Here is a 56,038-nt window from a genome sequence, read left to right as displayed (position 1 = left end):
TGATGCACCAACCGGCCCCACCCGGCACCACCCACCACCCCCCACCTCACCTCGACCGACCCCCACACAGAAAAGAGACACCCGCATGCGTACGCGATCCGTCCTCGCCCTCGCCGGTACCGCCACCGCCTTCACCCTCGCCCTCTCGGTGGCCACCCCCGCCTCCGCCGACGGCGCCGTCCTCACCACCGGCAGCGCGGGCGGCACCGCCGCCTCCGTCGGCGACACCCTCACCGCGCCCCTCGCCTCCGGCACGTCCGCCACGCTCTACTCCAGCGCGACCGGCACCAGTGGCGTCTCGTGCACGTCCTCCCAGTTCACCGCCAGTGTGGCGGCCAACCCGGCCGCCCCCGGCACGGCCACCGAGTCCGTCACCGGCCACACCTTCGACGCCAGCTCGTGCACCAGCAACGTCTTCGGTGTCACCGGCGTCAGCAGCATCACCGTCGACAACCTGCCCTACACGGCGTCGGTCGGCTCCGACGGCACCCTCACCGTCGCCCCGGCGAGCGGCTCGGTCATCCAGACCACCGTCAAGCTGAGGACCCTGCTGGGCAGCATCACCTGCGTCTACCAGGCGGCCGGCCTGACGGGTAAGACGGACAACAGCGACAGCAGCATCTCCTTCACCAACCAGCAGTTCACCAAGTCCTCCGGTTCGTCGCTGTGCTTCGCCAACGGCTACTTCACGGCCAAGTACGCGCCCGTGACGGACGGCGGCGCCCGGGTCTACGTCAACTAGACTTCACCAGAGGCACGTTCGCAGTTCACCAAGTGGCCCGAGCCGGCACCATCGGCTCGGGCCACTTGGCGTGCCGCCGTGTGTACAGCGCCCACCGGGGGCGCAAAGCACCGACCGGTTCGGCTGTTTCGCGCCTCTTGTGAGCCCCCGTTGAGGGGCTGGCCGTGGGCCTCGTATCGTGGCGATCATGGGTGCGGCACGTGCCGCCCCGCGACCGCCGGGAATCGTCGGGCAAGGAGGGAGGAAACCGCTCTGATCTCGCCTGATCGCGGACTGCTGAAGGGCCGTTCGGTATGGCGGTCGCGGATGACACGTGTCGCGTCGCCGGCCTGCACGCCCGACTCCCGATACCACTCGGTGAGTTATCGTGTGCAGGGGGTAAGAAACAAACCGCATGTCCCGTTCGTAGAAGTCGCGAGAAGAGGTCCCCACGATGGCGAGGCAGTTACGCGCCGAGCAGACCCGGGCAACCATCATCACGGCCGCCGCCGATCTGTTCGACCGGCAGGGCTACGAGTCCACCAGCCTGAGCGACATCGTCGCGCACGCGAAGGTCACCAAGGGCGCCCTGTACTTCCACTTCGCCGCCAAGGAAGATCTGGCCCAGGCCATCCTGGAACTCAACGCCACCGCCGCCCGCCGGCTGGTCGCCGAGGTCGAGGGCCGGGGCTACTCCTCGCTGGAAGCCCTGATGCGCGCCACGTTCGGCATCGCCCGGCTCGCCGTGGAGGACCCGGTGCCGCGCGCCGCGCTGCGCCTCGCCACCGCCGACATCGCCGTACGCCCGCCGCTCAGGCACCCCTTCACCGAGGGGCTGGACTTCGCCACCCGGAAGTTCACCGGGGCCGTCAGGGAGGCCGATGTGCACAGCGAACTCGACATCGGCGCGGTCGCGCACTCGCTCGTCTCCTTCTTCGTCGGCACCCGCATCGCCGGCCGCCGGCTCGAACCGGTGGCCCGGCTGCCGCGCCGGGTCGCCGAGATGTGGCACCTGCTGATCCGGGGCCTGGTCCCGGTGCACCGCCGCCCCCGCTACGTCACCCTCGCCACGCAACTGGAGCGGGAGACGAGAACCGCCTGACCCGCGCGCTACCGTGACGCACATGCCCGACACCCCGTTCGCACCCGTGATCCTCGGCAACGAACCCGGCTCGTTCCCGCACAGCGTGCTGGCCGAACGGCACCCTGCGATCATCCAGCAGGTCCGGGACGCCTTCCCCTACGGCCCCGGACAGCACCGGGCGCTGGACGAGCTGCAGCAGAACTGCACCAAAGGAATGGTCGAACCGCTGCCCGCCGACGCCCCCGACCGGGACCTGTGGGACGCCTGGGGGCTGACCGCGTACACCGGGCGGTCCTGGTACGACGTGCCCTGGCTGTGGTCCGAGAGCTGGTTCTACCGCCGGCTGCTCGACGCGGTCGGGTACTTCGGCCCCGGTGCCTGGCAGGGCATCGACCCGTTCCGTCCGTTCAAGCGGGCCGAACTCGACGCGCCGGAGAGCGACGCGGAACTCGCCGCGCTGGACGAGCTGCGGCACCTGCCGGAGCGCGAGCGGGCGCGCGCCTTGCTGCACGGCTCGCTCTGGGGCAACCGCGCCGACCTCGGCTTCCGGCTCTCCGCCGAAGGCGCCGAGGACCGGGACCCGGCCCCCGCGCTGGTCGCCGACGACAGCGACACCCTGTGGTCGCTGCTGCCGCCCGCCGGAGCCGGCACGCTCGTCCTGGTCGCGGACAACGCGGGCCGCGAACTCGTCCCGGATCTGCTGCTGATCGCCCACCTCCTCGCCGAGGGCCGGGCGGCACGGGCGGTGCTGCACGTCAAGCCGTACCCGTACTACGTCTCCGACGCCACCACCGCCGACGTCGTCGACGCGCTGCACCGGCTGCGTGCCGTCTCCGGCGCGGCCGCCGAGTACGGTCGCGTGCTCTGGTCGGCCCTGGCCGACGGCCGCCTCAGCGTGCGCGCCCACCCTTTCTCGTGCGCCCCGCTGCCGTACGCGGACATGCCGGACGACCTGCGCGCCGAGTTCGCCACGGCCGGCCTGACCGTCTTCAAGGGGGATCTCAACTACCGCCGCCTGGTGGGCGACCGGCTGTGGCCGCCGACCACCTCCTTCGCCGACGTGACCGGTTACTTCCCCGGTCCGGTCGCCGCCCTGCGCACCCTGAAGTCCGACGTCGTCACCGGCCTGTCCGCGGCGACGGAGGCCGCGCTCGTCGCCGCGGAGGACCAGCGCTGGCGTACCAGCGGCACGCACGCGCTCATCCAGGTCGCCGTACCGGTCGACTGACGTCGAACCGAAGTGACTTGATCCCGTTGATGAAGTTCGACACGAGCCGGGCGGGCGGTGCGGCGAGCCGCAGCTCCGGGAGGGCGCGCAGCACCTCCTCGTGGAGCAGCCGTAGTTGCAGCCGTGCGAAGTGGGCGCCCAGGCAGACGTGCGGGCCGTCCCCGAAGGACACGTGCGGGTTGGGGGAACGGGTGAGGTCGAGTCGGCCGGGCTCGGCGAAGACGCGCTCGTCCCGGTTGGCGGAGGCGTGGAAGACGACGACCTTGTCGCCCGCCCGGATCCGCCGCCCCGCCAGCTCGGTGTCCTGAGCGGCGGTCCGGCGGAACGTCAGCACGGGTGGATGCCAGCGCAGCAACTCATCAATGGCAAGCGGCAGTTCGACCCTTCCGGTGCGCAAGGCGTCGTACGCCTCCGGGTGTTCGGCCAGTGCCAGCAGTCCGCCCGGAGCCGCGCTGCGTACCGTGTCGTTGCCCGCGATCGTGAGCAGGAAGAAGAACATCTCCAGCTCGGCGGAGGGGAGTTCGGCGGTGGGGGTACCGCCCGGTTCGAGCGAAGCCGAGAACCGGGGGAGGGCGAGCGTGGTCATCACGTCGTCGGCCGGACAGCGCCGTTTGAACGCGGCGAGCCGCCGCGCGTAGTCGAACATGTCCCGCAGCATCGCCGGGGAGCGCGGGTTGACCGGCTTTCCCGCCTCGTCCAGCGCCGGGGTACCGGCCTCGTCCGGATCCTGGTAGCCGATGACCCGCTGGGTCCAGTGCAGCAGCAGGCCCTGGTCGCTCTCCGGGACGCCCAGCAGGTCGGCCAGGTTCAGCAGGGCGTACTCGTCGGTGACGGCGGCCACCAGATCGACCGTGCCGTCGCCCTCCCGCGCCTTCTGCAGTGCCCCGGCGAGCAGCGTGCCCGCCCGCTCCCGGGCGACCGCCGCGAACCGCTCGATCCGGCCGGGCGTGAACGCGCGGCTCACCAGCCGCCGCAACCGTCCGTGCTGCGGCGGATCCTGATTGAGCATCATCCGCCGGATGAACGGCAGATCCGCCGGATCCGGGTCCCGGATCTGCGTCGCGCCGATGTACGAGGAGTACGTCGCCCCGTCCTTCAGCACCCGCACGACGTCCGCGTGCCGGGTCACCGCCCAGAACCCGGGCCCGGCCGGCCAGCCCAGCACCTCCGGCTCCTCCTGCCAGGCGACCGGATGATGGTCGCGCAGCAGCCGGTAGTCGTCGTAGGGCACCCCGACGGCGTACCGGCGGGGGGCGAACACGTCGGGCACCGGCGGGGCGTCACCGACGCTCACGCCAACTCCCCGCCATGGGCCGGGGTTTCCGTGTCGGCCCGGAGGAAGTCCTCGACGGCACTGATCAGTTCCAGCGGCGTCTCGTCCATGGCGTAGTGACCCGCGCCCGCCACCGTCACGAGTTCCGCGCGCGGGAACCAGGACATCCAGGTCTGCCGCATCACCGCCGGCGACAGCGCCGGGTCCAGTTCGCCGGCCACCGCGAGCGCGGGCACCGTACAGCCCTCGACGTCGGCGTGGAAGTCCTCACCCGCCCAGGAGTCCAGCCAGGCCCGGAACGCCTTGGCGTCGCTGCGCTCCAGCGAGCGGGCGACCATCCGGTCCAGCCAGGCGGCCGGGCGCCGGCCCCCGGTGGTGACGTCGATGATCGCCCGCCGGTTCTCCGGCCGGTCCGCCGCGTCCGTGAACAGCGCGGCCTGCTCACCGGCCAGCGGCAGCCCCGAGGCGGGCACCGGCGAGACACCGGCGATCCGGCGCACCCGGTGCGGGGCGAGGGCCGCCACCCGCTGCGCCACCGCCCCGCCCATGGAGTGCCCGACCAGCGAGAACCGCTCCCAGCCCAGCCGCCCGGCCAGCTCCAGCAGGTCTCCGGCCGCCTCCGCCGTCGTGTACGGGCCCGCCGCATCCCGGGCGTCGCCGTAACCGCGCAGGTCCACCAGCGCGTAGGTGAAGGAGGTCCGGTCGAGATCCGGCAGGACGGCCGCGTAGGCGGACCGGTCGGCGAACCAGCCGTGCACGGCGAACACCTTGTGGGCGCCGTCGCCGTGCACCTCATGGGGCAGCACGAAGGAGGTCATGCGCCTACCGTCTCCCGCGCGCGAGGGCACGGCAAGGGCACGGACGGGGCATACGGGTGGGCGCGCCGGTGTTGCCGTACGGCAGTGACGGGCCCGGAGCGAGGAGAGACGACCGTATGCGCATCGGAGTGGCACCCCACCGGCTGTGGCCCCCGTCGGCGGACGAGACCGACGACGCCGTCGAGACCGCCCGCACGGCCGAGGAGCTGGGCTTCGACCATGTCATCGCGAGCGGCCATCTGCTGGCCGGGGACGTCGGGGTGACCCCGGATCCGCTCGTCCTGCTGTCGGCGGTGGCGGGCGCGACCCGGCGCATCCGGCTGATCACCAGCGTCCTGGTGCTCGCGTTGTACGACCCGGTCGTCCTCGCCCACCAGACCGCGACCCTCGACCGGCTCTCCCGCGGCCGCTTCGTCCTCGGTGTCGGCACCGGCTGGGACACCGCCGAGTTCGCGGCCGTCGGCGCCTCCTTCGCCGGGCGGGGCCGCCGTACCGACGAACAGCTCGCGGTCGTACGGCGGTTGTGGCGCGGTGAGGAGGGAGCGCCCCGGCTCGGCGTGCCGCCGCACACTCCCGGCGGGCCGCCCGTCTGGATCGGCGGCCACAGCGACGCGGCCCTGCGCCGCACCCTGCGGTACGGGGACGCGTGGCACGGCTCGGGGGTGGACGCCGCACAACTGGCGTCCGTACGGAGCAGGTTGGCCGAGTTGCCGACAGAGCGTGATCCGGCCTCGATCGAGCTGACCGCCGGCGCGCTCCTGCTGCCCCCGGGCTTCACCGCCGCCGTCGACCACCCGTCCCGCCTCCTGGGCGGCACGCGCGCGAGTGCCGAGAGCGTACGGGAGGAGCTGGGGCGCCTCGCGGAGGCGGGACTGTCGGCCCTGTCGCTGTGGCTGCCGGTCGACGCGCACGCGCTGCCCGACGCGCTGGCGTGGACCGCCGAGGAGGTGCTGCGGCACCGGCCGTGAGCACCCACACCCCGGGCCCGGACGTCAGGGTTTCAGGGGCGGTTCACGCGATGGTGTGATCATCTTCCGTGCGACGGATGGGTGCCTGGGGCCACGGGTAGGGCCCCGGCCATGACGCAGCCGTTCGAACTCCCGCACTTCTACATGCCGTATCCCGCGCGGCTCAACCCGCACCTCGACGAGGCGCGCGCCCACTCGACCGAGTGGGCGCGCGAGATGGGCATGCTGGAAGGCTCCGGGATCTGGGAGCAGCCCGACCTGGAGGCACACGACTACGGACTTCTGTGCTCCTACACCCACCCCGACTGCGACGGTCCCGCCCTCTCGCTGATCACCGACTGGTACGTGTGGGTCTTCTTCTTCGACGACCACTTCCTGGACATGTACAAGCGCACCCAGGACCGCGCCGCCGGCAAGGCCCACCTGGACCGCCTGCCGCTGTTCATGCCGCTCGACCTGTCGACTCCCGTGCCCGAGCCGGAGAACCCCGTCGAGGCCGGGCTGAAGGACCTCTGGGCGCGCACGGTCCCCGCGATGTCCGTGGACTGGCGCCGCCGTTTCGCCCTCGCCACCGAGCATCTGCTCAACGAGTCGATGTGGGAGCTGTCGAACATCAACGAGGGGCGCATCGCCAACCCCGTCGAGTACATCGAGATGCGCCGCAAGGTGGGCGGCGCGCCCTGGTCGGCGGGGCTCGTGGAGTACGCGACCGCCGAGGTGCCCGCCGCCGTCGCCGGGACGCGGCCGCTGCGCGTCCTCATGGAGACCTTCTCCGACGCCGTCCACCTGCGCAACGACCTGTTCTCCTACCAGCGCGAGGTCGAGGACGAGGGCGAGAACAGCAACGGCGTACTGGTGCTGGAGAAGTTCTTCGACTGCACCACCCAGGAGGCCGCCGAGACCGTCAACGACATCCTCACCTCACGCCTGCACCAGTTCGAGCACACCGCGCTCACCGAGGTCCCCGCCGTGGCCCTGGAGAAGGGCCTCACCCCGGACCAGGCCGCCGCGGTCGCCGCCTACACCAAGGGACTTCAGGACTGGCAGTCCGGCGGCCACGAATGGCATCTGCGCTCCAGCCGCTACATGAACAAGGGGGCCGTGTCGCATTCACCCTGGCAGCTCCCGAACGGCCCCGGCATGGCCGCGGCCGACGTCGGCGCCCTGCTGGCCAAGGCCGCCCAGGACCGCCTGCGCGCCTACACCCATGTGCCGTACGAGAAGGTCGGCCCGTCCCTGCTGCCCGACTTCCACATGCCGTACGAGCTGGGCCTGAGCCCCCATCTGGACGACGCCCGGCGCAACCTCGTCACCTGGTCGCACCGTATGGGCCTCCTCGAGGAGGGCGTCTGGGACGAGGACAGGCTCGCCGCCTCCGACGTCGCGCTCTGCTCGGCGGGACTGGACCCCGACGCCACCCCGGAGGCCCTCGACCTCAGCGCCCAGTGGCTCGCCTGGGGGACGTACGCCGACGACTACTACCCCCTCGTGTACGGCCACCGCCGGGACCTGGGCGGCGCGCGGCTGAGCACGGCCCGGCTGTCGACGTGCATGCCCGTCGACGGCGAGCCGGCCCTCGTCCCCGCCAACGCCATGGAACGCGGGCTGACCGACCTGTGGGCGCGCACGACCGCCGGGATGACCGCCGAGCAGCGGCAGACCCTCAAGGACACCGTGGACGTGATGACCGAGAGCTGGGTGTGGGAGCTGTCCAACCAGCTGCAGAACCGCATCCCCGACCCGGTCGACTACCTGGAGATGCGGCGCGCCACCTTCGGCTCCGACCTCACCCTGAGCCTGAGCCGCATGGGACACGGCCCCGCCGTCCCGCCGGAGGTGTACCGCAGCGGCCCGGTCAAGGCCCTGGAGAACGCCGCGATCGACTACGGCTGCCTCCTCAACGACATCTTCTCGTACCAGAAGGAGATCGAGTACGAGGGCGGGCTCCACAACGCGATCCTGGTCGTGCAGAACTTCTTCGGCGTGGACTACCCGGCCGCTCTCCGTGTCGTACACGATCTGACGACCCAGCGCATGGAGCAGTTCGAGCATGTCGTCGCGCACGAACTGCCCGTGCTGTACGACGACTTCCAGCTGTCCGCCGAGGCCCGCGCCGCCATGTACGGCTATGTCCTGGACCTGCAGAACTGGATGTCCGGCATCCTGAACTGGCACCGCGACGTCGACCGCTACAAGGCCGAGTGGCTGGCCCGCCGCTCCCACGGCTTCCTGCCCGACCGCGCGCCCGCCGTACCGGCCCTGGCGTTCGGCTGACGGGAGTCTTGTGGAGTAAGGGGAACAACGGACTGCGAACACACGGGGGTGTTCGGCCTTGCGGGCCGCCGGCCCGCCGGAGTCACGCGGACCGCGTGAGCCTGGACGCCGCGTGGTCGACCGCGGCCTGCGCCAGCGCCCGGAGCATCGGGTGCGGGTGCGAGCCGTCGCCGGACAGCTCCGGCTGGAACAGGGACGCCAGGAAGAAGGGGTGGCCGGGCAGTTCGGCGACCCGTACGTGACCGTCCTCGTCGTGCCCGGAGAACCTCAGGCCGTGGGCGCGGAGCGTGTCGAGGTGGCGGGTGGGGCCGTAGGCGCAGAAGTACCGTTCGACCGTGCGCCGCGCGCCGATCACCGACTCCGCCAGCGAGCCCGGCTCGATCGTCACCACGGCCTCGTGCCCCACCAGCGAGCAGGCCAGCGGCTCGATGAGCGGGTCCGTGGCGTCCGGGTCGTTCTCGGCGTGCGCCACCCCGGTCAGCCCGCACACGTTCCGCGCGTACTCCAGCAGCGCGTGCTGGAAGCCGCCGCACGTGCCCAGGAACGGGATGCCCTCCTCGCGCGCGGTGCGCACCGCGGCGAGCACGCCCGCCTCGCTGCGGTACGGGCTGCCCGGCAGCACCCACACGGCGTCGAACCCCCGGACCGCGCCCTCGGCCTCGGCGTCCTGCGAGGGGATCCAGTAGGCGTCCAGGACCAGCCGGTCGCGCTCGGCGAGCGCCTCCAGCAGGCCGGGGATGCGGGTGTGCGAGACGACGTTGGGGGAGCGGTCGCCGACGAGGGCGATGGTGGCGGTGTTGTTCATGGACGTCATTTTTCGCGCGCCCGGTCGTTCACGTCCAACGATGATTTCTGGCCGGTCGATAAGCGATGCTGATGGAGATGGGATGCTGGGCCCATGGACCCGCATCTGTTGCGCACGTTCGTCACCGTGGCGCGCCGCGCCTCCTTCTCGGAGGCCGCCCGCGAGCTGGGCTACACCCAGTCCGCGGTCTCCCAGCAGATCGCCGCGCTCGAACAGGACCTGGGCGCGCCCCTGCTGACCCGGCGGCCCGTCGCGCCCACCGCGGCCGGCGAACGGCTCCTGGAACACGCGAGCCCGCTGCTGCTGCGGCTGGACGCGGCCCGGGCCGACGTCGCCCGGATGGCCGCCGCACCCCAGCACGGGCTCACCCTCGCCACCAGCCCGACCGCGCTCGGCCCGGCCGTCCTCGCCGCGCTGCCTCCCGCCGGGGTCACCGTGCGCGTCCTCGCCCGCGCCGAGATCCCGGCCGCCGTCGCCACCGGCACCGCCGACCTCGGCCTCGTCGACGGGCCGGCCGCGCCGAGCGATCCGCTGCGGCTGCCCGACGTGGCCCCGCTGACCACGCACGGCGTCGCCGAGGAGCCCGTCAGCGTCCTGCTGCCCGCCGGGCACCCCCTCGCCGGACGGCCCGGCCTGCGCCTCGGCGACCTCGCCGACGCCCGCTGGCTCGACGCGCCCGACGCGGCGTTCCCGCTCGCCGCCCTGCGCGCCGCGAACGGCGGTGGCGCCTTCCGCCCCGCCCTGCGCCACGAGGGCACCGACCTGCACACCCTCACCGCCCTCGCGGCCGCCGGCCACGGCCTCACCCTGCTGCCCCGCTCGGCCGCCACCGGTGTCCCCGGCACGATCGCCGTCCCGCTCACCACACCCCGCCTCGTGCACCGCACGGAACTCCTCCACGGCGGCGCCCCGGGAGCAGCGGCGGCGGAGGTCGTACGGAGGCTGGTGGGCGGCGTGTGAACGGGGGTGACCAGCGGTGAGCAGGGGTGACCGGGAGGTGTCCGGGGGCCATGACTACCCCGCGGCGCCCGCCGGCCAGTCTCACTCGTTCGTGTCTCGTCGCCGCCCGGCGCCCCGGGTAGAGCACCAGCCGGAGGCGAGCGAACCATGGAACAGACTGCGTTGCGGCCCAAACCGATGCCCGGACAGGACCCGCGGGACAGCACGGGCACCGGCACCGCCCGCCGCCCGCACGCCGCGCGCCGGCGTGGACGGCGGCTGCGGACCCTGCTGTTCGGCGTGTGCGCCGGCACCCTGCTGGTGTTGTCCGGCGTCGGCATCGGCACGGTCAGTGCCACCGTGATCGGCATGAGCAAGCTCGCCGAACTGCGGCACCTGGCCCCACCGCCCGCCCCGCCGGCCGGCCCCGCCCCGGCCGCCACCCCGAGCCCCGCCCCGGCCCCCGCCGGGGCGACCCTGGGCGTGGAGGCCGTGGACGCCGAGAAGGCGGGCGCGCTGGTCGTGGGCGTGCACGTGCCCGGACCCGGCTACGCGGCCGGCCTGGTCCGCGGCGACGTCCTGCTCCAGTTCGGCCCCGCGCGCGTGGACAGCGCCGCCGACCTCGCCCGGGCCGTCGCCCACGCCCGCCCCGGCCAGGAGGTGCTCCTCACCGTGCGTCACCGCAGCGGGGGCTACCAGCAGTTGACGGTCGTACCGGGCGTGGTGACCTGAGCGCGGCCCACGGCGAGCCCCTACGACCCGGTCGCCCCGGGCACCCCCTTCGGTCACCTCCGTAACCCCACTGGTCGCCGTCCGCCCCGCGGGCCATGATGGCCCCATGCCGAGCCCCTTTTCCTGCGACCGCACCCCGCGGGGAGCACAGGCGACGGCATCGGTGACCGGCTCGCGTGGCCCTGGCCGGCCGGGCAGGATGCTGCACGAGACGCCATCGCCCCGTACCCTCAGCCGCGCTCGGAGGACCGGATGACCGGTAGCACGCCCCCGCCCTTCACCGCCGACGACTACCGGGCCCGGATGGAGCGCGCCGCGCGCTCCGCCGCCGACGCCGGTCTCGCGGGGCTGCTCGTGGCGCCGGGACCGGACATGGTCTGGCTCACCGGCTACACGCCCACCGCCGTCACCGAACGGCTCACCGTGCTGGTCCTCACCCCCGGCCACGACCCTATGCTCGTCGTGCCCACCCTGGAGGCACCGGACGCCGAGCACGCGACCGGCGCGTCCGCGCTCACCCTGCGCGACTGGACCGACGGCAAGGACCCCTACGCCGTCACCGCCGCCCTCCTCGACGGCCGCGGCCGGTTCGGCATCAGCGACAACACGTGGGCGATGCACCTGCTGGGTCTCCAGCGGACCCTGCCCGACACCTCGTACGCCTCGCTCACCGACGCCCTCCCCATGCTCCGCGCCGTCAAGGACGCGGCCGAACTCGAACTCCTCGCGGCGGCCGGAGCCGCTGCCGACGCAACGTTCGAGGAGATCCGGAAGGTTCCCTTCGCCGGCCGCCGTGAGTCCGACGTCGGCCACGACCTCGCGGAGCTGCTGCGCCGCTTCGGCCACTCCCAGGTCGACTTCACCATCGTCGGCTCCGGCCCCAACGGCGCCAACCCGCACCACGAGGTCGGCGACCGCGTCATCCAGGACGGCGACATGGTCGTGCTCGACTTCGGCGGCCTGAAGGACGGCTACGGCTCCGACACCACCCGCACGGTCCACGTGGGCGAGCCGAGCGAGGAGGAGCGCCGGGTGCACGACATCGTGCGCGAGGCCCAGGAGGCGGGCTACCGGGCCGTACGGCCGGGCGCGGCCTGCCAGGAGGTCGACCGGGCCGCCCGCGCGGTGATCAGCGCCGCCGGGTACGGCGAGTACTTCATCCACCGCACCGGGCACGGCATCGGCGTCACCACGCACGAGCCGCCGTACATGATCGAGGGCGAGGAACAGCCCCTCGTGCCCGGCATGTGCTTCTCCGTCGAGCCCGGCATCTATCTGCCCGGCCGATTCGGGGTGCGCATCGAGGACATCGTCACGGTGACCGAGGAGGGCGGCCGTCGTTTCAACAACACCACCCGCGAGATGGTCGTCGTGGGCTGACCGGCCCCGGGAGATCCCTCGCGACCCCATCCCCGAACGGCAACGGCGCGATCCATGACCCAGGCACCGACACCCACCGCGGACACCGTCCGCCGACTGGTCCGCTCGCTTCTCAAGGAGAGCGCGGCCGGTACCGCAGGCGGCGCGGGACCGGACGTCCGACCCGTCACGGAGGGCGGCGAGCACTCCACCTGGTGGGTCGGCACCCGCCATGTGCTGCGGCTCGCCCCCGACCGCGAGGCCGCCCTGCGCCGGCGCCGCGAACTGCGCCTGCGCGACCTGGTACGGCCGCACCTCCCCGTCGCCGTCCCGGTCAGCGTCGCGCACGGCGAATGGGCGCCGGGCCTCACCTACACCCTCGACACCCTGCTCCCCGGCGGCACCGCGGAGGAGCACGACGTCTCGGCCGTCGGCGAGGCGGACCTGGCCGGGCTGCTCACCGGGCTGCGCGAGGTGCCCGTACGGCAGGCCGAGACGCTCGGGGTACCACGCGTCGCTCCGCGCTCGCTGGAGGCGCTGCGCCGCATGGCCGTGCACGCGGCCGAACGCCTCGCCGCCGACGACGAGTTCGACCCCGCGCGCCTGCACCAGCTCACCCCGCCCGGCGCGGCCCAGCTCGCCGCCCAGCCCGGCAGCGCCGTGCTCGTCCACCACGACCTCAAGGGCGAGCACCTGGTGGTCAGCGCCGACGGCAGGGTGCGCGGCGTCCTCGACTGGACCGGTGCGGCCGTGGCGGACCCCGCCGAGGACATCGCCGGGCTCGTCCTCGCCGTCGGATCCGGCGCCGCGGTCCGCGCGGCCACCCTCGCCGGCTACGGCGCCCGCCCGTGCCTGCGCGGCCTGTGGCTGGCCCGCTGCGACACGGTCCTCCGCCTCACCGACCGCCTCGAAGGCCGCGACGACAGCCCCCTCCCCCTCCTGCGCACCCAACTGCACCGCGCCTGGGAACCGATCCTGCTGGAACGGGTGACGGACCTGAAGGAGGGCGACCCGGAGGGGTAGGACGCCGGCACGGGCCGAAACGGGGCTGCTCCTGGGCGCCGGGGGCGCCCGCAGGACCGCGTCGGGTTGCTGGTGGGCCGGTCTGTGGTGGGGCAGGGGTCGCTTCGGGGCGCCGGTGCGTAGTCGGGGGGTTCGGGGTGCCGGTCCGTGGCCGGGCGGGACCACTGCGGGGCGCCGGTCCATGGCTGAACGGGGGCTGTTCCGGGCGCTGGTCCATGGCCGGGCGGGCCTACTGCGGGTGCCGGTCCATGGCCGGACGGGGCCGCTCCAGGGCCGCCGGCGGCGCCTGCCGACGGGCGAGGGCGCCGGACGGTCTCGGAGCCCCGATCCCGCAACGGCCCCACCGTCCCGGCCCGAAACCGGCTCCGGTGCCCCGGCCTCAGGTCGCGCTCCGGCGCCTTCGCCCACGCCCAGCCCCGCGCGCCGGTCTGTCCTCAGCCCCGGAGCTACGACGGCCCGACGAAGCCCCTGCCCCTTCCGCGCCCCGGCCCGCTTCGCTTCCGGCACCGCGGTCAGGGTGACCCGGCCCGGCCTCCGTGCCGGCTCAGGGCTGCGACAGCACCACGCACGACTCGCCGGGTACCGTCAACAGGCCGTCCGGGCCCGGGGGCTCGACGGGGTTCCAGGCCGCGAGGACCAGGGAAGGGCGGGTGCCCAGGGGGATGGCCGCTGGTTCCTTGCCGAGGTTCACCGCCACCCGTACGTCGCCGCGCCGGAAGGCGAGCCAGTGGGACTCCGCGTCGTACGCCCCCTTCGTGTCGGCCAGGTCGGGGTCGGTGAGGTCCGGCTGCTCGTGGCGCAGCGCGATCAGGCGCCGGTACCAGGCCAGTACGCGCGCGTGGGGCTCGCGTTGCGGTTCCGACCAGTCGAGGACGGAGCGGTCCCGTGTCGCCGGGTCCTGCGGGTCCGGTACGTCCTCCTCGGCCCAGCCGTGGGCCGCGAACTCCCGCCGCCTGCCCCGCCGTACCGCCTCGGCCAGTTCCGGATCGGTGTGGTCGGTGAAGAACTGCCAGGGCGTGCCCGCCGCCCACTCCTCGCCCATGAACAGCATCGGCGTGAACGGCGAGGTCAGCGTGAGCGTCGCCGCGCAGGCCAGCAGGCCGGGGGAGAGCAGGGCGGAGAGCCGGTCGCCCTGGGCGCGGTTGCCGACCTGGTCGTGGGTCTGGCTGTAGCCGAGGAGGCGGGGTCCGGCCACGCGCGCGCGGTCCAGCGGGCGGCCGTGGTGGCGGCCCCGGAAGGACGAGTACGTGCCGTCGTGGAAGTAGCCGCCGGTCAGCGTCTTGGCGAGCGCGGCGAAGGGAGCCTCGGCGAAGTCCGCGTAGTAGCCCTGCGCCTCACCCGTCAGCGCGGTGTGCAGGGCGTGGTGGAAGTCGTCGTTCCACTGCGCGTGCAGCCCGAGGCCGTGCTCCGCGCGCGGGGTGATGTACCGCGGGTCGTTGAGATCGGACTCGGCGATCAGCGACAGCGGCCGCCCCAGCTCCCCGGCGAGCGTGTCCACGGCCGCCGACAGCTCCTCCAGGAACGGGTACGCGCGCGTGTCGTGCAGCGCGTGCACCGCATCCAGGCGCAGCCCGTCGAGCCGGTAGTCCCGCAGCCACGCCAGCGCGCTGCCGATCAGGAACGCGCGCACCTCGTCCGAACCGGGCGCGTCCAGGTTCACGGCGGAACCCCACGGGGTGTGGTGCGTGTCGGTGAAGTACGGCCCGAACTGAGGCAGATAGTTGCCTGACGGACCCAGGTGATTGTGTACGACGTCCAGGACGACCCCGAGCCCCAGCTCGTGCGCCCGGTCCACGAACCGCTTCAGCGCCTCGGGCCCGCCGTACGGCTCGTGCACCGCCCACAGCGACACCCCCTCGTACCCCCACCCGTGCCGCCCCGGGAACGGACACAGCGGCATCAACTCCACGTGTGTGACGCCCAGTTCCGCCAGGTGCTCCAGCCGCGCGGCGGCCGCGTCCAGGGTGCCCTCGGGGGTGTACGTGCCCACGTGCAGCTCGTAGAGCACCGCGCCCGGCAGCCCGCGCCCCGGCCAGTCGGCCCGCCACGCGTACCGCCCGTGGTCCACGACCGCGCTCAGCCCGTGCGGGCCGTCCGGCTGGCGGCGCGAGCGCGGGTCGGGCAGGACGGGGCCGTCGTCCAGCGCGAACCCGTACCGGGCGCCGTCGCCCGCCTCCGCCTCCCCCGTCCACCAGCCCGTGCGGTCGGGATCGCGCGCCAACGCGCGCGTGGCGCCCTCGCACTGGAGCGTCACTCGGTCTGCCTGCGGTGCCCACACCTCGAACTGCACGGACGGTTCCCCTTCGTCTGCTCACCGTGATGATGTCCCGCGGCCCCCATCGTGCCGCCCGGACGATCAATGCGCGCTCGAATACGTCCTTTCCCGGCGGGTGTCGCGGAACCCATCCGCGCGTGGCCGGTGATTCCCGGTTTTCTGGACACCCGGGGTTCACTGACCGACAATCACCTGCGTGACGTCGTCCTTCGAGTTCTCCACGTACCCCGCGCGGCTGTCCGACGCGGAGCGCGACAGGGCGCTTCAGGTGCTGCGCGACGGCGTCGCCAAGGGCCGGCTCTCGCACGACACGTTCGTGCGCCGCATGGAACTGGCGCTCGCCGCCCGCCACACCGACGAACTGGCCGCCCTCGTCGCCGACCTGCCCCGCGAGAACCGCCTCTCCCGCGCGGTCTTCGGCACCGTCGAGGCCGTTTCGGGCTTCACCGTACGGCTGCGCCGCGCCTGGCAGGCCGAGCGGCTGCCCAAGCTGCTGCTGCCGCACCCGGGGCAGACCCACCCGCTGCGCATAGGCCGCGACCCCGCCAACGGCCTGCGCCTGAACCACGAGACCGTCTCGCGCGTGCACGCCGAGCTGTTCCGCCAGGGGAACGTGTGGGTCCTCAAGGACCTCGGCTCCACCAACGGCACCACCGTCAACGGCCGCCGGGTGACCGGCGCGGTCGTGGTCCGCGAGGGCGATCTGGTCGCCTTCGGCCGGATGGGGTTCCGGCTCGCGGTGAGCTGAGACCGCGAGCCCGGGCGGCGCAGGGGCCGGGCGTGTTCGAACAGGCGCTCTTTCCCGCGCGCGTGCCGTCCCGTTCGGGTGAGCCGGGTGAGCCGGGCTGGGGAACGCGCGCCGGCGGGCCGATGCTGGGGGCATGACGTACCTCTCGAGAGCGACAGCGGCGGCCGGCGCGGTGCTGGCGGCTGCCGGGCTCCTCGGTGCCGGCCCGGCCCACGCGGCCGCCCGCGACCCCTTCCCCGGCACCTGGCTCTATCTGACGGTCACCAAGGGGGACTCCGAGGCCGGCGGCACGTACGGCAGTCTGCTGCGGTGCGACCCGCCGCGCGGCCACGTCCATGCGGCCGAGGCCTGCGCCGAACTCGCCGCCGCCGACGGCGACATCGGCCGCATCCCGGCCGAGAACGTCATCTGCCCGATGATCTTCGCCCCGGTGACCGCCCACGCGCGCGGGCAGTGGCACGGACGGCAGATCGACTTCCGCCAGACCTACGCCAACGCGTGCATCCTGCGGGCGCGGACCGGGGCGGTGTTCGCTCTCGACGAGTGAGTACGTCTCACATCGCCCGCTCGCGGGCCTGCTGCGCCGCCACCAGCACCGTCCGGGACTGGTGCTCCACCTGGTGCTCCAACGGCACCCAGCGGGCCCGGAAACGCGCCGCGAACGCGTCGCACCAGTCGGCGACGAGCCGCTCCAGCCGCGGCGCCGCCCGGTCGTCCGTCTCCCGCAGCACCCGCAGCAGCATCGCCGCCGCGCGCAGCGGCAGCCGCCGCCCGAAGGCGTCCACACTGCCGACGTACGCCATCGTCGTGCCGGCCGGCGGGGTGTGGATCCAGTCCTCGGCCAGGCCCGGGATCAGCTCCAGCACCCAGCGCGCGGCCCGCAGCAGCGGTCCGTCCACGCCGTCCAACCGGGGCAGCACCTCGGCCAGTATCCGCTCCACCTCGCGCGCGTCGCCCGTCAGCCGCCGCGCCAGCCGCCGGATCGCCGCCGCCGGGGCCGGGTGCGGCGCCCGGTCGTCCACCAGGTCGCTCGCCCACATCGGCACCTCCACCACGGCCGTCAGACCGCCGTACCGGTGCGCGTGGTACCAGGTGCTGTGCCGCGCGTCGTCCGGCATGCTCGGGTAGGCGACGCCCGTCTCCGGGCCGGGCATGACGTGCACCCCGGGGCCGGCGGCCGGCCAGCCGGCGGCGTCCGAGGCGCCCGTCTCCACCGGGATGTGCAACTGCGCCGCCGACTTGGCGAACGGTTCGGCGAGCCCCGGCACGTCCCTGGTCAACTGCACCCAGCTGCCGCCCAGATCGGTGCCGTGCAACGTCACCTGGAGGTAGGGCCGCAGCTCGTCGATCACGCCGGTCAGCGCCCGGGTCTCGGGCGGCAGCCGGTCCGGCGGCAGCACCGACGGCGACCACTCCGGCTGCTCCGCGCCCGTCGGCCGGTAGAAGCCGAGGTGGTAGTCGAGCAGGCTGCGCGGCGCCGGGGTCACATGCAGACTCGCGCCGTCGGGATCCGCACAGAGCAGGAAGTGCCAGGAGGTACCCGCCCGCAACTCCCGCTCGGCCAGGACACGTTCGGCCAGCACCCGCAGGGTGGAGCCCCCCGTCGGCTCGTTGGCGTGCGCGCCGGCCACGACCAGCACCGCCCGCCGGGCGTGCCCCACCGACAGCAGGTGCAGGGGTCTGCCCGCGCGCGAGAGACCCACCTGTCGGAGCGTGCACAGCCCGGATTCCTGAGCGGCCAACGCCTGTGCGGAGGCGATCAGTTCGGGAACGCTGGGATAGCGCAGCTCCGGCAGGAGACTCACCCCCGACTCGTCCGCCCGGCTTCGCCCTCCCAGTCCCGCACGGGATGGGTGAACTGTCAAGCATCCGGCGGGGGAGGCTCCCGGGGGCGCCCGGACGCAGTTCCCGGGACGCGGTCCGGGCGGTGTGTGCCGTGGGCTCACTGTTGGTGCAGGCCGCGTCCCGCGAGCGTCAGGAACACCTCGCCCACCGCCTCCGACAGCGTCGGATGGGCGTGCACATGCCGGGCCACGTCCACGGGTTCGGCGTCCCAGCCGACGATCAGCTGGCTCTCGGCGACCATCTCCGACACGTGCGGGCCGACCAGGTGCACGCCCAGCACCTGTCCGCCACCGGCCTCGGCGACGACCTTCACCAGGCCGCCCTGCCCGTGCACCATCCCCTTGGCCACGGCCGTCAACGGCATCGAGTTGACATCGACCTCGTGCCCACGCGCGCGTGCCCCGGCCTCGCTCAGGCCCACCGAGGCGGTCTGCGGCGAGGAGTACGTCACCCGGGGTACGGCCGCGTAGTCGACCGGCGCCGACGGCAGCCCGGCCAGGGTCTCGGCGACCAGCAGGCCCTCCGCGAAGGAGGCGTGGGCAAGGCCCAGGGAAGGCGGCGGCAGCAGGTCGCCGACGACGTGGACACCCGGCACGGCCGTCTCCAGCCGGTCCCAGCGCGCCGGTACGACGAACCCCCGCTCGTCCGTCGTCAGCCCGGCCGCCTCCAGCCCCAGGCCCTCGGTGACCGGCGCCCGGCCGACGGCCACCAGCAGCCGCTCCGCCTCCACCGCGCGCGTCTCCCCCCGCGCGGTGCGCACACGCGCGCGTACGCCGTTCTCCAGCACCTCCGCGTCCAGCAGCCGCGCACCCGCCTGCACATCGATCCCGCGCTTCTTCAGACCCCGTGTCAGATGCCGGCTCACATCGGCGTCCTCCAGCGGAACGATCCGCTCCGCCGCCTCCACCAGGGTGACCTCCGCGCCCATCGACCGGTGGAAGGAGGCGTACTCCACCCCGATCGCGCCCCCGCCCAGCACCAGCACGGACGCCGGCAGCCCGGGCGCGAACAGCGCGTCGTCACTGGTCACCACGCGCCACCCGTCCGGCGCGAGCCCGGGAAGCGTGCGCGGGCGCGAGCCGGTCGCGAGGACGATCCCACGGCGCGCGGTGAAGTCGTACGCGCCCGGCGCAGATCCGTCCGGAGTGCCCGGCGCGGAATCCGTACGCAGACCCTCCACGCGCACCGTGCGCGCCCCGGTCAGCCGGGCGCTGCCCCGCACCACCCGCACGCCCGCGTGCGCCAGATGCGCCTCGACCCCCTTGTGGTTGCGCGCCACGATGTCGTCCCGCGTGGCCACGAGCGCCGCCCAGTCGACCGAGTCCAGCGTGGCCTTCACGCCCCACCGCTCGCGCGCCTCGGCGATGCCGTCGACCAGTTCGGCGGCGTGCAGCATCGCCTTGCTCGGAATGCAGCCCCGGTGCAGACAGGTTCCGCCGACCTTGTCGCGTTCGACGAGGACGACGTCGAGACCGAGGGCGGCGGCGCGCAGGGCGGTGCTGTAGCCGCCCGTGCCGCCGCCGATGACGATGACATCCGGTGTGTTGATGGTCATGACATCCACCCTCCGTCCACCCCTTGTCATGAGTCCAAGGCAATGTTGTTGTGGATGTCATGCAGGATCTTCATGGGTTGACAGGGAGGTTGACCAGGAGGAGGGGGAGTTGAGCCTGCGGCAGATGGAGTACTTCGTGACCGTCGTGCACCAGGCGTCCTTCACGCGCGCGGCGGACGCCCTGCACGTCACCCAGCCCGCGCTCTCGCACCAGATCAAGGCCCTCGAGAAGTCGGTGGGCGGCGCGCTGCTGGAGCGCATGCCCCGGGGCGTGCGCCTGACCCCCATGGGGCGGGCCTTCCTGCCGCACGCCGAACTCGCCGTCCGCAGCGCCGCGCAGGCCCGCCGCGCCGCCCGGGCCACCGCCGGCGCCGAGGGTGGCGAACTGCATGTCGCCACCCTGCACTCGCTCGCCGTCGGCGTCCTGCCCGACGTCTTCGCCCGCTGGCGCGCGGCCCACCCCCGGGTCCTGCTGCGGCTGCACGAGTACGCGACCGCCGAGGCGCTGGAGGAGGCCGTGGAGCGCGGCACCGTCGACCTCGCCTTCGGCCCGCTCCCCGCCGGCCCGCACGGCACCGTCGTACCGGTCGGCGAGGAGGAACTCGTCCTGGTGGTGCCCTTCGACGACCGGCTCGCGGGACGTACGACGGTGACGCTGCCGGAACTCGCCGACCGCGCCTGGGTCCGCTGTGAGCTGGAACCCGTCGTGCACGGCGAGCGCTTCCTCGACCGGGCCTGCGCGAAGGCCGGGTTCACGCCGGAGACCGCCGTATGGACCGAGCACTCCTCGACGGCCGTGCGCATGGCCGCCGCCGGGGTCGGCGTGTGCGTGGCGTCGGCCGACGTCGTGCGCGGGGCCGTCGGCGAGGACTGCGCGATCCTCACCCCCGACCCACCCTGGAAACGCCCCCTGGCCGTCTACGCGCGCGTACCCCCCACCGGCGCCGCCGAGGCCTTCACCGCCCTCCTGCGCACCCTCACCCCTCACCCACCCGCTCCAGCAACGCCACCGGAAGCCGCTCGAAAAGGTCCGCCATGCGCGCGTGGCCGGTGAACTCCCGTCCCGGGGTGAGTACATCCGCCCACCGGCCGGGCGGCAGCACCAGACGGGTCTCGTGCCAGCCGCCTGTCTCCGCGAGGCGCAGGGACAGCCGGGTGACCGCCGTGACCACCTCTCCCGAGCGGGCGAAGGCCGCGCAGTGGGCGGCCGCGGGGCCCTCGGCGGGCAGCGGGGTGTACGTCGCCGTCGCGCCGAACGCGGCCGGGCGCCGGGCGCGCAGGCGCAGCGCCGCCGCCGTCACCGCGTCCTTCTCGCCGGGGGCCTCGGGCGGGAACGGCACCGGGCGCCGGTTGTCCGGGTCGACCAGCGCCCGGTACTCGCTCTCCGTGCCCTGGTACACGTCCGGCACCCCCGGCATCGTCAGATGGACCAGCGCGGTGCCGAGGACGTTGGCCCGGATGTGCGGCTCGAGCGCCTTGCGGAACGCGGCCACGCGCTCGGCGGGCGGCCCGCAGGGCCCGGCGGCGACGAACGCGGCCACCGCCTCCTCGTACGGCGGCTCCTGCTCCGTCCAGCTGGTGTACAGGCCCGCCTCGCGCACATGCTTCAGCAGCGCCCCCTGGACCCGCTCCCCGGTGTGCTCCTCGTCGGTGGGCCCCAGCCCGAACACCGTCTGCCAGGCCGCCCAGGCCAGCTGCCCGTCCGGCGCACCCTCCTCCGGCAGCGTCACCTCGGCCAGCAACTCGGCCCACCGCGCGGGGCATTCGGTCAGCACGGCCAGGGCCGCGCGCACGTCGGCGCTGCGCTTGGTGTCGTGCGTGGAGACGACCGTGCCGGTGAGCGGCCAGTCGCGCTGCACGCGCGCGCAGTACGCGTGGAACTCCTCCGAGGACACCCCCGGCCGGCCCGGATCGCCGCCCACCTCGGTCGCCGACAGCAGCGGCACATAGCGGTAGAACGCCGTGTCCTCCACCGACTTGGCGCGCAGCGCCGACGCGGTCTGCGCGAACCGCGCGCGCAGTTCCCCCGTCTCCGGCCCACCCGTTTCCACCAGCAGCCGCCGTACGACGTCCACCGCCCCCGCCTCCTCGGGCACGACGAAGGCGTGCCGGGCCTCCGCCGCCGACTCCTCGGTGACGACGGCGCCCGCGTCGGTGGACGCGTACGGCCGGTACACCCGCATGCGGACCAGCAGTTCCACCACGGCCGTGCGCAGCGCCCAGGGCGCCCGGTCGCGCAGCGCGAGGTCCGGCGAGGACGCGCACAGCCGGGCGGCCACCCGGGTGAGCCGGTCGGTCTCGGCGGCCAGCTCGTGCGTGAGCACCTTGTAGGCGGCCCGGCGCACCGTGGCCTCCCAGTTGCCGCCCCGGTCGGTCTGCGGGGCCGCGAACCGCCGGTACGCGGCGAGGAGTTCACCGGCCCCGGCACGGTCCGTGAACAGGCCGTCGACCTGGCGCAGGGCGTCGTACCCCGTGGTGCCCGCGACGGGCCAGGACGACGGCAGGTGCTCGCCGTCGGCGAGGATCTTCTCCACCACCGTCCAGCGGCCGCCGCTCGCCTCGTGCAGCCGCGCGAGATAGCCGTCGGGGTCGGCGAGCCCGTCGGGATGGTCGACGCGCAGCCCGTCGATCACGCCCTCGCGCAGCAGCTGGAGGATCTTGCCGTGGGTGGCGTCGAAAACCTCCGGGTCCTCCACGCGCACCCCGATCAGCTCCGAGATGCTGAAGAAGCGCCGGTAGTTCAGCTCGGTGCGGGCAAGCCGCCACCAGACCGGGCGGTACCACTGGGCGTCCAGCAGCTCGGGCAGCGGCAGGTGCTCGGTGCCCGCGCGGAGCGGGAAGGCGTGGTCGTGGTAGCGCAGTACGTCGCCGTCGACCACGAGATGCTCGCGTTCCACGCCGACGGGACCGCCGAGCAGCGGCAGCAGCACCCGCCCGCCGTGCGCCTCCCAGTCGATGTCGAACCAGCGCGCGTACGCCGAGCCGGGCCCTTCGCGCAGCACCTCCCACAGGGCGTGGTTGTGCCGGGGCACCATCGCCATGTGGTTCGGCACGATGTCCACCACCAGGCCCAGACCGTGCTCCCGCGCGGTCCGCGCCAGCGCCCGCAGGCCCTCCTCGCCGCCCAGCTCCTCGCGCACGCGCGCGTGGTCCACCACGTCGTAGCCGTGCGTGGAGCCGGGCACGGCCTCGAGGACGGGGGACAGGTGCAGGTGTGAGACACCGAGCGAGGCCAGGTACGGTACGGCCGCCGCGGCGGCCGCGAACGGGAAGGCGGGCTGGAGCTGGAGCCGGTAGGTGGCCGTGGGCACCCGTGGGCCGGGTCGCACAGGAGTCATGAAAACCTACGTACCCACACCGCCCGGTTTCGTGTCATCGGTCCCCGCACGCACTCACGCGCGCGTGCCTGGCTCCGAGCGATGGGGGGCAACGGGGAAACCTGATCGGCCAGGTGGTCTGCGGGCCGGTGGTGGGGCGGCTCGCGGACCGGCGCGGGCAGCGTGGGGTCGTCCTCGCGTTCTCGCTCGCCAACCCGCTCGCGGTGGCGTCCCTGGTCGTCGGCACCCTCGCGGGCGGCACCGTGCCGCTCGTGGGCCCGCCGGCCCGCGCCCGCGTGAACGGGACCCCGCACGCGCGCGTCGGCGGCCAGGCCCTCTCGCCCTGACGGCCCGTCCGACGGCACACGCCGGACGGGCCGGACACACCCCGCACCCGCGCGCCCGTACGACCTCCTGAACGGCGAACGAGGCCCGCACAACCCTCTGCGACGCTAGGTAGGCCGCTGCAGCACCGTCAGGCTGCGGTCCGGCAGGGTGAGCCGGTCGCCCGCCTCGACCTTCGCCGCGCCCCCCGACGGCACCCCCTCCGGGCGGGCCGTGTCGACCACCATCTGCCACTGCCGGCCGTGATCGACCGGCACCAGGAACTGCAGAGGACCGGGTGAGGCGTTGAACATCAGCAGGAACGAGTCGTCGGTGACGCGCTCTCCGCGCGGGCCGGGCTCGGAGATGGCGTTGCCGTTGAGGAACACCGTCAGCGCGGACGCCCGCGCGGAGTCCCAGTCCCGCTGGGTCATCTCGTTTCCCTCCGGGGTGAACCAGGCGATGTCGGACAGCGCGTCGTGCGTGCCCTCCACCGGCCGCCCGTGGAAGAAGCGCCGCCGCCGCAGCACGGGGTGGTCCCGGCGCAGCCACACCATCGCGCGCGTGAACTCCAGCAGCTCGCCGCCGTCCTCGGGCCAGTGCACCCACGCCAGCTCGTTGTCCTGGCAGTAGGCGTTGTTGTTGCCCCGCTGGGTGCGGGCGAACTCGTCGCCGTGGCTGATCATCGGCACGCCCTGGGACAGCATCAGCGTGGCGACGAAGTTCCGCATCTGCCGGGCGCGCAGCCCGAGCACGCCCGGGTCGTCGGTCGCGCCCTCGACCCCGCAGTTCCACGACCGGTTGTGGCTCTCGCCGTCCCGGTTGTCCTCGCCGTTGGCCTGGTTGTGCTTGTCGTCGTACGAGACGAGGTCGTGCAGCGTGAAACCGTCGTGGCAGGTGACGAAGTTGATGGAGGCGAGCGGGCGGCGGCCGTCGTCCTGGTACAGGTCGGAGGAGCCGGTCAGCCGGGAGGCGAACTCCGCGAGCGCCCGCGGCTCGCCCCGCCACAGGTCCCGTACCGTGTCGCGGTACTTGCCGTTCCACTCGGTCCACAGGGGCGGGAAGTTGCCCACCTGGTAGCCGCCCTCGCCCACGTCCCACGGCTCGGCGATCAGCTTCACCTGCGAGACCACCGGGTCCTGCTGCACCAGGTCGAAGAACGACGACAGCCGGTCCACCTCGTGGAACTGCCGGGCCAGCGTCGCCGCGAGGTCGAAGCGGAACCCGTCGACGTGCATCTCGGTGACCCAGTACCGCAGCGAGTCCATGATCAGCTGGAGCACGTGCGGGGACCGCATGAGCAGCGAGTTCCCGGTGCCCGTCGTGTCCGTGTAGTAGCGGGGGTCGTTCGCGAGGCGGTAGTACGACGGGTTGTCGAGGCCCTTGAAGGACAGCGTCGGGCCCAGATGGTTGCCCTCGGCCGTGTGGTTGTAGACGACGTCCAGGATGACCTCGATCCCCGCCTCGTGCAGCGCCCGGACCGCCGACTTGAACTCCAGGACCTGCTGGCCGCGGTCGCCCCAGGAGGCGTACGAGTTGTGCGGGGCGAAGAAGCCGATGGTGTTGTAGCCCCAGTAGTTGCTCAGGCCCAGGTCGGTCAGCCGGTGGTCGTTGACGAACTGGTGGACGGGCATCAGCTCCAGGGCCGTCACCCCGAGCCTGGTCAGGTGTTCGAGGATCGCCGGGTGGGCGAGCGCCGCGTACGTGCCGCGCAGTTCCTCCGGCAGCCCGGGGTGACGCATGGTCAGGCCCTTGACGTGGGCCTCGTAGATGACCGTGTGGTGGTACTCGGTGCGCGGCAGCCGGTCGTCGCCCCAGTCGAAGTACGGGTTGATCACCACCGAGGTCATGGTGTGCGGCGCCGAGTCCAGGTCGTTGCGCCGTTCGGGGGCGTCGAAGTGGTAGCCGTACACCTCCTCGCCCCAGCGGACCGAGCCGCTGACCGCCTTCGCGTAGGGGTCGAGCAGCAGCTTCGCGGAGTTGCAGCGCAGCCCGCGCGCGGGGTCGTACGGGCCGTGCACCCGGAACCCGTAGCGCTGCCCCGGCATCACGCCCGGCACGTACGCGTGCCGCACGAACGCGTCGCTCTCGCGCAGTTCCACCGCCGTCTCCGAGCCGTCGTCGTGCAGCAGACACAGCTCTACTCGGTCCGCGGCCTCCGTGAAGACCGCGAAGTTGGTTCCGGCGCCGTCATAGGTGGCGCCGAGCGGATACGCCTCTCCAGGCCAGACCTGCATGGAGACGACTGTGACAGGTCGCCCGCCCGCCCGGGGCCGCCTCGCCACTCGAGTCTCCCGAAAGTAACGAAACCTCCCGTGACCGTCCGGGCGCCCGCGGGCTCGCCGGCACCCGTCCCGGTGCCGCCTACCAGCCCTTGTGCCGCGCCGACGGGGCGTCGCGGGACGCCGGCGCTATGAATCCGCTCACTCCGCGTGACACGGCGGCGTGGAATTGCCGTTGGCACAGGTCGAGTTGAGGAAAACAGTTGGACAACCGACCTGTCCATCCGGCTGCACCGCCGACCGCTCCCGGAGTACCCTTCCTTGATCGTTGAGACGGGAAAGGCCCGTGGGGCGGAAGGCGGTGCACGGGTGGGCTCGGGAGGGCTGGAGCTGCCCCCTGGTGACGAGGGTCACGAGGGGAACTCCGCAGACGTCCCGCCCGGCGCGGTGTCCCTCGCCCGGCCGATGGACGCGGGGTCCATCGGGCCGGAGCTGGACTGGGACGCCGAGGCCTGGCGCGAGGTGCGCACCCGCGCCCAGCGGGCCGGCCGGGCCTACATCTGGCTGAATCTCGTCGAACAGCGGCTGCGCGCGGTCGTGGCCGCCGTCCTGCGGCCCATCTACGAACCCGTCCACGGGGACGACTGGGTGGTCGCCGCCGCCGGGCCGGCCGGCCAGGAGTGGGTGCAGCGGGCGGTCGCCGTCCGGGAAGTCAGCCGCCGCAAGGGCTACCTGCTCGACCCGGCCGACGACAACGTGCTCAGCTTTCTGACGCTGCCGCAGCTGCGCGAGCTGATGGTGCAGCACTGGCCGTGCTTCGAGCCGTACTTCGACGAGCGCCGGGACCTCGAACTCGCACTGGACGAGCTGGAGGTGACCCGCAACGTCGTCTCCCGCAACCGGGCCCTGTCCGCGGCGGTCCTCGGCCAGGCCGAGCGGGCCTCGGCCCGTCTGCTGGAGACGCTCGGCGCGGGCGGGGACGTGCCCTCCGCGCGCCGGCTGCCCGTCGACGCGGTGGAGGACCTGGTCGGCGACCGGTACGCCGACGTGGTCGCCGTCCACTCCGACCGGGTGCGGCTCATGCGCCAGTTCCCGGCCGAGGACCTCTTCGCCGGCGCCCGTCGCCTCGACGCCATCGGTATCGGGCTGAATCTGCTGGTGCAGAACTTCTCCGGACGCCGTCTGATCCGCCTCGCCGAGTCCGGCTGCCGGGTACGGCTGCTCTTCCTCAACCCGGCCTCCAGCGCGGTCAAACGCCGCGAGCGCGAACTGGGGATGAAACGGGGTGAACTGGGCCGCTCGGTCGAGATGAACATCCTGCACATGCGCCGGGTGCGCTCCCGCCTGCGCGACCCGGACGCCTTCGAGATCCAGGTGTACGACGAGACACCGCGCTTCACCGCCTACCTGGTGGACGGCGACGGCGCCGACGGCATCGCCGTGGTGCAGTCCTATCTGCGCGGCGCGCGGGGCATGGAGTCGCCGGTGCTGGTGCTGCGCAACGGCGGCAAGCTGGTCAGGTCGGACGACGTCAGTGAAGCCGGGCTCTTTCCGACATACCGTGAGGAATTCGAGCTGGCCTGGGCGGATTCGCGCCCTGTGTCCTGAACTGTCCGCCACCGTAAGCGGAATGCCGTCCTCGGATTGTCAGTGCCGCGTGCGAGGGTGGAGGCCACTGGGGGAAAGCACCACCGAGAAGGGGGGCCGCCATGGGCTGGCACCGTGAGCTGCTGATCGGCTTCGACCTGGAGACGACCGGCACGGATCCGCACGAGGCGCGTATCGTCACCGGCGCGGTGATCGAGGTCAGGGCCGGTGAGCCCGTGGGACGCCGGGAGTGGCTGGCCGACCCGGGCGTGGAGATCCCGGCCGACGCGGTGGCGGTGCACGGCATCAGCACCGCGCGCGCGGCGGCCGAGGGCCGGCCCGCCGACCAGGTGGCCGACGCCCTCGCCGAGACCCTCACCGGGTACTGGAAGGCGGGCGTCCCGGTCGTCGCCTACAACGCGGCCTTCGACCTCACCCTGCTCTCCGCCGAGCTGCGCCGGCACGGCCTGCCGTCCCTGTCCGACCGCCTGTCCGGCGCCGACCCGGCTCCGGTCATCGACCCCTACACCATCGACCGCTGGGCCGACCGCTACCGCCGCGGCAAGCGGAACCTGGAAGCGGTCTGCGTCGAGTACGGCATAGTCCTCGACCGGGCCCACGACGCCGCGTCCGACGCCCTCGCCGCGGCCCGCCTGGCCGGCGCGATAGCCGACCGCCACCCGAAGATCGCGTCCCTGAGCCCGGCGGAGCTGCACCGCCGTCAGATCCAGTGGTACGCGCAGTGGGCGGCGGACTTCCAGGCGTTCCTGCGCCGCAAGGGGGATACGGAGGCGGTGGTGGACGGGGTGTGGCCCGTGCGGGAGTTGGCGGCGGCGGGGTCCGCCTGACTGCCCACGCGGCTGCGGGCAGTCGTGCGTGGAACCCTCAGAACGGATACCACCGCACCGTCTCGTCCCCGTCCCGCAGCGACGACACCCGCCGCCGGAACTCGGCCAGCGCCTTCGGGTTGCCGGGCGCGTGCTGGGCCACCCAGGCGCAGCTGGCCGTCTCGCGGGCGCCGCGCAGCACCGTGCAACCGGCCCACTCCCGTACGTCCCACCCGTACGCCTCGGTGAAGGACTCGTACGCCTCGGCGGGCAGCCCGTACCGGTCGCGGGCGAGGGCCATGACCACCAGGTCGTGCTCGCGCAGGTCGGCAGAGAAGGTCTCCAGGTCGACCAGGACCGGCCCGTCCGGCCCTGTGTGCACATTGCGGGGCAGTGCGTCGCCGTGGATCGGGCCCGGGGGCAGATGGGGTGTCAGCGCGGCCGCGGCCGCCGCGAAGCCGTCCCGGCGGGCGCGCAGGTAGGCCGCGTCCTCGGGGTCGATCGCGTCGCCCGCGAGGCGCAGCCAGCGCTCGACACCGCCCAGCAGCTCGCGGGGCGGCAAGGCGAAGGGGGGAGAGGGGAGTGCGTGCACCATCCGCAGCAGCTCCGCCAGATCGCGTGGCTCGGCGGTCCGTACCGGCTCCGGCAGCCGGTGCCACACCGTCACCGGGTGCCCGTCGACCAGCCGCGGCTTCGGCTCGGCCGCCCGCACCGCCGGCACGCCCGCCTCGGCCAGCCAGCCGGCGATGTCCAGCTCGCGCCGGGCCCGCTCCAGCAGCTCGGCGTCACGGCCCACCTTCACCACCAGGTTCCCGGCGGCGAACACGGCGTTCTCACCGAGGGCGAGCAGCCGCGCGTCCCCGGCCGATCCCGGCAGCACCTTCGCCGCGGTCAGTACGTCCCGTGCCCGTGCCTCGTCCATCGCGCCTCCGTGCGGTCGGATCTTCCCGGCCAGTCTCGCATTCGCACGGCGCACGAAAAAAACAGCTTGGACGAGACGTATCGTCTCGCCTAGCCTGGGGTGCATGACCCGTCCCGTGACCAGCCCAGCCCACATCGCCATGTTCTCCATCGCCGCGCACGGCCATGTGAACCCCAGCCTGGAGGTGATCCGTGAACTCGTCGCCCGGGGTCACCGGGTCACGTACGCCATCCCGCCGGCGTTCGCCGAGAAGGTGGCCGCCACCGGGGCACGGCCGGTGCCGTACACCTCCACGCTGCCCGGACCGGACGCCGACCCGGAGGCCTGGGGCGCCACGCTGCTGGACAACGTGGAGCCCTTCCTCACGGACGCGATCCAGGCGCTCCCGCAGCTCATCGAGGCCTACGACGGCGACGAGCCCGACCTCGTGCTGCACGACATCGCCTCCTATCCGGCCCGTGTCCTCGCCCACCGCTGGGGCGTCCCGGCGGTCTCTCTCTCACCGAACCTCGTCGCCTGGGAGGGGTACGAGGAGGAGGTCGCCGAGCCGATGTGGGCCGAACCGAGGAAGACCGCGCGCGGGCAGGCGTACTACGCCCGGTTCGAGGCCTGGCTCAGGGAGAACGGGATCACTCAGCACCCGGACCCGTTCGCCGGCCGCCCGACCCGCTCGATCGTCCTCATCCCGAAGGCCCTCCAGCCACACGCCGACCGGGTCGACGAACGCGTCCACACCTTCGTCGGCGCCTGTCAGGGGGACCGTGCCGAGCAGGGCGACTGGCAGCGGCCGGCCGGTGCCGACAAGGTCGTGCTGGTGTCCCTGGGCTCGGCCTTCACCAAGCAGCCCGCCTTCTACCGCGAGTGCGTCCGCGCCTTCGGGGACCTGCCCGGCTGGCACCTGGTCCTCCAGGTCGGCCGCCATGTGTCCGCCGCCGAGCTGGGCGACGTGCCGGCCAACGTCGAAGTGGCGGGCTGGGTACCGCAGTTGGCGATCCTCCGGCAGGCCGACCTGTTCGTCACCCACGCGGGTGCCGGCGGCAGCCAGGAGGGGCTGGCCACCGCCACGCCGATGATCGCCGTACCGCAGGCCGTCGACCAGTTCGCCAACGCCGACATGCTCACGTCCCTGGGCGTCGCCCGGCGACTCGACACCGAACAGGCCACCGCCGACCGCCTCCGCGAGACCGCCCTCGCCCTGGTGAACGACCCGGAGGTGACCGGCCGCCTGAAGACGATCCAGGCGGAGATGGCCGAGGAGGGCGGCACCCGGCGGGCGGCGGACCTGATCGAGGCCGAACTGGCAGGGCGGGCGGTGGAGTAGGCCCGGGTTTCGCCTGCCCGCTTGTGTGGGTGCCGCCTTTCCGCGGGACGGGAACCGCCTCCACACGCCCACCCACCCGGCGAGGGCCCGTCGACGTCCCCGGAGTCGACGGGCCCTCGTCAGCGCGGCGGACTCAGACGGTGAGCCGCTCCCCCTCGTCCCGCGCGTCCCGCGCGGCGGCCGGCTCCGGTGACTCGTCGTGCGTGAGGTCGGGCAGCCGGTGCAGCCACTTCGGCAGGTACCAGTTGCGCTCGCCGAGCAGGGCCATCACGGCCGGCAGCAGCACCCCGCGGATCACCGTCGCGTCGATGAGGACCGCCGCGGCCAGGCCGACACCCATCTGCTTCATGGACTGCATCGACAGCGTGCCGAAGATCGCGAACACGGCGACCATGATGACCGCGGCGCTGGTGACGACACCCGCCGTGGTGACCACGCCGTGCCGGATCGCCTCCCGTGTCTCAAGGCCGCGCGAGCGGGCCTCGCGGATCCGGGAGACGACGAACACGTGGTAGTCCATCGACAGCCCGAACAGGATCACGAAGAGGAACAGCGGCAGCCAGGTCACGATCGCGCCGACCCCCTCCGCGCCCACCAGCGAGGCACCCCAGCCGTGCTGGAAGACGGCGACGAGGATGCCGTAAGCCGCGCCCACCGACAGCAGGTTGAGCACGATCGACGTGATCGCGACGGTCAGCGAGCGGAACGACAGCAGCATCAGCAGGAAGGCGAAGACCACCACGAAGACGAAGACCGGGACGACGGAGCCGAGCAGCTGGTCGTTGAAGTCGTGGTTGCCGGCGACCTGTCCGGTGATCGGCGCCTGCACCCCGGCCACCTTGCCGAGCGTGGCGGGCCGCACCTCGTCGCGCAGCTTCTCCAGGCTCTTGACCGCCTGGTCCATGTCGGAGCCGCCGACCAGCGGTACGGAGACGACGGCGACGTTCTGCGCGTCGTGCAGCCGGATGTCGACCGGGCCGCGCGAGGCGCCCGAGGAGATCGCCCGCTGCTTGAAGTCCGCCAGCGCCTGCCGTACGTCGGGGGCGTTGATGTCCTTGGCCCTGACGACGACCTGGGCCGGTTCGCTGCCGCCGGGGAAGGCGTCGTTGACCCGGTCGTAGGTCTGCACGATCGACAGCGACTTGCCGAACTCCTGGTCCAGGGTGAGCTGTTGGGTCTTCATGCCGAGCGCGGGCGCGGCGATCGCCAGCAGCACGCCGGCCGCCACGGCGACGGAGACCAGCGGCCTGGCCAGGACGACCCGCAGCACCGCCGTCCAGAACCGGCTCTCCGAAGTGCTCTTCCGGCGACGCCTCAGGAACGGGATACGGCCCTTCTCGACCCGCTCGCCGAGCAGCGACAGCAGCGCGGGCAGCACGGTCACCGAGCCGACCATGGCGACCGCCACCACCATCAGCGAGGCCAGACCCATCGCCTCGAACTCGGGGAGCCCGGTGAACAGCATGCCCGCCATCGCCACGCACACCGTGACACCGGAGACGATGATCGCCCGGCCGCTGGTGGCGGCGGCGATCCTGAGCGCGGCACCAGGATCCCGCCCGGCGGTCCGCTCCTCGCGCTCACGGCGCAGGTAGAACAGGCAGTAGTCGACGCCGACGGCCATACCGACCAGCAGCATCACGGAGTTGGCCGTGTCACTCATCGGCTGCAGATGGCTGACGACGCCCATCAGACCCATCGTCGCCATGATCGCGGTGATCGCGAGGGCCACCGGCAGCAGTGCGGCCACCAGCGCGCCGAACGCGATCAGCAGGATGCCGAGCGCCACCGGCACCGCCGAGTACTCGGCCTGCTTGAAGTCGTCGCCGAAGGCGTCCTTGTACTGCTTCTGCATGCTGGCGCCGCCGATCTCCTCGATCCGCAGGCCACTGTGCTGCTTCTGCACCCCGGCGACGGCGTTCAGCACCGGCTCGATCCGGTCGACGGCCGTCTTGGCGTCGCCCCGCACGTCGAACTGGACCAGCGCGCTGCGCCCGTCCCGGGAGATCGTGTGCGTGGTGTACGGCGAGGTCACGCCGGTGACCTTCCCGGTGCCCTCGACGGCCTTCACCACGTCGGCGACGGCGGCCCGGAACTCGCTTCCGGTCGCCGTCCCGGCACCGTCCTTCGACTGGATCAGGACGGTCTCGCCTGCGGGCTGCTTGATCCCCGCGTCGTCGATGATCTTCGCGGCGGTGTGCGTCTCGCCCTTGAGCTGGTTGCCCTCGTCCACGTCGACCCGGCCCGCCGCCGAGCCGAGTCCCAGCGCCAGGACGACGAACAGCACCCATATGCCGACGGCCGCCCAGCGGTGCCGGGCGCTCCAGCCGCCCGCGCGGGCGGCCAGCCCCCGCACCCGCACCTGTGTGTTCCCCATGACGGGTCTGCCCCCTCGTGTGCGGTGACGGCCCCCTGCCGCCACGTCTTGCCTGCTCCACAACGACCGTATGGGCCGGTTAAAGGCGTCTCGTCGTGCTGGTCGGTGAACTGCGCGAGTGGCCTCTCCGCACTGGGAAGGACGACGGCCCCTTACATCTATCCGGGCATCTCGGGGACGCGTCTCGGGGTCGGAACCGGCCATACGGCAGACAGGGCCCGGGACAAGGGATGTCCGTTCCGCCGCCAGCGCTCCGGTTTGTGATGACGAAAGCTTGTTGAACAAGTCACAGCTGCGTGGAGAGGTTGCTCCGACCCCCGCTGATCAGCGAGAGTTTCGCGCAGCCCGCCTCGCGCGGGCCCGGCCGTCGTGCCCACCCCCACGGGGCACGACGGCCCCTCTACGCTGACCGGATGACGACCTACGCGGCGCTGTTGCGCGGAATCAACGTCGGCGGCGCCAGGAAGCTGCCCATGGCCGACCTTCGCTCGCTTCTGACCGGCCTCGGCCACACCGGCGTACGGACCTATCTGCAGAGCGGCCAGGCCGTCTTCACCAGCACCCGCGGTGAGGAGGCCTCGCTGGCCGCGGAGTTGAGCCGGGCGATCGAGGAACGCTTCGGCTTCCCGGTCGACGTGCTCGTGCGCGCCCACGCCTATCTCAAGGCCGTGGCCGAGAACTGCCCCTTCCCGGCAGCCGAGTTGGCGGCCAGGCAACTGCACGTCACGTACTACTCGGGGCCCGTCGCCCCGGACCGCTACGCGGACATCGACCAAACCGCCCATCTTCCCGAGGAGTTCCGGCTCGGCGACCGCTGCCTCTACCTCTACGCCCCCGACGGTCTCGGCCGCTCCAAGCTCGCCGAGGCGCTGGGCCGTACCCGCCCGACCAAGGGACTGATCGCCACCAGCCGGAACTGGAACACCGTGGTCAAACTGGTGGAGTTGACGGCTCAGGACGAGTGAACGGAAGCCCGCCGATACCGGGCACGTGCCGTGTGCGAGGCTCGCCTCATGCGCTACATCATCATCGGGGCGGGAGCGGTCGGCGGGACCGTCGGCGGTCGGCTCGCCCAGGCCGGGCGCGAGGTCGTCCTCGTGGCACGCGGCAAGCACCTGACGGAACTCGACGCACACGGACTCCGACTGCGGGTTCCGGAAGGGGAGTCGACGTACCGGTTGCCCGCCGTCGACGGGCCCGGCCCGCTCGGTGAGCTGCGCGCCGACGACGTCCTCGTCCTCGGCGTGAAGACCCAGGACACCGTCGCCGCGCTGGACACCTGGGCCGGGGCACCGGTCGCGGGCGGCGGTACGGCGGGCGAGCGGCTGCCGCTCGTGTGTCTGCAGAACGGTGTGGAGGGCGGCCGGCTGGCGCTGCGCCGTTTCCGGCACGTGTACGGCGTCTGCGTCTGGCTGCCCTCGACCTTCGTGGAACCCGGCGTCGTCTCCGCCGCCGGCACCCCGCTCACCGGCATTCTGCACCTCGGCCGGCTGCCGCACGGCACCGACGACACCGCTCGCCGGATCGCCGCCGACCTGGCGGACGCCCGCTTCGAGGCGCCGGTCGTCGAGGACGTGGCCCGCTGGCAGTACGCCAAGCTGCTCGCCAACCTGAGCAACGCCATCGAGGCGCTGACCGGAACCCGCGACACCGAGGCCGCCCAGGCGCTGTTCACGCGCGTGCGCGCCGAGGGCAAGGCCGTGCTGGACGCCGCCGGGATCGCGTGCACGAGCGACGCGGAGCAGCGCGCGGCCCGCGGCGACAAGGTGACCCTGGTGCCTCTGGACGGCACCCCGCGCGGCGGCGGCTCCTCCTGGCAGTCCCTCGCCCGGGGCACCGGCACCATCGAGGCCGACTACCTCAACGGCGAGATCGTCCTGCTCGGCCGGCTGCACGGCGTGCCGACCCCGCTGAACGAAATGCTCCAGCGACTCGCCAACCGGTTCGCACGCGAGCAGCGGGCCGCCGGGTCCCTGCCGGTCGAGGAGCTGGTGCGCAGGGCCGACGAGGCGGCGCGGGCCTGAAGGCGAGCAGGGATCGGATCAAGCCAATTGGACCAAGAAAACAAGAGGCAAATGGGCCGGGATTGCACACCATTGACCGACTAGCGTCAGTGCCATGACACACAGCGACACCGCTACCGACATGGTTACCACCACCGGCACCGAGTCCGCCCGTACCCGGGTCGACTTCTTCTTCGACCCGGCCTGCCCCTTCGCCTGGATCACCTCCCGCTGGATGCTGGAGGTCGAGCGGCAGCGCCCGCTCGACCTCCGGTTCCGGCCCATGAGCCTGTATCTGCACAACATCGGCAACGAGCTCCCGGACTGGTACCGGGACCTGGTGGACCGTTCGATCGGCCCCGTGCGGGTCGCCGTGGCCGCGGCCGAGAAGCACGGCGAGGAGGTGCTGCGCGACCTCTACACCGCTTTCGGCACCCGTATCCACGAGCACGGGATCAAGGACTTCGACGAGGTGATCGCCGCGTCCCTGGCCGAGCTCGGCCTCCCCGCCGGCCTCGCGGCCGCCGCCCACGACCCGTCGTACGACGACGCCGTACGCCGCAGCCACGAGGCCGGGACCGAGCCGGAGACGGGCGCCTACGTCGGCACGCCGACCCTCCACGTCGACGGCACGGTGTGGTTCGGGCCGGTGCTGCGCGCCGTGCCGCGCGGCGCCGAGGCGGCCGAACTCTTCGACAGCTTCCGGGTGCTGGCCCGCCACCCCGACCTGTTCGAACTCAAGCGCACCCGCACCGGCGCCCTTCGCTTCGACTGACCCGCGGCCGGTTGGCCGATAAACGCCCTACAGGCGCCCGCAGTTCGCCTCGCCTGTGACATACGGGCCGGGCCCGGCGCAGAACGAAGAGCCACCGGGTCCGACGTCACAGGGGAGCGCCGGACCCGGTGGCCTTGTACCACGTCCTCGCCCCCCGATGGCACCGCTCGCCGAACCTCGCGACAAATTCGTCCGGTTGTCCCTAGGGTCAGAGCGCGAACGGCCGCGGCAGGACGGTCGGCGCCGCAGCGCGAACGGCCGGAGAGGGACGGATGAGCGGGACGGACAGCACGGGCGGAGCGGCACCGGCGGTGTCGCCGACCCCCGCCCGTACCGTCCTCCGGCGCCCTCCCCTGTGCAGCCCGGTCAACGGACGCCGATCACCCGGATGGGTGGAGATTTTCGGCCCACTTCGCGCCATCGTGACCGCCCGGGGCCTCGTCCGCCCGGCGGACGCCCGCGACGGCGCCGTTCGACCGCACACGCGCGGCCGTGAGGTCGGTAACGTCAGCGGCCCCTGCACCCCAACCACCCTCCCCCCACGCCTCTTTCGGGGCAGATGTGAGGACAGACATGAGCACCTACGGCTTCGGCGACCACGGTCGCATGGGCCTCAGCGACGGCCCACCCGACCTGGAGACCCTCATGGCCGCGGCGGACCGCCTCACCGAGGCGCTGCACGCCGAGTACCCCGGGCTCGTCCGGTACGGCGAGTCCATCCAGCGTGAGCTGGCCCTGTCCGCCGAGGACGGCCTGCCGCCCAACCGGGGCAAGATCCGCACCGCGCTGGAGGAGATCGCCGTCGTGGCGAGCGCCGGCACCACCAGCCTCACCATCATCCAGCACCTTTTTCACGCGTTCGACCTCTGACCGGCCGGAGCCGCGCCGCCACGCGGCTCCGGACCCCGGACACCGCCCGCCGGTGCGCTCAGGCGCCCAGCGCCGCCAGCGCCGGCCGGCGGGCCGCGTCGTAGCGCTCCAGCAGCACCCGCGCCACCTCCGGCGCCGGACCCAGCACGTCCGCCCGTACGTCCGCCCCGGCCGCGCCCCGCGCGATGCGGTCCGGCAGAAAGCCGGGGGCCAGGACGTACGGCGCGACGGCGACCCGCTCACAGCCGAGGGCGCGCAGCTCGGCCACGGCGTCCTCGGTGCGCGGAAGGGACGCGGAGGCGAACGCAGGCCGCACGGCGCACCAACCGGTGTGCCACCACTCCCGCGCGATATCGGCGATTCCCTCGATCGCCTCCGGGTCGGAGGACCCCGCCGAGGCCAGCACGACCCCGGTCGAGGACTTGTCGGCGGGCGTCAGCCCCGCCTCGTACAGTCGCCGCTCCAGCGCGTCCAGCAGCAGCGGCGACGGGCCGAGCACGTCCGCCTGCCGGATCCGCAGCCGCGGCGGGGCGTCCCGCAGTACGGCGGGGATGTCGGCCTTGGCATGGAACGCGCGCGTCAGCAGCAGCGGCAGGGCGACCACGTCCCGCACGCCTTCCGCCGCCAGCGACTCCAACACTCCATGTACCGACGGGACGTTGAAGTCCAGGAACCCGGTCTCCACGCGCAGCCCCGGCCGCAGCGACCGTACCCGCTCCACGAGGGCGTGCACGGTCGCCGCGTGCCGCGGATCGCGGCTGCCGTGGGCGATGACGAGAAGGACCGGGGCGCGCATGGTCAGCCCTTCACCAGCAGACCGCGGCTGCGCAGCACCCACCGCTCCAGCGGGCTGAAGATCAGCAGGTCGATCGCGATGCCGACGAACAGGATCAGGAAGATCGCCTCGAACACCATGGACATGGAGCTGGCGTTGCGGCCGTTCTCCAGCAGCGCGCCCAGACCGATGCCCAGGTCGGGGGAGGACGCGATGATCTCCGCGGCCATCAGCGAACGCCAGGAGAACGCCCAGCCCTGCTTCAGCCCGGCCAGATAGCCCGGCAGCGCGGCCGGCAGCACGATGTGCCAGGCGCCCTTCAGCCCGGTCGCGCCCATCGTGCGGCCCGCCCGCAGGAACAGCGGCGGCACCTGGTCGATGCCGGACACCAGACCGTTGGCGATGGACGGCACCGCGCCGAGCAGGATCACCGCGTACATCATCGAGTTGTTCAGGCCCAGCCAGATCACCGCGGGCGGCACCCACGCCACCGACGGCAGCGACTGCAGACCGGACAGCACCGGTCCGATGGCCGCGCGCAGGAACTTCACCCGGGCCACCAGCAGCCCCAGCGGGGTGCCGATGGCCAGCGCGAACAGGAAGCCCAGCAGACCGCGCGAGACGGACGTCCAGATGTAGTCGAGCAGCGTGCCCTGCAGCCAGGCCTGCTTGAACTCGCCCGCCACGTCGGCAGGCGACGGCAGCTTCGTCGGATCGGTGACGATCTTGAAGGAGATCAGCGCCTGCCACACCGCCAGCACCACGACCGTGGCGACCAGCGGGGGCAGGATCTTGCCGGTGAAGGTCTGCCGGAACGAGGTCCGGGCGGTGACGGCGGTCTCCAGGGCGTCCAGGCCCGCCTCGACGCTTCCCGCGTCCGTGGCGGTCTTCGTCTCAGTGCTGGCCATGGCGGCGGATCTCCCCACGCAGTACTTCGGTGATCTCGAGGGACAGTTCGGCGACCGGCGCGTCCTCGATGCGCCGCGGCTGCGGGATGTCCACGTGCCACTCGCGCGCGATCCGGCCCGGCCGGGACGACAGCAGTACGACCCGCTGGGCGAGCCGCACCGCCTCGCGCACGTTGTGCGTGACGAACAGCACCGACAGGCCCGTCTCCGCCCAGATCCGGGTCAGTTCGTCGTGCAGCAGGTCACGGGTGATCGCGTCCAGCGCGGCGAACGGCTCGTCCATCAGCAGCAGCTGGCTGTCCTGGGCGAGCGCGCGGGCCATGGCCACGCGCTGGCGCATACCGCCGGACAGCTCGTGCACCCGCTTGCCGTACGCGCCCTGCAGCCGGACGAGTTCGAGCAGCCGCTCGGCCCGCTCACGCCGCTCGTTCTTGGCGACGCCCCGGAGTTTCAGGGCGAGTTCGATGTTCTTGCCCGCGGTCAGCCACGGGAACAGGGCGTGCTCCTGGAACATCAGGGCCGGCCGCCCGTTGGTCGTGATGCTGCCGGCGGAGGGCTTGTCGAGCCCCGCCACCAGGTTCAGCAGAGTCGACTTGCCGCAGCCCGAGGCCCCCAGGAGGGTGACGAACTCGCCCGGCGCGACATCGAGACTGATGTCGTCCAGGACGAGCTGCTGCCCGCCGGGGTTCGGATATGACTTCGAGACGTGCTCGATGCGCGCCGCGTGCTCTACGGACTCGGCGGCCTTGGCGAAGGTCGTGGCCATGGTCGTCACCTCCTGGGAACTCATCGGCTACGGGGGTTACTTGACGCCGAGACCGGCGTCGCTGACAGCGGGCTCGCCCGCGGCCTTGAGGATCTGGTTCAGCAGGGTGAGGTCATAGATGCCGTCGAGCTTCGGCTTGTCCAGCAGACCGGCCTTGACCGCGTGCTGCGCCTCGGTGTCCAGCGTGGCGGCCAGCGGGTCGTCGGTGAACTGGATCGACTTCCACGCCGGGTCGAGGACCTTCGCCGAGAGCGCCTTGCCGGAGTCCGCCTCGAGCTGCTTGTTCGCCGCCGCCTTCGCCTGGTCCGGGTTGGCGTTGATCCACTTGTTGGTCTCGACCGAGGCCTTCAGCACCGCCTCGACCGCCTTCGGGTGCTCCTTCAGGAAGGCCTGCCGCACGATGATGTTCGTGATCACGAACTTCTTGTCCGGCCACAGCGACGCCTCGTCCAGCAGCACCTTGCCGCCCTCGGCGACCAGCTTCGAGGCGGTCGGCTCCGGCACCCACGCGCCGTCGATGGAGCCGGACTTGAACGCGTCCGGGGTCACCTTGTTGTCGGTGCGGACGACCGACACATCGCCCTTGCCGCTCTGCGCGTCGACCTTCCAGCCCTGCGAGGCGATCCAGTTGAGGAACGCCACGTCCTGGGTGTTGCCCAGCTGCGGGGTCGCGATCTTCTTGCCCTTGACGTCCTGGAGGGACGTGATCTTCTTCGGGTTCACGACCAGCTTCACCCCGCCGGACGCCGAACCGCCGATGATCCTGAGGCTCTTGCCGTCGGACTTGGTGTAGCCGTTGATCGAGGGGGAGGGGCCGATCCAGCCGATGTCGATGGAGCCGGAGTTGAGGGCCTCGATCTCGGACGGGCCCGCGTTGAAGACCTGGTACGTGGCCTTGGTGGCGCCCAGCTGCTTCTGGAAGAAGCCCTTCTGGTTGGCGACCAGCGCGGTGGCGTGCGTCAGATTGCCGAAGTAGCCGATCTTCACCGAGTCGAGCCCATCGATCTTCTGGGCCCCGGCGACGATCTTGGCGGAGTCGTCCTTCTTGGCGTCGGAGCCGTAGCCGCAGGCGGCCAGAGTGAGCAGCGGAAGTGCGGCGATCGCGGCGATCCCGCGACGGACGAGCGTGGAGCGGATGGCAGGCACGGGAGGTGTTCCTCTCGGTGGCCCGGCGGTCACGGTCTTTCAGGTCGTGGCCGGGAGGTCGGCAGGTCTTCGTCTACGGCGGTGGGGGGTGAGGGCGCGCGAGCGGTGCGCGTACGTCAGCGCACACATCGGGCCACTCCGCCCTGCCCGCTGCCGAGGGCGCCGCTTCCGACGCGGCCGCCCTCCTTCGCGAACGTCGAGTAGAAATCGGGGGAGTTCATGGTCAGAAGTCCCAACCGTCGTCGTCGGCCTCGTCCTTGACCGGCTCCGGGGACGCGAACGACTCGCCGACCATGCCCGCGGTGAGCGTGGTGCCGTCGGACGGGTCGATCAGGATGAAGGAGCCGGTGCGGCGCGAGTCGGCGTAGGAGTCCACCGGCAGCGGCTCGGCGGTACGGATCTTCACCCGGCCGATGTCGTTGGCGGCGAGCTGTCCCGGGTGCGGGTGCAGGGACAGGTCGTCCAGCGTCAGCCGGGACGGGATGTCCTTCACGATGGCCTTGACCGTGCGGGTGCCGTGCTTGAGCAGCACCCGGTGCCCGACCCGCAGCGGCTCGTCGGCCACATGGCAGACGGTCGCCTCCACGTCCTGGGTGGTGGGCGGAGCGTCCTTCGTCGGCACGATCAGATCGCCGCGCGAGACGTCGACGTCGTCCTCGAGCAGGATCGTCACCGACTGCGTCGTCCACGCCACGCCGACGGGCTCGCCCAGCAGGTCGATGCCGGAGATCTTCGTGGTCCGGCCGGACGGCAGGATCGTGACCCCCTCGCCGACCCGGAAGGTACCGGCCGCGATCTGGCCCGCGTAGCCCCGGTAGTCCGGGTGCTCGGCGGTCTGCGGCCGGATCACGTACTGCACGGGCAGCCGGGCGTGGCAGTGCGCCAGGTCGTGGCTGACCGGCACGGTCTCCAGGTGCTCCAGCACGGTCGGGCCGCCGTACCAGACCATGTTCGCGGACGGCTCCACCACGTTGTCACCGGCGAGCGCCGAGATCGGGATGGCGGTGACCTCGGGGACGCCCAGCTCGGTCGCGTACGCCGTGAACTCCTCGGCGATCGCGGCGAACACCTTCTCCTCGTAGCCGACGAGGTCCATCTTGTTGACCGCGAGGACCACGTGCGGGACGCGCAGCAGGGCGGCGATGGCCGCGTGCCGCCGGGTCTGCTCGACCACGCCGTTGCGGGCGTCGACCAGGATCACGGTCAGCTCGGCCGTGGAGGCACCCGTCACCATGTTGCGGGTGTACTGCACATGGCCGGGCGTGTCGGCGAGGATGAAGCGGCGCCGGGGCGTGGCGAAGTAGCGGTAGGCCACGTCGATCGTGATGCCCTGCTCCCGCTCGGCGCGCAGGCCGTCGGTGAGCAGCGCGAGGTCGGGGGCGTCCTGGCCGCGGCTGGCGGACGCCCGCTCCACGGCCTCCAGCTGGTCGGCGAGGACCGACTTGGAGTCGTGCAGCAGCCGTCCGACGAGCGTGGACTTGCCGTCGTCGACGGAACCGGCGGTGGCGAACCGCAGCAGGGTGGTGGCCGAGAGTGCCTCGGTCGTGGTCGTGCTCATGGCTAGAAGTACCCCTCGCGCTTGCGGTCTTCCATCGCGGCCTCGGACAGCTTGTCGTCGGCGCGGGTCGCGCCCCGCTCGGTGAGCCGGGAGGCGGCGATCTCGGCGATCACGGCGTCCAGCGTGGTCGCGTCGGAGTCGACGGCGCCCGTGCAGGACATGTCGCCGACGGTCCGGTAGCGCACGAGCCGCTTCTCGACACTCTCGCCGTCCTTCGGGCCGCCCCACTCGCCGGCGGTCAGCCACATCCCGGAGCGCTGGAACACCTCGCGCTCGTGCGCGAAGTAGATCTGCGGCAGCTCGATCTTCTCCCGCTCGATGTACTGCCACACGTCCAGCTCGGTCCAGTTGGACAGCGGGAAGACCCGGACGTGCTCGCCGGGCGCGTGCCGGCCGTTGTACAGGTTCCACAGCTCGGGGCGCTGCCGGCGCGGGTCCCACTGGGAGAACTCGTCGCGCAGCGAGAACACCCGCTCCTTGGCGCGGGCCTTCTCCTCGTCCCGGCGGCCGCCGCCGAAGACCGCGTCGAACCTCTCGCTCTGGATCTTCTCCGTCAGCGGCAGCGTCTGCAGCGGGTTACGGGTGCCGTCGGGACGTTCCTTGAGCACACCGCGGTCGATGTAGTCCTGGACGGAGGCCACATGGAGGCGCAGCCCATGGGCGGCCACCACACGGTCCCGGTACTCAAGAACCTCGGGGAAGTTGTGTCCCGTGTCCACATGGAGCAGCGAGAACGGCACCGCGGCCGGCGCGAACGCCTTCAGCGCCAGGTGCAGCATGACGATGGAGTCCTTGCCGCCGGAGAACAGGATCACCGGGTTCTCGAACTCGCCCGCCACCTCGCGGAAGATGTGCACGGCCTCGGACTCGAGGGAGTCCAGGTGGGAGAGCGCGTACGGACTGTCCGTACCGTCCTCGACCTTCGCCACGGTCGTCATGCCAGTCCCCTCTCGCTCAGCAGGGCGTACACCGACGCGGCCGACTCCTGCACGGTCTGGTTCTGCGACTCGATCCGCAGATCCGGGGTCTCGGGCTGCTCGTACGGGTCGTCGACCCCCGTCAGGCCCGTCAGCTCGCCCGCGGCCTGCTTGGCGTACAGCCCCTTCACATCGCGCACGCTGCACACCTCGACCGGGGTCGCCACATGGATCTCCAGGTACGGCGTGCCGTTCTCCGTGTGCCGCCCGCGCACGGCCTCCCGGCTGTCGGCGTACGGCGCGATCACCGGCACCAGCGCCTTGACGCCGTTACGGGCGAGCAGTTCGGCGACGAAACCGATGCGCTGCACGTTGGTGTGCCGGTCCTCGCGGGAAAAGCCGAGGCCCGCCGAGATGAACTCGCGGATCTCGTCGCCGTCGAGCACCTCGACGCGGTGGCCCTCGGCACGCAGCCGGCCGGCCAGCTCGTACGCGATGGTGGTCTTGCCGGCGCTCGGCAGACCCGTGAGCCAGACGGTGGCTCCGGTCGTCACGTGGTTCTCCTGGGTCGCGTTGTCCGCATCCGGCACAGCGGTGGCAGCCGGAGCTGTGGCCGCCGTGTGAGCGGCTGTGTTCGTCGTCATCCGTGCAGCCCGCACTCGGTCTTGGCGCGGCCCGCCCAGCGGCCGGCGCGCGCGTCCTCGCCCTCGAGGACCCGGCGGGTGCACGGGGCGCAGCCGACGGAGGCGTAGCCGTCCATCAGCAAGGGGTTGGTCAGGACACCGTGCTCGGCGACGTAGGCGTCCACGTCGTCCTGCGTCCAGCGGGCGATCGGGGACACCTTGACCTTCTGCCGCTTCTCGTCCCAGCCGACGACCGGGGTGTTCGCCCGGGTCGGGGACTCGTCGCGGCGCAGGCCGGTCGCCCACGCCTGGTAGCCCTTCAGGCCCTCTTCCAGCGGCTTGACCTTGCGCAGCGCGCAGCACAGGTCGGGGTCGCGGTCGTGCAGCTTCGGGCCGTACTGCGCGTCCTGCTCGGCGACCGTCTGCTTCGGCGTGAGCGTGATGACGTTGACGTCCATCACAGCGGCGACGGCGTCGCGGGTGCCGATGGTCTCCGGGAAGTGGTAGCCGGTGTCGAGGAAGACGACGTCGACGCCCTTCAGCACGCGCGAGGCGAGATGGGCGACGACGGCGTCCTCCATGGAGGAGGTGACGCAGAACCTGGTGCCGAAGGTGTCGACGGCCCACTGGAGGATCTCCAGCGCGGACGCGTCCTCCAGCTCCCGGCCCGCCTGCTCGGCGAGCGTCTTCAACTCCTCGGTCGTACGCTCTTCCTGAGCGGTCGTCATATTCGCTCGTCCCCTCCGTTGTCGGCTCGCTGCAGCCCCCGGGCGAGCAGCCCGAGGAACTTCAGCTGGAATGCGCGGTTGCACGCCGCGCATTCCCAGGCGCCGTGACTCTGCTCGTGCGGACGCAGGTCCTCGTCGCCGCAGTAGGGGCAGTAGAAAGGCGCGGCCCGCTCGCTCACGACAGGGCCTCCTCAGAGGCTCGGGCGGCCCACGTGGCGAACCGCTCGCCGTCCTCACGTTCGGCCTGGAAGCGCTTCAGCACCCGCTCGATGTAGTCGGGCAGCTCGTCCGACGTCACCTTCAGACCGCGCACCTTGCGGCCGAAGCCCGCCTCCAGGCCGAGCGCGCCGCCGAGGTGCACCTGGAAGCCCTCGACCTGCTCCCCCTGGTCGTTCAGGACCAGCTGGCCCTTGAGACCGATGTCCGCGACCTGGATACGGGCGCAGGCGTTCGGGCAGCCGTTGATGTTGATGGTGAGCGGCTCGTCGAACTCCGGCAGGCGGCGCTCGAGTTCGTCGATCAGCGAGATGCCGCGCGCCTTCGTCTCCACGATGGCGAGCTTGCAGAACTCGATGCCGGTGCAGGCCATCGTGCCGCGCCGGAAAGGCGACGGATTGACGCTCAGGTCCAGGGCCTCAAGACCGGCCACCAGGGACTCGACCTGCGCCTCCTCGATGTCCAGCACGATCATCTTCTGCTCGACGGTGGTGCGGACCCGGCCCGAGCCGTGCGCCTCGGCGAGGTCGGCGATCTTGGCCAGCAGGGTTCCGTCGACCCGGCCGACGCGCGGCGCGAACCCGACGTAGAACCGCCCGTCCTGCTGCCGGTGCACACCGACGTGGTCGCGCCAGCGCTCCACGGGCTGCGCGGGCGCCGGACCGTCGACCAGCTCGCGCTTCAGGTACTCGTCCTCCAGCACCTGCCGGAACTTCTCCGCACCCCAGTCGGCGACCAGGAACTTCAGGCGAGCCCTCGTACGAAGGCGCCGGTAGCCGTAGTCGCGGAAGATCGAGATGACGCCCTCGTAGACGTCCGGGACCTCGTCCAGCGGCACCCAGGCGCCGAGCCGCACACCGATCTTCGGGTTGGTGGACAGGCCGCCGCCGACCCACAGGTCGAAGCCGGGGCCGTGCTCGGGGTGGACCACGCCGACGAACGCGACGTCGTTGATCTCGTGCGCCACGTCCAGCAGCGGTGAGCCGGAGACCGCGGACTTGAACTTGCGGGGCAGGTTCGAGAAGGCCGGGTTGCCGACGATCCGGCGGTGGATCTCCTCGACGGCCGGGGTGCCGTCGATGATCTCGTCCGCGGCGATACCGGCGACCGGGGAGCCGAGGATCACGCGGGGCGTGTCACCGCAGGCCTCGGTGGTGGACAGGCCCACGCCCTCCAGCCGCTCCCAGATCTCGGGCACGTCCTCGATCCGGATCCAGTGGTACTGGACGTTCTGCCGGTCGGTGATGTCCGCGGTGCCGCGCGCGAACTCCTGCGAGATCTCGCCGATCACCCGCAGCTGCTGTGTGGTCAACGCACCGCCGTCGATGCGCACGCGCAGCATGAAGTACTCGTCGTCCAGCTCCTCCGGCTCCAGGACCGCGGTCTTGCCGCCGTCGATACCGGGCTTGCGCTGGGTGTACAGCCCCCACCAGCGCATCCGCCCGCGCAGGTCGTTGGGGTCGATCGAGTCGAAACCGCGCTTGGAGTAGACCGTCTCAATGCGTGTCCGCACATTGAGACCGTCGTCATCCTTCTTGAACTGCTCGTTGCCGTTGAGCGGGGTGAAGTGCCCCGCGGCCCACTGACCCTCACCGCGGTGACGACTCACCTTGCGGCGGGGCGCGGAGGCGGCGGGGTTCTGTGGACTGGCGGCCATGGTTCTACGTCCTTCGGGACAGGCGGAAAGCGGCTCTGACCTGTGCATACAAGCGCATACCGGCATGGGTGCGCATCGTTGCGCGGCAGGAATCAGGTACGGGGAGGTGCGGCGGTGCTGGTGGGCTCAGCTCGCCGGACAGATGGCGCTGGACATGCGGCCGAGGTCGACGTGCCGCCGACTCACCAAGGCAATTCCAGTTCCAGACATGGCGGAAGCGTGTCACGGCGATCTGGACACAGTCCAGCTTTATCCATCATGCGGACATCCTTGTCCCGAAATGTGGAACAAGGGTGTCGTCGCTCACATGCTCTGCCGGAGGGCTTGTCCCGGCAGGTCAGGCCGGGTATGCGCCGGGCCACGGCCCCGGGGCCGCAACGTCGGGCTCCAGCCCGACCTTGGTGTCGAACAGCTTGAAGCCGCGCCGCTGGTAGTTGTCCATGGCGAACTCGCCGTCCATGCTGCACGTGTGCAGCCACACCCGCTTCGTCGGCGTGCGCTCGGGGCACCGCTCGGCCAGGTCCCAGGCGCGCGCCGTACCGTACGACAGCAGGTGCCCGCCGATGCGCCGGCCACGGAAGGCGGGGACCAGCCCGAAGTAGACGATCTCCACCGCGCCCTCGTCCTGCGGATCCAGCTCGACATAACCGGCCGGAGTGCCCCGGTCGTAGGCGACCCAGGTCTCCACGCCGGGCCGCTCCAGATGCTCCTGCCACCGTGTGTACGGCCAGTCGAGCCGGTCCGTCCAGCGGATGTCGCCGCCGACCGAGGCGTACAGGAAGCGGCTGAACTCGGGGGAGGGGACCTCCGCGCGGACGATCCGCACGTCGCCCTCGGGCGCCTCGGTGGGCAGGAGGTCGGCCGGGGAGGTCTGCTCCAGGTACCAGGTGGTGACAGGGACGCTGCTCATGCGGGCCAGGGAATCATCCCGCCGCCCGCTCTGTCGATCGACCGGGTCACCCCGGTGCGACCCCGGACCGGCTCAGTCCAGCGAGTGGTCCAGCTCGGCCAGCGGCAGTGAGAACAGCATCCGGTCGGAGAGCGACCACACCTCGCCGGTCTCCTGCCAGTACGACAGGGAGCCCGACTCCTCGGCCCAGCAGCGGTGCGAGGCGTCCGCGCCGCAGTGGGCCGACTTCGCGCCCGTGACGTCCTGCTGCCACAGCCCGCCGTGTCCGTCCCGCGAACCGGGCAGGTGTCCCACATACCAGGACGGATGGTCGGCACCGGGCTGCCGGTACGACAGCACGCCCCGGATTCCGGCCGCCCGGGTCCGGTACGCCTCCACCGCCCGGGCGAGTCCCCAGGTGTCCGTGGCGAGCAGTCCGCCGTGCTCGGGGTCCGTACTGAACGCATACCGCCACAGCCGGGCCGTACGGCCGCCGCCGGGCGCGGTCCACTCCGCCGCCACCAGGCTGTCGGGCACGGTGCTCCGGTCCAGGGCGAGGGCGCCGGGGCAGGGCGGGCCGGTGGGGGAGCAGCGGCCGGCCGCGAAGCGGTAGGAGCCGACCGCGGGCATCACGTACCGATAGCCGTCCGCGGACCAGCCGCCGGGCACCCGCCCGATCGCGGGCCCGTCGACCGTGGTGCGCTGGATGCGGTCGAGGTCGTAGACATAGAGCGCGTCGGCGCCGCCGGCCTTGGCGGTGACCAGCAGCTTGTTCTGGTACCAGACCATGCCGGAGATCCCGGAAGCCAGCCCCTGGTAGTCCTGGCCGCCCCGCACCGGCAGCACCAGCAGCACCCAGCGGTAGGTGAGGCGGGCGGGGTCGTCGGCGTTCACGAAGGCGACCCGGGCGAGCCCCCGCTCGGCGGCGCGGCCGGTGGCGGCGCTGTGGGTCCAGCCGGCGAGGACCACCCGGTGCGTGCCCCAGACGCCGTCGTCGTCGGCGTCCCCGGAGGTGGTCACCGACGCCGGCCGCCAGTCCGTGGCGCCGGCGTCCGCCGGATCCCAGCAGTAGGCGCGGTCGGCGGACGGGGCGACGGGCAGGGACGCGCGGTCGGCCGAGGAGCAGTCGGCGGCCTGGCTCATGTCACGGTCGGCGCTCGCCAGTACGTCGTCCACGCCGACCGGGGTGCCCATCGCCGCGGACAGCCGGTCCAGCGTGCGCGCGGGGACCAGCTGCTCCTGGAGCCGCAGCCGGGCGGTGTCCGCCGGGGACGAGAGGGACTTGAGCGCACCGGGACTGTCGGTGACATTGGCCTGGGACGCGCTGATCAGGGTGGCGGTCGCGGTGAGCGCCAGCGCGGTCCCGGCCAGGACCGCGCGCAGCACGGCACCCCGTCTGCGCCGCCGGTGTCTGCCGCGATGCTTCATCTCGTCCCCTCTTCCAGGGCTCCTTCGCCACCGAGCCGGCCCGGGGTGGGCCAACTGCGCCTGCTGGTCCGCATGTTGACGCGTGGGAAGCCGGGGAGGCCCTGAAGGGATGCTACGGCAGTAACGGCCCGCGCAGGGCGAATACCCCGCACTTGTGCCGAAGTCACCGCTCAGGGCGCGAGGGGCCCGGTGTCTTCGGGAGCCGTCCGGCAGCGGGCGATCGCCGGTGCCATGGAGGAAGGCAGCAGGTCACGGGGGTCGTCGGGAAGCAGCACCTCGAGCTCGGCGTCCTCGCGGAAACGATACGGCCGGTGCTGCAGAACTTCCCCGAGATACCGCCGGATCCGCGACAACTCTGCTCGTACCGTCACCGTGCGTGAGGGATCCCCGAACAGATCTCCGGCCAGCGCGGCCGCACCCCGGCCGGAGCGGTGCTCGGCGAGTAGGAAGATCAACTCCGCGTGCCGGGGACTGAGTTCACGCGACCAGGAACCCGCGGCACCGGTCACCGTCAGCGTGCTGCGCCCGGTCCGCGTCAGATCCAGCACGATCCGCGCGGCCGTGCCCGCCGGTTCCTCCACGGCCCGCAGCAACCAGCCCCCGGCCAGTGGCTCCACCGCGCACGACCCCAGCGACGGCAGCCACCGCAGGCCCGGCGAGAGCGACTTGGGCAGCGCGACGCGCCGTAGGTACGGCATCCCGGACACCGCCGCCGACCAGCCGTCCCGGTCCACCACCAGCGCCCGCCCGTCCAGCCGGGCCAGCACCGGCGCCGCCACCGACCGCAGCCGCTCCAGCGACTCCAGATGCAGCTCCCGCAGGCGCGCCTCCGCCAGCTTCGCCACCGCGTCCACCCAGGCCAGCGTCGCCGGATGCATCGTCTCCAGCGGGCCGCTGACATCCACCACGCCGATCAGCCGGCCGTCCCGGGGATCGGTGATCGGCGCGCCCGTACAGGTCCACGACAGGTGCGAGCGGACGAAGTGCTCGCCGGCGAAGACCTGCACGGGCCGCCGTACGACCGCCGGGGTGCCCACCCCGTTGGTGCCGACGACGTCTTCCCGCCAGTCCGCGCCGAGTTCAAAACCGAGACCGTCGGCCTTGCGCAGCACGTGCGTGGCCCCCTCCCGCCACAGCACCCGGCCGTCGGCGTCCGCGACGACCATGATGTGCTGGGCGACGTCGGCGACCGAAAGCAGACCCTCGCGCAGCACCGGCAGGACGTGCCGCAGCGGTGACTCCTCACGCCGGCGCCGTACCTCGTCCGACGGCAGCAGCCCCGATCTGAAGTCGTGGTCGGGGTCCACGCCGCTGCGCAGCATGCGCCCCCAGGACTGCTCGATCACCGGCCGCGGCGCGATCCGCGCACGGTGACCGGCGAGCGTGGCCTCGCGCACCTCACTCAGTACCCGCGCCGCCTGCGCCGCGTCCACGGCGGCCAGGCGCGCCACGTTCATCGGCGGGTTCACCACAGGGTCCTCCCGGAAAGGGCCCGCACAAGGGCGTCGAACATGCTTGTCAAGCCGTACCGGCGGCGGTTTCCGGTCCGGCTGTGCCACACATACTGCCGTTTCGGGCCGGGCGGAGGCAGACAATCCGCACACGTGGGCCGACAAGTTGCAACCCCTTGCAACCCTGGTGAACTTATTCGAAGTGGCCGAGACTTGACGCCCCGGGGTGGTGCCGTGTCGGCGCAGCACCACCCCGCCCGAGGGTTGGTCAAGCCGGTCGGGCTCGGTCCACAAGCGCTCGCAGATCCAGGCCCTTCGGCAGGGTGCCGAAGTTCGCTCCGTGGTCGCCGCCCAGGCGGGAGGCGCAGAAGGCGTCGGCCACCTCCGGCGGGGCGTGGCGGACCAGGAGGGAGCCCTGGAGGACCAGGGTGAGGCGTTCGACCAGGCGGCGGGCGCGGCCCTCGATGCCGTCCAGGTCGGCGAGTTCGGTGAAGAGGTCCTTCACCGCCCGGTCCAGGCGGTGGTCCGCGCCGTGCGCCCGGCCGATCTCGGTCAGGCAGGCGTCCAGCGCGCCCGGCTCCCGTTGCAGCGCCCGGAGCACGTCCAGTGCCTGGACGTTTCCGGCGCCCTCCCAGACGGAGTTGAGCGGCGACTCCCGTACCAGCCGGGGCAGCCCGGACTCCTCGACGTAACCGTTTCCGCCGAGGCACTCCGCGGCCTCCACCGCGACGGGCGCACAGCGCTTGGTGATCCAGTACTTGGCGGCCGGCACCGCGAGCCGCAGGAACGCGCGCTCCCGCTCGCCGCCGTCGTCGTAGGCGGCCGCCAGCCGCAGCGCGAGCGCGGTCGCGGCCTCGGACTCCAGCGCGAGGTCGGCGAGCACGTTGCGCATCAGCGGCTTGTCGATCAGCCTTCCGCCGAACGCCTCCCGGTACGCGCAGTGGTGCACGGCCTGTGCCACCGCCTGCCGCATCAGGCCCGCCGAGCCGAGCGCGCAGTCCAGCCGGGTCGCCGCGACCATTCCGATGATGGCCGGCACCCCGCGCCCCTCCTCGCCGACCCGGCGCGCCCAGGTCCCGTCGAACTCGACCTCGGCGGAGGCGTTGGACCGGTTGCCCAGCTTGTCCTTCAGGCGCTGGAGCAGGAACACGTTACGGGTGCCGTCGGCGAGGACCCGCGGGACCAGGAAGCAGGTCAGGCCTCCCGGGGCCTGGGCCAGCACCAGGAAGCCGTCGGACATCGGCGCCGAGCAGAACCACTTGTGCCCGGTCAGCGTGTACGTCCCGGCCTCGGCGAGCGGGCGGGCCTCGGTCGTGTTCGCCCGTACGTCGCTGCCGCCCTGCTTCTCCGTCATGGCCATGCCGAAGAGGGCGCCGGGTTTCTGTGCGGCGGGCCGCAGCTCGGGGTCGTACACCGTGGAGGTCAGCCGCGGCTCCCACTCGGCGGCCAGCTCCGGGTCGGTCCGCAGTGCGGGCACGGCCGCGTGGGTCATCGACAGCGGGCAGCAGTTGCCGGCCTCGACCTGGGTCCAGACCAGGAACCCGGCCGCGCGGCGCACATGCCCGGCGGGCCGCGTCCAGGCGCCGGTCAGCCCCGCCCCGACCCCCTTGCCCAGCAGCCGGTGCCAGGCCGGGTCGAAGGCGACCTCGTCGATCCGGTGGCCGTAGCGGTCGTGGGTGCGCAGCCGGGGCGGGTTCTCGTTCGCCCGCGCCCCCCACTCCTGCACCTGCGCCGAGCCCGAGGCGCGGCCCAGCACGGACAGCTCGGCGCGCACCTCGTCCAGCACGCCCGGGTAGGTGTACCGCTCGACGGCCTCCACGAGGGCCCGGTCGGCGGTGAAGAGGTCGTAGCCGGCCAGCGGGGGCGGCTGGTTCGTCACGGTGTGGGTGGAGATGCCTGCCATGATCGCGAACCTGCCCGGACTGGTGAGGGTGCCGGCCTCCAGCGTGGCACAGCGGCGCGCACCTGGGCGCCGGACCCGCTCATCAGCCCCGGAAGGTGAGGTCGGTCCGGTGCTGCGGATACCGTTGGGTCGTGCAGCCAGCAAGTGAACCCCCCGCGCGGCCCGCCGGTCGCCTCCACCGGGCCAGAGCCCTCTACCGGAACGTCTCCAAGCGCAGGACCGCCTGGCTGCTGCTCAAGGACACCGTCAACTCCTGCATGGAGTACCGCATCCTCGGCCTGGCGGCCGAGGCGGCGTTCTTCACGCTGCTGTCCGTGCCGCCGCTGCTGCTCTGCCTCATCGGGCTGCTCGCCTACGTCGACACCTGGACCGGCGCCCACACCATCAGGAGCCTCGAGACCAACATCCTCGACGCCTCGCGGACGGTTCTGTCCGACAAGGGGGTGCGGGAGATCACCCAGCCGATCCTGCGCGACGTGATGCGGGGCCGGCCGGACGTCATCTCCCTCGGATTCGTCTTCGCCCTGTGGTCCGGGTCGCGCGCGGTGAACGTCTTCATCGACACCATTACCGTCATGTACGGCCTCGACGGCGTCCGGGGCATCGTGAAGACCCGGATGATGTCGTTCGTTCTCTTCATCGTGGCACTGCTGATCGGCTCGGTGGCGCTGCCGCTGATGGTGGCGGGGCCGGACGCGGTGGTACGGGTGGTGCCCTGGTCGGAGACATTGGTGCAGGTCCTGTACTGGCCGGTCGTCATGGTCCTGTCCATCGCCTTCCTGACGACCCTGTACCACGTGTCCGTGCCGGTCCGCTCCCCGTGGATCGAGGACGTCCCCGGCGCCCTGGTCGCCCTGGGCATGTGGGTCCTGGGCAGCTTCCTCCTGCGGATCTACCTGGTGCACACGATCGAGGGCGCCACGATCTACGGCTCCCTCGCCGCCTCCGTGGCCGTACTGCTGTGGATCGGCGTGTCGGCCTTCGCCGTCCTCGTCGGCGCGGCCGTGAACGCGGCCATCGACCGGGTCTGGCCCGCCGCCGCCACGGCCGCCGCCCGCGAGGCGAACGAGCGGCTGCGTGAGGCGCAGGTCGCGGAATACGTCGCCTGGGCGGCAACGGCCCGCGACACCGACCCCGACGACCCGGACATGCCGTCCGAGTTCCCCGAGCGCTGGTCCCGCTTCCTGCCCCCGGAGGACGTCACGGCCCGCCTCCGCACCCACGCCAAGCACCCGCACCACCACCCCCACGCCCACAACGGCAACGGGGACCCCATGCACAAGGGAGAGGGGGGTAAGGCGCCCCCGCAGGGCCAGTGAGCGGAACCCGAGGCCGCCACGGTGATGCTGATCGGCACCTGCCGGATGCGCGGCGAGATCTACGGCCGCCTCCTTCTCCGCCTGAGGCGGCGGCGCCCGCCTGGTACCCGTCGTCGGGCGCGCGCCGCGCCTGCTGCAGGAGCCCCCGCTCGACCTGACGGCAGCGGCCACCGCTGACACCGGACACGCCGACCGCGGGGGCACCTCCACACGTGCCTCCGGCCTCCGCCCCAGCGCCCCCCGATGCCGCCGGCGCGACGTAGGCTGAGCCTCGTGTACGCGGAGCGGGCGTCCCGGCTGACCGGTGCCGTCGTGTGGACGAACACCCCGACCGGGGCCGGTGGCCGGGCCGTGTTGCCCGACGGCTGCATGGACCTGCTGTGGAGCGAGGGCCGGCTGCTGGTCGCGGGCCCCGACACCCGCTCCTACGCCCCCGAGGGCCCGGAGCGTTCCTGGGCGGGCATCCGCTTCTTCCCCGGCACCGCGCCCGCCCTGCTCGGCGTACCCGCGTACGAACTGCGCGATCTGCGCGTGGAGTTGGCCGACCTGTGGCCCGCCGCCCGGGTCCGCCGGCTGTGCGGCCGGATCGAGGCGGCGGCCGACCCGGCGACGGCGCTGGAGGACATCGCCCTGGACACGGCAGCGCGGGTGGCCGCCCCCGACCCGCTGCTGTACCGGCTGGTGGAGCGCCTGGACCAGGGCTGCCCGGTGTCCGGGGCGGCCGCCGAACTCGGTATCGCCGCCCGCACCCTGCACCGCCGCAGCCTGCACGCGTTCGGCTACGGCCCCAAGACCCTCGCCCGCATCCTGCGTCTGCGACGCGCGCTGGCGCTGGCCCGCGCCGGCCTGCCGTACGCCGAGACGGCGATCCGCGCGGGTTATGCGGACCAGCCCCATCTCGCCCGTGACGTACGGGAGCTGGCCGGTGTGCCGCTCGGGGAGCTACTCGGCGGCGGGTAGCGGGGCGAACAGGTCGACGCCGTTGCCGTCCGGGTCGTGCACGGTGGCGTACCGCTGCCCCCAGAAGGCGTCCCACGGCTTCAGCTCCCCGTGGTACCCGGCGCCCACGAGATCCTCGTACAGGGCGTCGACCTCGGCGGGCGAGCCGCAGCGGAAGGCGAGCCCGACGCGCCCGCCGCCCGCGGGCACCCGCCAGCCGGGGTGGAAGGAGCGGATGGTCTCCTCGGTGTCCAGCGCGAGCACCAGCCCGCCGGGCAGCTCGGCCTCGACATGCGGCTGTTCCTCGGCGCCGTCGGGGAAGACCAGCCCGAGGCGGCGGTAGAAGGCGAGCGAGGCGGCCAGATCGGAGGCCACCACGCCGATCACGGCGAATCGCGGTGCAGTCATGGAGCCACCGTAGGAGGGCGGCGGCGGGCCGGTCTTGAACGAATCGGCCACTCACTCCCTCCTGCCTCAGCCGAAGGTGACCGGTCCGTTCGGCGTGTCCACGGTGAAGGAGAGGGCCGGCGGGCCCGGGGTGAGGGGCAGGCCGGTGTTCAGGGCCGACAGGGCTCCGCTCAGCTGCTCCGGGTCGGGTGCCGTCGCGGTCATCTCCAGGAGCGGGGTGACCGGCAGGTCCGAGGCCGTCGGGTGGGGGGAGTCGCCCCAGTCGATCAGGAACGGCACCAGACCGGAAGGGTGCCCGCTGTCGCCGTCGGTCAGCCGCCAGCGCAGCTCGGTGCCGTCGGGGGTGCGGCGGCTCATCGGACGGACGGGCCCGGGGTCGTAACCCCGCGCGCGGGCCGTCGTGATCGCCGTGTCCAGGTCGGGCGGGCTGATCGCCCAGGTCAGCGTGCGCGGCCCGGTCAGCCGGTCGACGCCGAACGGTCGCGGCCCGGCCGGCTCCGGCTGCTCCGGATCGGGGCCGAGGATCTCCAGATAGCTGCGGCCGCCCAGCCCCACCAGATGGTTGCGGGTGCCGAGGCCCAGGTGCACACCGCCGGGCGCGGGCGTCACCCCGGTGCGCCGGGTGAAGTCGGCGACGGTCGCGGCCAGATCCGGCGTGGCGAGGACGAGGTGGTCCAGGAACGGGGGAACGGCGTTCATGCCCGGCGAGGCTACGGTCACGGGCCGCACGCCGCAAGGAAGTTGGACCGGGCCCGGGCGCCTCCAGTGACGTTTCTGCGGTGAACCGGTTCCACCATTGGGGTGAGTAAAGGTCGCGTACGCGGATAGTCACGTGAGTATCTAGAGATGCTCTTGTTTTGGTAAAGGGCATCGGGGTGTACAGCCCGATCGCTCCGCGTCACCCACCCACCGGAGGAGCCGGACCTTGACTTACGGCAAACAGCTGCGCGAACGCATCGCCGGGCCCGGGACGACACCGCTGATCGGCGTGTACGACATGTACTCGGCGTCGATCGCGGCCAGGCACTACGACGGCATGTTCGTCTCGGGCTTCGGATTCGCGGCCTCGTACTACGGGCTGCCGGACATCGGTTTCATCGCCTGGCCCGACATGGTGGCCTTCGTCCAACGGCTGCGGGGCGCGTTCCCGCACCACCACCTGCTGGTCGACATCGACGACGGGTACGTCGACCCCGACGTCGCCTGTCACGTCGTCGAGGGGCTGGAGCGCATCGGTGCCTCCGGCGTGATCCTGGAGGACCAGAAACGGCCCCGTCGCTGCGGGCACGCCGACGGCAAGCAGGTGCTGCCGCTGGAGGAGTACCTGGAGAAGCTGGACCAGGTCCTCGAGACCCGTGAGGACCTGGTCGTCGTCGCCCGGACGGACGCCACGGACGAGCAGGACATCCTGCGCCGCGCCGAGCGGCTGGCCGCCACCGACGCCGACGTCGTGCTCGTCGACGGGGTGCGCAGCGTCGAGTGGATCAAGCGCATCCGCGAGGTCGCGGGCGACAAGCCGCTGCTGTTCAACCAGATCGCCGGCGGCAAGTCCCCCCGCCTCTCCCTCGGCGAACTGTCAGGCCTCGGCGTCGACGTCGCCATCTACAGCACGCCGTGTCTGTTCGCCGCGCACGAGGCGATGGACTCCGCGCTCGCCGACCTGAAGGCCGCCGACGGCCGGCTGCCCGAGGTCGACCCCGCGAGCGGCGTCGGCGTGAAGGCCTCCACCAGCCTGCTGGAGCGCAACATCGCCCGGGAGCGGCTCGCTCCCGAGGGCGTGGGCGTGTGAACGGTGCCGTGTCCCGGCTCGGCAGGGCCGCGGCCCTCGCCGCCGCGGTGCTCGGCGCCGGCGCGGCACCCGCGGCCGCGTCCGGCGGCCTGATCACCGTGATCGACAACTCCCACGCCGACTCCTGGCTCGAGGTCGACCGCACGGCCAACGTCCAGACCGGCAGAGGCACGGCCGGCAGCGACCACGACGGCAGCGCGGTGGACGCGATCGAGGCCCTCGTGGGCGGTGGCCACGCCCACCGGGAGGTCTGGGACTGAGCGACCGGTCGCCGGGCGGTGACCGGTCGCCGAAACACGACGGTTGACGGTGGCGGGCGGGGCCCCCCCCCCCGGGGGGGGGGGGGCCGCCCCCCCCCCGGTAAGGGGCGGGGGGGGGGGAGGACACGCCCCGGGGGTGGGGCAGTGCCAAAAAAGTAAACCAAGG

Annotated in this window: 51 protein-coding genes; 24 read left to right on the top strand and 27 right to left on the bottom strand. The window is 72.6% G+C overall.

Annotated features, from left to right (window positions below; translation table 11 throughout):
• Positions 1–85: 85 nt before the first annotated feature.
• The 3 genes from ACH47Z_RS37085 (at position 86) to ACH47Z_RS37075 (ending at position 3,033) form a co-directional block, all read left to right on the top strand.
• Positions 86–742 (top strand): Tat pathway signal sequence domain protein, encoded by a 657-nt coding sequence (locus ACH47Z_RS37085; protein ID WP_399081786.1) that lies wholly within the window; start codon positions 86–88, stop codon positions 740–742.
• Between the two features lie 433 nt (positions 743–1,175).
• Positions 1,176–1,823 carry a ScbR family autoregulator-binding transcription factor gene (locus ACH47Z_RS37080; RefSeq protein ID WP_399081784.1) on the top strand — a complete coding sequence of 216 codons (648 nt, stop codon included), beginning with the start codon at positions 1,176–1,178 and terminating at the stop codon, positions 1,821–1,823.
• A 22-nt stretch (positions 1,824–1,845) separates the two neighbouring features.
• On the top strand, positions 1,846–3,033 hold the full coding sequence (locus tag ACH47Z_RS37075; protein WP_399081782.1) for a damage-control phosphatase ARMT1 family protein: 1,188 nt from the start codon (positions 1,846–1,848) through the stop codon (positions 3,031–3,033).
• On the opposite strand, the gene ACH47Z_RS37070 is transcribed toward ACH47Z_RS37075, so the two are convergent.
• Entirely contained in the window at positions 3,005–4,327 is a 1,323-nt protein-coding gene (locus ACH47Z_RS37070; protein ID WP_399081780.1) for a cytochrome P450, read from the bottom strand. The genes ACH47Z_RS37075 and ACH47Z_RS37070 overlap by 29 nt on opposite strands.
• Complete coding sequence (locus ACH47Z_RS37065; protein WP_399081778.1) at positions 4,324–5,124, bottom strand: alpha/beta fold hydrolase; 801 nt, start codon at positions 5,122–5,124, stop codon at positions 4,324–4,326. Before ACH47Z_RS37065 ends, ACH47Z_RS37070 begins: the two co-directional genes overlap by 4 nt.
• Before the next feature lie 116 nt (positions 5,125–5,240).
• Between ACH47Z_RS37065 and ACH47Z_RS37060 the strand changes: the two genes are divergently transcribed.
• Positions 5,241–6,092, top strand: a complete 852-nt coding sequence (locus ACH47Z_RS37060; protein ID WP_399081776.1) for a TIGR03619 family F420-dependent LLM class oxidoreductase — start codon at positions 5,241–5,243, stop codon at positions 6,090–6,092.
• 111 nt (positions 6,093–6,203) lie between these two features.
• Positions 6,204–8,366 carry a germacradienol/geosmin synthase Cyc2 gene (cyc2, locus tag ACH47Z_RS37055; RefSeq protein WP_399081774.1) on the top strand — a complete coding sequence of 721 codons (2,163 nt, stop codon included), beginning with the start codon at positions 6,204–6,206 and terminating at the stop codon, positions 8,364–8,366.
• 82 nt (positions 8,367–8,448) lie between these two features.
• Here cyc2 and ACH47Z_RS37050 read toward each other — a convergent pair whose 3' ends face one another.
• Positions 8,449–9,171: a hypothetical protein gene (locus ACH47Z_RS37050; protein WP_399081772.1), complete on the bottom strand. Its 723-nt coding sequence runs from the start codon at positions 9,169–9,171 to the stop codon at positions 8,449–8,451.
• Between the two features lie 93 nt (positions 9,172–9,264).
• Between ACH47Z_RS37050 and ACH47Z_RS37045 the strand changes: the two genes are divergently transcribed.
• From ACH47Z_RS37045 to ACH47Z_RS37030, 4 genes are all read left to right on the top strand, one after another.
• Complete coding sequence (locus ACH47Z_RS37045) at positions 9,265–10,131, top strand: LysR family transcriptional regulator (protein ID WP_399081771.1); 867 nt, start codon at positions 9,265–9,267, stop codon at positions 10,129–10,131.
• A 147-nt stretch (positions 10,132–10,278) separates the two neighbouring features.
• Positions 10,279–10,842, top strand: a complete 564-nt coding sequence (locus ACH47Z_RS37040; protein WP_399081769.1) for a PDZ domain-containing protein — start codon at positions 10,279–10,281, stop codon at positions 10,840–10,842.
• Positions 10,843–11,094: 252 nt separating this feature from the next.
• Positions 11,095–12,222 (top strand): aminopeptidase P family protein, encoded by a 1,128-nt coding sequence (locus tag ACH47Z_RS37035; protein ID WP_399081767.1) that lies wholly within the window; start codon positions 11,095–11,097, stop codon positions 12,220–12,222.
• 54 nt (positions 12,223–12,276) lie between these two features.
• The gene (locus ACH47Z_RS37030; protein WP_399081765.1) at positions 12,277–13,224 is read left to right on the top strand and encodes an aminoglycoside phosphotransferase family protein; all 948 of its coding nucleotides are present in this window, start codon (positions 12,277–12,279) and stop codon (positions 13,222–13,224) included.
• 544 nt (positions 13,225–13,768) lie between these two features.
• Here the strand turns inward: ACH47Z_RS37030 and treZ are convergent.
• Positions 13,769–15,514 (bottom strand): malto-oligosyltrehalose trehalohydrolase, encoded by a 1,746-nt coding sequence (treZ, locus tag ACH47Z_RS37025; protein WP_399081763.1) that lies wholly within the window; start codon positions 15,512–15,514, stop codon positions 13,769–13,771.
• A 181-nt stretch (positions 15,515–15,695) separates the two neighbouring features.
• On the opposite strand from treZ, the gene ACH47Z_RS37020 reads away from it, so the two are divergent.
• Together ACH47Z_RS37020 and ACH47Z_RS37015 are read left to right on the top strand one after the other, a co-directional pair.
• On the top strand, positions 15,696–16,247 hold the full coding sequence (locus tag ACH47Z_RS37020; protein WP_399081761.1) for an FHA domain-containing protein: 552 nt from the start codon (positions 15,696–15,698) through the stop codon (positions 16,245–16,247).
• Between the two features lie 133 nt (positions 16,248–16,380).
• Entirely contained in the window at positions 16,381–16,794 is a 414-nt protein-coding gene (locus ACH47Z_RS37015) for an SSI family serine proteinase inhibitor (protein WP_399081759.1), read from the top strand.
• A gap of 7 nt (positions 16,795–16,801) precedes the next feature.
• Here ACH47Z_RS37015 and ACH47Z_RS37010 read toward each other — a convergent pair whose 3' ends face one another.
• Positions 16,802–18,052, bottom strand: a complete 1,251-nt coding sequence (locus ACH47Z_RS37010; RefSeq protein WP_399081757.1) for a M14 family zinc carboxypeptidase — start codon at positions 18,050–18,052, stop codon at positions 16,802–16,804.
• A 137-nt stretch (positions 18,053–18,189) separates the two neighbouring features.
• Positions 18,190–19,647, bottom strand: coding sequence for a dihydrolipoyl dehydrogenase (lpdA, locus tag ACH47Z_RS37005; RefSeq protein WP_399081755.1), 1,458 nt, complete (start codon positions 19,645–19,647; stop codon positions 18,190–18,192).
• Between the two features lie 109 nt (positions 19,648–19,756).
• On the opposite strand from lpdA, the gene ACH47Z_RS37000 reads away from it, so the two are divergent.
• Positions 19,757–20,701, top strand: coding sequence for a LysR family transcriptional regulator (locus tag ACH47Z_RS37000; protein WP_399081753.1), 945 nt, complete (start codon positions 19,757–19,759; stop codon positions 20,699–20,701).
• Here ACH47Z_RS37000 and treY read toward each other — a convergent pair.
• Entirely contained in the window at positions 20,625–22,985 is a 2,361-nt protein-coding gene (gene treY, locus ACH47Z_RS36995; RefSeq protein WP_399081751.1) for a malto-oligosyltrehalose synthase, read from the bottom strand. The two genes, ACH47Z_RS37000 and treY, sit on opposite strands and share 77 nt — an antisense overlap.
• Before the next feature lie 128 nt (positions 22,986–23,113).
• On the opposite strand from treY, the gene ACH47Z_RS36990 reads away from it, so the two are divergent.
• Positions 23,114–23,311: a hypothetical protein gene (locus ACH47Z_RS36990; RefSeq protein ID WP_399081749.1), complete on the top strand. Its 198-nt coding sequence runs from the start codon at positions 23,114–23,116 to the stop codon at positions 23,309–23,311.
• A 105-nt stretch (positions 23,312–23,416) separates the two neighbouring features.
• Here ACH47Z_RS36990 and glgX read toward each other — a convergent pair whose 3' ends face one another.
• Complete coding sequence (gene glgX / locus ACH47Z_RS36985; RefSeq protein ID WP_399081747.1) at positions 23,417–25,525, bottom strand: glycogen debranching protein GlgX; 2,109 nt, start codon at positions 25,523–25,525, stop codon at positions 23,417–23,419.
• A 354-nt stretch (positions 25,526–25,879) separates the two neighbouring features.
• Between glgX and ACH47Z_RS36980 the strand changes: the two genes are divergently transcribed.
• Positions 25,880–27,118 (top strand): SAV2148 family HEPN domain-containing protein, encoded by a 1,239-nt coding sequence (locus tag ACH47Z_RS36980; protein ID WP_399081745.1) that lies wholly within the window; start codon positions 25,880–25,882, stop codon positions 27,116–27,118.
• 101 nt (positions 27,119–27,219) lie between these two features.
• Entirely contained in the window at positions 27,220–27,945 is a 726-nt protein-coding gene (locus ACH47Z_RS36975) for a 3'-5' exonuclease (protein WP_399081743.1), read from the top strand.
• A gap of 37 nt (positions 27,946–27,982) precedes the next feature.
• On the opposite strand, the gene ACH47Z_RS36970 is transcribed toward ACH47Z_RS36975, so the two are convergent.
• Positions 27,983–28,846 (bottom strand): phosphotransferase enzyme family protein, encoded by an 864-nt coding sequence (locus tag ACH47Z_RS36970; RefSeq protein WP_399081741.1) that lies wholly within the window; start codon positions 28,844–28,846, stop codon positions 27,983–27,985.
• A gap of 103 nt (positions 28,847–28,949) precedes the next feature.
• On the opposite strand from ACH47Z_RS36970, the gene mgt reads away from it, so the two are divergent.
• A complete protein-coding gene (gene mgt, locus ACH47Z_RS36965) occupies positions 28,950–30,167 on the top strand; it encodes a macrolide-inactivating glycosyltransferase (protein ID WP_399081739.1) in 1,218 nt (405 codons plus the stop codon).
• A 133-nt stretch (positions 30,168–30,300) separates the two neighbouring features.
• Here the strand turns inward: mgt and ACH47Z_RS36960 are convergent, their stop codons facing one another.
• On the bottom strand, positions 30,301–32,544 hold the full coding sequence (locus tag ACH47Z_RS36960) for an MMPL family transporter (protein ID WP_399081737.1): 2,244 nt from the start codon (positions 32,542–32,544) through the stop codon (positions 30,301–30,303).
• Between the two features lie 413 nt (positions 32,545–32,957).
• Here ACH47Z_RS36960 and ACH47Z_RS36955 point away from each other — a divergent pair, with 413 nt between their 5' ends.
• The 4 genes from ACH47Z_RS36955 to ACH47Z_RS36940 all read left to right on the top strand — a co-directional run bounded on the left by ACH47Z_RS36955 (position 32,958) and on the right by ACH47Z_RS36940 (position 36,192).
• Positions 32,958–33,509, top strand: a complete 552-nt coding sequence (locus ACH47Z_RS36955) for a DUF1697 domain-containing protein (protein ID WP_399081735.1) — start codon at positions 32,958–32,960, stop codon at positions 33,507–33,509.
• A gap of 48 nt (positions 33,510–33,557) precedes the next feature.
• Entirely contained in the window at positions 33,558–34,568 is a 1,011-nt protein-coding gene (locus ACH47Z_RS36950) for a ketopantoate reductase family protein (RefSeq protein WP_399081733.1), read from the top strand.
• A gap of 94 nt (positions 34,569–34,662) precedes the next feature.
• Positions 34,663–35,322 (top strand): DsbA family protein, encoded by a 660-nt coding sequence (locus ACH47Z_RS36945; RefSeq protein WP_399081731.1) that lies wholly within the window; start codon positions 34,663–34,665, stop codon positions 35,320–35,322.
• Between the two features lie 573 nt (positions 35,323–35,895).
• Positions 35,896–36,192 carry a hypothetical protein gene (locus ACH47Z_RS36940; protein WP_399081729.1) on the top strand — a complete coding sequence of 99 codons (297 nt, stop codon included), beginning with the start codon at positions 35,896–35,898 and terminating at the stop codon, positions 36,190–36,192.
• Between the two features lie 58 nt (positions 36,193–36,250).
• Here the strand turns inward: ACH47Z_RS36940 and ACH47Z_RS36935 are convergent, their stop codons facing one another.
• The 15 genes from ACH47Z_RS36935 to ACH47Z_RS36865 all read right to left on the bottom strand — a co-directional run bounded on the left by ACH47Z_RS36935 (position 36,251) and on the right by ACH47Z_RS36865 (position 51,157).
• Positions 36,251–36,988, bottom strand: coding sequence for a sirohydrochlorin chelatase (locus tag ACH47Z_RS36935; protein ID WP_399081727.1), 738 nt, complete (start codon positions 36,986–36,988; stop codon positions 36,251–36,253).
• A 2-nt stretch (positions 36,989–36,990) separates the two neighbouring features.
• The gene (locus ACH47Z_RS36930) at positions 36,991–37,875 is read right to left on the bottom strand and encodes an ABC transporter permease (protein ID WP_399081726.1); all 885 of its coding nucleotides are present in this window, start codon (positions 37,873–37,875) and stop codon (positions 36,991–36,993) included.
• A complete protein-coding gene (locus ACH47Z_RS36925; protein ID WP_399081724.1) occupies positions 37,862–38,665 on the bottom strand; it encodes an ABC transporter ATP-binding protein in 804 nt (267 codons plus the stop codon). Before ACH47Z_RS36925 ends, ACH47Z_RS36930 begins: the two co-directional genes overlap by 14 nt.
• A gap of 12 nt (positions 38,666–38,677) precedes the next feature.
• On the bottom strand, positions 38,678–39,787 hold the full coding sequence (locus ACH47Z_RS36920; protein WP_399081722.1) for an aliphatic sulfonate ABC transporter substrate-binding protein: 1,110 nt from the start codon (positions 39,785–39,787) through the stop codon (positions 38,678–38,680).
• A 223-nt stretch (positions 39,788–40,010) separates the two neighbouring features.
• The gene (locus ACH47Z_RS36915; RefSeq protein WP_399081720.1) at positions 40,011–41,345 is read right to left on the bottom strand and encodes a sulfate adenylyltransferase subunit 1; all 1,335 of its coding nucleotides are present in this window, start codon (positions 41,343–41,345) and stop codon (positions 40,011–40,013) included.
• Positions 41,346–41,347: 2 nt separating this feature from the next.
• Positions 41,348–42,283, bottom strand: coding sequence for a sulfate adenylyltransferase subunit CysD (cysD, locus tag ACH47Z_RS36910; RefSeq protein ID WP_399081718.1), 936 nt, complete (start codon positions 42,281–42,283; stop codon positions 41,348–41,350).
• Entirely contained in the window at positions 42,280–42,816 is a 537-nt protein-coding gene (gene cysC, locus ACH47Z_RS36905) for an adenylyl-sulfate kinase (protein WP_399081716.1), read from the bottom strand. The genes cysD and cysC overlap by 4 nt, the downstream gene beginning before the upstream one ends.
• 86 nt (positions 42,817–42,902) lie before the next feature.
• Entirely contained in the window at positions 42,903–43,613 is a 711-nt protein-coding gene (locus tag ACH47Z_RS36900; RefSeq protein WP_399081714.1) for a phosphoadenylyl-sulfate reductase, read from the bottom strand.
• A complete protein-coding gene (locus ACH47Z_RS36895) occupies positions 43,610–43,792 on the bottom strand; it encodes a hypothetical protein (RefSeq protein ID WP_399081712.1) in 183 nt (60 codons plus the stop codon). Before ACH47Z_RS36895 ends, ACH47Z_RS36900 begins: the two co-directional genes overlap by 4 nt.
• Positions 43,789–45,486 (bottom strand): nitrite/sulfite reductase, encoded by a 1,698-nt coding sequence (locus tag ACH47Z_RS36890; protein WP_399081710.1) that lies wholly within the window; start codon positions 45,484–45,486, stop codon positions 43,789–43,791. Before ACH47Z_RS36890 ends, ACH47Z_RS36895 begins: the two co-directional genes overlap by 4 nt.
• 126 nt (positions 45,487–45,612) lie before the next feature.
• The gene (locus tag ACH47Z_RS36885; RefSeq protein ID WP_309486338.1) at positions 45,613–45,696 is read right to left on the bottom strand and encodes a putative leader peptide; all 84 of its coding nucleotides are present in this window, start codon (positions 45,694–45,696) and stop codon (positions 45,613–45,615) included.
• Between the two features lie 127 nt (positions 45,697–45,823).
• Positions 45,824–46,396 (bottom strand): GNAT family N-acetyltransferase, encoded by a 573-nt coding sequence (locus ACH47Z_RS36880; protein WP_399081708.1) that lies wholly within the window; start codon positions 46,394–46,396, stop codon positions 45,824–45,826.
• 72 nt (positions 46,397–46,468) lie between these two features.
• Positions 46,469–47,803 carry a hypothetical protein gene (locus ACH47Z_RS36875; RefSeq protein ID WP_399081706.1) on the bottom strand — a complete coding sequence of 445 codons (1,335 nt, stop codon included), beginning with the start codon at positions 47,801–47,803 and terminating at the stop codon, positions 46,469–46,471.
• A 170-nt stretch (positions 47,804–47,973) separates the two neighbouring features.
• Positions 47,974–49,260 (bottom strand): GAF domain-containing protein, encoded by a 1,287-nt coding sequence (locus ACH47Z_RS36870; RefSeq protein WP_399081704.1) that lies wholly within the window; start codon positions 49,258–49,260, stop codon positions 47,974–47,976.
• Positions 49,261–49,522: 262 nt separating this feature from the next.
• Positions 49,523–51,157, bottom strand: coding sequence for an acyl-CoA dehydrogenase family protein (locus ACH47Z_RS36865; RefSeq protein ID WP_399081702.1), 1,635 nt, complete (start codon positions 51,155–51,157; stop codon positions 49,523–49,525).
• Between the two features lie 131 nt (positions 51,158–51,288).
• Between ACH47Z_RS36865 and ACH47Z_RS36860 the strand changes: the two genes are divergently transcribed.
• Both ACH47Z_RS36860 and ACH47Z_RS36855 read left to right on the top strand, forming a co-directional pair.
• Complete coding sequence (locus ACH47Z_RS36860; RefSeq protein WP_399081700.1) at positions 51,289–52,476, top strand: YihY/virulence factor BrkB family protein; 1,188 nt, start codon at positions 51,289–51,291, stop codon at positions 52,474–52,476.
• Positions 52,477–52,749: 273 nt separating this feature from the next.
• Positions 52,750–53,436, top strand: a complete 687-nt coding sequence (locus tag ACH47Z_RS36855) for a helix-turn-helix domain-containing protein (RefSeq protein ID WP_399081698.1) — start codon at positions 52,750–52,752, stop codon at positions 53,434–53,436.
• Here the strand turns inward: ACH47Z_RS36855 and ACH47Z_RS36850 are convergent.
• Together ACH47Z_RS36850 and ACH47Z_RS36845 are read right to left on the bottom strand one after the other, a co-directional pair.
• On the bottom strand, positions 53,419–53,823 hold the full coding sequence (locus ACH47Z_RS36850; protein WP_399081696.1) for a VOC family protein: 405 nt from the start codon (positions 53,821–53,823) through the stop codon (positions 53,419–53,421). The genes ACH47Z_RS36855 and ACH47Z_RS36850 overlap by 18 nt on opposite strands.
• Positions 53,824–53,889: 66 nt before the next feature.
• Positions 53,890–54,522, bottom strand: coding sequence for a VOC family protein (locus ACH47Z_RS36845; RefSeq protein WP_399081694.1), 633 nt, complete (start codon positions 54,520–54,522; stop codon positions 53,890–53,892).
• 226 nt (positions 54,523–54,748) lie between these two features.
• On the opposite strand from ACH47Z_RS36845, the gene ACH47Z_RS36840 reads away from it, so the two are divergent.
• Entirely contained in the window at positions 54,749–55,612 is an 864-nt protein-coding gene (locus tag ACH47Z_RS36840) for an oxaloacetate decarboxylase (RefSeq protein WP_399081692.1), read from the top strand.
• Positions 55,609–55,872, top strand: a complete 264-nt coding sequence (locus ACH47Z_RS36835; RefSeq protein ID WP_399081691.1) for a hypothetical protein — start codon at positions 55,609–55,611, stop codon at positions 55,870–55,872. Before ACH47Z_RS36840 ends, ACH47Z_RS36835 begins: the two co-directional genes overlap by 4 nt.
• Positions 55,873–56,038 lie beyond the last annotated feature (166 nt).

This window comes from Streptomyces sp. NPDC020192 (genome assembly GCF_044388685.1).
Taxonomy (GTDB): Bacteria; Actinomycetota; Actinomycetes; order Streptomycetales; family Streptomycetaceae; genus Streptomyces.
The sequence above is the reverse complement of the archived record's forward strand: the minus strand, read 5'-3'. Positions and strand labels throughout refer to the sequence as shown.

Excerpts from the sequence above, each read along its gene's own strand:
- ACH47Z_RS37085 (WP_399081786.1), top strand. The coding sequence starts at position 86 with ATGCGTACGCGATCCGTCCTCGCCCTCGCCGGTACCGCCACCGCCTTC.
- ACH47Z_RS37080 (WP_399081784.1), top strand. The coding sequence starts at position 1,176 with ATGGCGAGGCAGTTACGCGCCGAGCAGACCCGGGCAACCATCATCACG.
- ACH47Z_RS37075 (WP_399081782.1), top strand. The coding sequence starts at position 1,846 with ATGCCCGACACCCCGTTCGCACCCGTGATCCTCGGCAACGAACCCGGC.
- ACH47Z_RS37065 (WP_399081778.1), bottom strand. The coding sequence starts at position 5,124 with ATGACCTCCTTCGTGCTGCCCCATGAGGTGCACGGCGACGGCGCCCAC.
- ACH47Z_RS37060 (WP_399081776.1), top strand. The coding sequence starts at position 5,241 with ATGCGCATCGGAGTGGCACCCCACCGGCTGTGGCCCCCGTCGGCGGAC.
- cyc2 (WP_399081774.1), top strand. The coding sequence starts at position 6,204 with ATGACGCAGCCGTTCGAACTCCCGCACTTCTACATGCCGTATCCCGCG.
- ACH47Z_RS37050 (WP_399081772.1), bottom strand. The coding sequence starts at position 9,171 with ATGAACAACACCGCCACCATCGCCCTCGTCGGCGACCGCTCCCCCAAC.
- ACH47Z_RS37045 (WP_399081771.1), top strand. The coding sequence starts at position 9,265 with ATGGACCCGCATCTGTTGCGCACGTTCGTCACCGTGGCGCGCCGCGCC.
- ACH47Z_RS37040 (WP_399081769.1), top strand. The coding sequence starts at position 10,279 with ATGGAACAGACTGCGTTGCGGCCCAAACCGATGCCCGGACAGGACCCG.
- ACH47Z_RS37035 (WP_399081767.1), top strand. The coding sequence starts at position 11,095 with ATGACCGGTAGCACGCCCCCGCCCTTCACCGCCGACGACTACCGGGCC.
- ACH47Z_RS37030 (WP_399081765.1), top strand. The coding sequence starts at position 12,277 with ATGACCCAGGCACCGACACCCACCGCGGACACCGTCCGCCGACTGGTC.
- ACH47Z_RS37015 (WP_399081759.1), top strand. The coding sequence starts at position 16,381 with ATGACGTACCTCTCGAGAGCGACAGCGGCGGCCGGCGCGGTGCTGGCG.
- lpdA (WP_399081755.1), bottom strand. The coding sequence starts at position 19,647 with ATGACCATCAACACACCGGATGTCATCGTCATCGGCGGCGGCACGGGC.
- treY (WP_399081751.1), bottom strand. The coding sequence starts at position 22,985 with ATGACTCCTGTGCGACCCGGCCCACGGGTGCCCACGGCCACCTACCGG.
- glgX (WP_399081747.1), bottom strand. The coding sequence starts at position 25,525 with ATGCAGGTCTGGCCTGGAGAGGCGTATCCGCTCGGCGCCACCTATGAC.
- ACH47Z_RS36975 (WP_399081743.1), top strand. The coding sequence starts at position 27,220 with ATGGGCTGGCACCGTGAGCTGCTGATCGGCTTCGACCTGGAGACGACC.
- ACH47Z_RS36970 (WP_399081741.1), bottom strand. The coding sequence starts at position 28,846 with ATGGACGAGGCACGGGCACGGGACGTACTGACCGCGGCGAAGGTGCTG.
- mgt (WP_399081739.1), top strand. The coding sequence starts at position 28,950 with ATGACCCGTCCCGTGACCAGCCCAGCCCACATCGCCATGTTCTCCATC.
- ACH47Z_RS36960 (WP_399081737.1), bottom strand. The coding sequence starts at position 32,544 with ATGGGGAACACACAGGTGCGGGTGCGGGGGCTGGCCGCCCGCGCGGGC.
- ACH47Z_RS36955 (WP_399081735.1), top strand. The coding sequence starts at position 32,958 with ATGACGACCTACGCGGCGCTGTTGCGCGGAATCAACGTCGGCGGCGCC.
- ACH47Z_RS36950 (WP_399081733.1), top strand. The coding sequence starts at position 33,558 with ATGCGCTACATCATCATCGGGGCGGGAGCGGTCGGCGGGACCGTCGGC.
- ACH47Z_RS36945 (WP_399081731.1), top strand. The coding sequence starts at position 34,663 with ATGACACACAGCGACACCGCTACCGACATGGTTACCACCACCGGCACC.
- ACH47Z_RS36940 (WP_399081729.1), top strand. The coding sequence starts at position 35,896 with ATGAGCACCTACGGCTTCGGCGACCACGGTCGCATGGGCCTCAGCGAC.
- ACH47Z_RS36935 (WP_399081727.1), bottom strand. The coding sequence starts at position 36,988 with ATGCGCGCCCCGGTCCTTCTCGTCATCGCCCACGGCAGCCGCGATCCG.
- ACH47Z_RS36930 (WP_399081726.1), bottom strand. The coding sequence starts at position 37,875 with ATGGCCAGCACTGAGACGAAGACCGCCACGGACGCGGGAAGCGTCGAG.
- ACH47Z_RS36925 (WP_399081724.1), bottom strand. The coding sequence starts at position 38,665 with ATGAGTTCCCAGGAGGTGACGACCATGGCCACGACCTTCGCCAAGGCC.
- ACH47Z_RS36915 (WP_399081720.1), bottom strand. The coding sequence starts at position 41,345 with ATGAGCACGACCACGACCGAGGCACTCTCGGCCACCACCCTGCTGCGG.
- cysD (WP_399081718.1), bottom strand. The coding sequence starts at position 42,283 with ATGACGACCGTGGCGAAGGTCGAGGACGGTACGGACAGTCCGTACGCG.
- ACH47Z_RS36900 (WP_399081714.1), bottom strand. The coding sequence starts at position 43,613 with ATGACGACCGCTCAGGAAGAGCGTACGACCGAGGAGTTGAAGACGCTC.
- ACH47Z_RS36890 (WP_399081710.1), bottom strand. The coding sequence starts at position 45,486 with ATGGCCGCCAGTCCACAGAACCCCGCCGCCTCCGCGCCCCGCCGCAAG.
- ACH47Z_RS36885 (WP_309486338.1), bottom strand. The coding sequence starts at position 45,696 with ATGTCTGGAACTGGAATTGCCTTGGTGAGTCGGCGGCACGTCGACCTC.
- ACH47Z_RS36880 (WP_399081708.1), bottom strand. The coding sequence starts at position 46,396 with ATGAGCAGCGTCCCTGTCACCACCTGGTACCTGGAGCAGACCTCCCCG.
- ACH47Z_RS36875 (WP_399081706.1), bottom strand. The coding sequence starts at position 47,803 with ATGAAGCATCGCGGCAGACACCGGCGGCGCAGACGGGGTGCCGTGCTG.
- ACH47Z_RS36870 (WP_399081704.1), bottom strand. The coding sequence starts at position 49,260 with ATGAACGTGGCGCGCCTGGCCGCCGTGGACGCGGCGCAGGCGGCGCGG.
- ACH47Z_RS36865 (WP_399081702.1), bottom strand. The coding sequence starts at position 51,157 with ATGGCAGGCATCTCCACCCACACCGTGACGAACCAGCCGCCCCCGCTG.
- ACH47Z_RS36850 (WP_399081696.1), bottom strand. The coding sequence starts at position 53,823 with ATGACTGCACCGCGATTCGCCGTGATCGGCGTGGTGGCCTCCGATCTG.
- ACH47Z_RS36845 (WP_399081694.1), bottom strand. The coding sequence starts at position 54,522 with ATGAACGCCGTTCCCCCGTTCCTGGACCACCTCGTCCTCGCCACGCCG.